Source organism: Streptosporangiales bacterium (assembly GCA_009379955.1).
Lineage (GTDB): Bacteria > Actinomycetota > Actinomycetes > Streptosporangiales > WHST01 > WHST01.
This window is the reverse complement of the sequence record WHST01000052.1, coordinates 1-41,312: the sequence shown is the minus strand read 5'-3', so window position 1 is coordinate 41,312 and position 41,312 is coordinate 1. Positions and strand designations below refer to the sequence as shown.

34 protein-coding genes and 1 tRNA gene are annotated in these 41,312 nt (G+C 71.0%); 27 read left to right on the top strand and 8 right to left on the bottom strand.

The annotated features are described in order from the left end of the window. From GEV10_16635 to GEV10_16625, 3 genes are all read left to right on the top strand, one after another. The coding region (locus GEV10_16635; protein ID MQA80084.1) for an LLM class flavin-dependent oxidoreductase at positions 1-690 on the top strand (690 nt) is incomplete at its 5' end. A gap of 130 nt (positions 691-820) precedes the next feature. Then, positions 821-2,143, top strand: coding sequence for a hypothetical protein (locus tag GEV10_16630; GenBank protein MQA80083.1), 1,323 nt, complete (start codon positions 821-823; stop codon positions 2,141-2,143). Positions 2,144-2,159: 16 nt separating this feature from the next. After that, entirely contained in the window at positions 2,160-3,746 is a 1,587-nt protein-coding gene (locus tag GEV10_16625) for a UbiD family decarboxylase (GenBank protein MQA80082.1), read from the top strand. On the opposite strand, the gene GEV10_16620 is transcribed toward GEV10_16625, so the two are convergent. Then, a complete protein-coding gene (locus GEV10_16620) occupies positions 3,695-4,441 on the bottom strand; it encodes an alpha/beta fold hydrolase (protein ID MQA80081.1) in 747 nt (248 codons plus the stop codon). The genes GEV10_16625 and GEV10_16620 overlap by 52 nt on opposite strands. A gap of 450 nt (positions 4,442-4,891) precedes the next feature. Here GEV10_16620 and GEV10_16615 point away from each other — a divergent pair, with 450 nt between their 5' ends. From GEV10_16615 to GEV10_16575, 9 genes are read left to right on the top strand one after another with little or no spacing between them, the layout of a single operon-like run. Then, positions 4,892-5,755 carry an ATP-binding cassette domain-containing protein gene (locus GEV10_16615; protein MQA80080.1) on the top strand — a complete coding sequence of 288 codons (864 nt, stop codon included), beginning with the start codon at positions 4,892-4,894 and terminating at the stop codon, positions 5,753-5,755. Between the two features lie 29 nt (positions 5,756-5,784). Continuing rightward, positions 5,785-6,528, top strand: coding sequence for an ABC transporter permease subunit (locus GEV10_16610; protein MQA80079.1), 744 nt, complete (start codon positions 5,785-5,787; stop codon positions 6,526-6,528). A 40-nt stretch (positions 6,529-6,568) separates the two neighbouring features. Next, entirely contained in the window at positions 6,569-7,132 is a 564-nt protein-coding gene (locus GEV10_16605) for a hypothetical protein (protein ID MQA80078.1), read from the top strand. Further along, the gene (locus GEV10_16600; protein MQA80077.1) at positions 6,814-7,650 is read left to right on the top strand and encodes a hypothetical protein; all 837 of its coding nucleotides are present in this window, start codon (positions 6,814-6,816) and stop codon (positions 7,648-7,650) included. Before GEV10_16605 ends, GEV10_16600 begins: the two co-directional genes overlap by 319 nt. Next, positions 7,647-8,438 carry an ABC transporter permease subunit gene (locus tag GEV10_16595; GenBank protein MQA80076.1) on the top strand — a complete coding sequence of 264 codons (792 nt, stop codon included), beginning with the start codon at positions 7,647-7,649 and terminating at the stop codon, positions 8,436-8,438. Before GEV10_16600 ends, GEV10_16595 begins: the two co-directional genes overlap by 4 nt. 32 nt (positions 8,439-8,470) lie before the next feature. After that, positions 8,471-9,493, top strand: coding sequence for a hypothetical protein (locus tag GEV10_16590; GenBank protein MQA80075.1), 1,023 nt, complete (start codon positions 8,471-8,473; stop codon positions 9,491-9,493). 15 nt (positions 9,494-9,508) lie between these two features. Next, positions 9,509-9,928, top strand: a complete 420-nt coding sequence (locus tag GEV10_16585; protein ID MQA80074.1) for a cupin domain-containing protein — start codon at positions 9,509-9,511, stop codon at positions 9,926-9,928. Next, positions 9,918-11,345: an amidohydrolase family protein gene (locus GEV10_16580; GenBank protein ID MQA80073.1), complete on the top strand. Its 1,428-nt coding sequence runs from the start codon at positions 9,918-9,920 to the stop codon at positions 11,343-11,345. The genes GEV10_16585 and GEV10_16580 overlap by 11 nt, the downstream gene beginning before the upstream one ends. Positions 11,346-11,385: 40 nt before the next feature. Further along, positions 11,386-12,195: a helix-turn-helix domain-containing protein gene (locus GEV10_16575; GenBank protein MQA80072.1), complete on the top strand. Its 810-nt coding sequence runs from the start codon at positions 11,386-11,388 to the stop codon at positions 12,193-12,195. Here GEV10_16575 and GEV10_16570 read toward each other — a convergent pair. Both GEV10_16570 and GEV10_16565 read right to left on the bottom strand, forming a co-directional pair. After that, the gene (locus GEV10_16570; GenBank protein MQA80071.1) at positions 12,141-13,112 is read right to left on the bottom strand and encodes a TIGR03560 family F420-dependent LLM class oxidoreductase; all 972 of its coding nucleotides are present in this window, start codon (positions 13,110-13,112) and stop codon (positions 12,141-12,143) included. The two genes, GEV10_16575 and GEV10_16570, sit on opposite strands and share 55 nt — an antisense overlap. A gap of 785 nt (positions 13,113-13,897) precedes the next feature. After that, entirely contained in the window at positions 13,898-14,587 is a 690-nt protein-coding gene (locus GEV10_16565) for an MBL fold metallo-hydrolase (protein ID MQA80070.1), read from the bottom strand. 98 nt (positions 14,588-14,685) lie between these two features. Here GEV10_16565 and GEV10_16560 point away from each other — a divergent pair, with 98 nt between their 5' ends. From GEV10_16560 to nudC, 3 genes are all read left to right on the top strand, one after another. Then, positions 14,686-17,820 carry an AAA family ATPase gene (locus tag GEV10_16560; protein ID MQA80069.1) on the top strand — a complete coding sequence of 1,045 codons (3,135 nt, stop codon included), beginning with the start codon at positions 14,686-14,688 and terminating at the stop codon, positions 17,818-17,820. A 28-nt stretch (positions 17,821-17,848) separates the two neighbouring features. Further along, positions 17,849-21,046 (top strand): AAA family ATPase, encoded by a 3,198-nt coding sequence (locus GEV10_16555; GenBank protein MQA80068.1) that lies wholly within the window; start codon positions 17,849-17,851, stop codon positions 21,044-21,046. 748 nt (positions 21,047-21,794) lie between these two features. Further along, on the top strand, positions 21,795-22,682 hold the full coding sequence (gene nudC, locus GEV10_16550) for an NAD(+) diphosphatase (protein ID MQA80067.1): 888 nt from the start codon (positions 21,795-21,797) through the stop codon (positions 22,680-22,682). A gap of 9 nt (positions 22,683-22,691) precedes the next feature. Here the strand turns inward: nudC and GEV10_16545 are convergent, their stop codons facing one another. Further along, complete coding sequence (locus tag GEV10_16545) at positions 22,692-22,937, bottom strand: mycoredoxin (GenBank protein MQA80066.1); 246 nt, start codon at positions 22,935-22,937, stop codon at positions 22,692-22,694. 199 nt (positions 22,938-23,136) lie between these two features. Between GEV10_16545 and GEV10_16540 the strand changes: the two genes are divergently transcribed. From GEV10_16540 to GEV10_16530, 3 genes are all read left to right on the top strand, one after another. Beyond that, the gene (locus GEV10_16540; protein MQA80065.1) at positions 23,137-25,227 is read left to right on the top strand and encodes an AAA family ATPase; all 2,091 of its coding nucleotides are present in this window, start codon (positions 23,137-23,139) and stop codon (positions 25,225-25,227) included. Between the two features lie 130 nt (positions 25,228-25,357). After that, on the top strand, positions 25,358-25,594 hold the full coding sequence (locus tag GEV10_16535; GenBank protein MQA80064.1) for a hypothetical protein: 237 nt from the start codon (positions 25,358-25,360) through the stop codon (positions 25,592-25,594). Between the two features lie 133 nt (positions 25,595-25,727). Continuing rightward, a complete protein-coding gene (locus tag GEV10_16530) occupies positions 25,728-26,012 on the top strand; it encodes a WhiB family transcriptional regulator (GenBank protein MQA80063.1) in 285 nt (94 codons plus the stop codon). A gap of 322 nt (positions 26,013-26,334) precedes the next feature. On the opposite strand, the gene GEV10_16525 is transcribed toward GEV10_16530, so the two are convergent. The 3 genes from GEV10_16525 to GEV10_16515 all read right to left on the bottom strand — a co-directional run bounded on the left by GEV10_16525 (position 26,335) and on the right by GEV10_16515 (position 29,089). Then, complete coding sequence (locus GEV10_16525) at positions 26,335-27,651, bottom strand: AarF/ABC1/UbiB kinase family protein (protein ID MQA80062.1); 1,317 nt, start codon at positions 27,649-27,651, stop codon at positions 26,335-26,337. A 24-nt stretch (positions 27,652-27,675) separates the two neighbouring features. Beyond that, positions 27,676-28,692, bottom strand: a complete 1,017-nt coding sequence (locus GEV10_16520; protein MQA80061.1) for a thiamine biosynthesis protein ThiF — start codon at positions 28,690-28,692, stop codon at positions 27,676-27,678. A gap of 127 nt (positions 28,693-28,819) precedes the next feature. Beyond that, positions 28,820-29,089, bottom strand: a complete 270-nt coding sequence (locus tag GEV10_16515; protein MQA80060.1) for a hypothetical protein — start codon at positions 29,087-29,089, stop codon at positions 28,820-28,822. Between the two features lie 960 nt (positions 29,090-30,049). On the opposite strand from GEV10_16515, the gene GEV10_16510 reads away from it, so the two are divergent. Further along, positions 30,050-30,598, top strand: a complete 549-nt coding sequence (locus GEV10_16510; GenBank protein ID MQA80059.1) for a DUF45 domain-containing protein — start codon at positions 30,050-30,052, stop codon at positions 30,596-30,598. A gap of 46 nt (positions 30,599-30,644) precedes the next feature. On the opposite strand, the gene GEV10_16505 is transcribed toward GEV10_16510, so the two are convergent. Then, the gene (locus GEV10_16505) at positions 30,645-32,000 is read right to left on the bottom strand and encodes a hydrolase (GenBank protein ID MQA80058.1); all 1,356 of its coding nucleotides are present in this window, start codon (positions 31,998-32,000) and stop codon (positions 30,645-30,647) included. Positions 32,001-32,121: 121 nt separating this feature from the next. Between GEV10_16505 and GEV10_16500 the strand changes: the two genes are divergently transcribed. The 8 genes from GEV10_16500 (at position 32,122) to GEV10_16465 (ending at position 41,176) form a co-directional block, all read left to right on the top strand. Next, entirely contained in the window at positions 32,122-32,571 is a 450-nt protein-coding gene (locus tag GEV10_16500; protein ID MQA80057.1) for a molybdenum cofactor biosynthesis protein MoaE, read from the top strand. Positions 32,572-32,597: 26 nt separating this feature from the next. Next, a complete protein-coding gene (locus tag GEV10_16495) occupies positions 32,598-33,647 on the top strand; it encodes a PDZ domain-containing protein (protein ID MQA80056.1) in 1,050 nt (349 codons plus the stop codon). 61 nt (positions 33,648-33,708) lie between these two features. Next, the gene (locus GEV10_16490) at positions 33,709-36,654 is read left to right on the top strand and encodes a UPF0182 family protein (protein ID MQA80055.1); all 2,946 of its coding nucleotides are present in this window, start codon (positions 33,709-33,711) and stop codon (positions 36,652-36,654) included. A 90-nt stretch (positions 36,655-36,744) separates the two neighbouring features. Then, a tRNA-Met gene (locus GEV10_16485) sits at positions 36,745-36,821 on the top strand. Between the two features lie 376 nt (positions 36,822-37,197). Next, positions 37,198-37,881, top strand: a complete 684-nt coding sequence (locus GEV10_16480; GenBank protein ID MQA80054.1) for an FCD domain-containing protein — start codon at positions 37,198-37,200, stop codon at positions 37,879-37,881. A gap of 168 nt (positions 37,882-38,049) precedes the next feature. After that, entirely contained in the window at positions 38,050-39,042 is a 993-nt protein-coding gene (locus tag GEV10_16475; protein ID MQA80053.1) for a pyruvate dehydrogenase (acetyl-transferring) E1 component subunit alpha, read from the top strand. Beyond that, on the top strand, positions 39,039-40,022 hold the full coding sequence (locus GEV10_16470; protein MQA80052.1) for an alpha-ketoacid dehydrogenase subunit beta: 984 nt from the start codon (positions 39,039-39,041) through the stop codon (positions 40,020-40,022). The genes GEV10_16475 and GEV10_16470 overlap by 4 nt, the downstream gene beginning before the upstream one ends. Further along, positions 40,019-41,176 (top strand): 2-oxo acid dehydrogenase subunit E2, encoded by a 1,158-nt coding sequence (locus GEV10_16465; GenBank protein ID MQA80051.1) that lies wholly within the window; start codon positions 40,019-40,021, stop codon positions 41,174-41,176. Before GEV10_16470 ends, GEV10_16465 begins: the two co-directional genes overlap by 4 nt. Positions 41,177-41,312: the final 136 nt, after the last annotated feature.

Below are 41,312 nucleotides of genomic sequence, written 5' to 3'. Positions count from 1 at the left end.
TATTCACCCGAGTCGCCCAACGCCTGCTGGCCATGGCCGCCGGGATCTGGCACAACTGGACCACCGGCGTCACCAGCAAACGATCACTCACCGCCTACGACCACTGACCAGCAGCTTCACGGAATCATTCATCTAGGGGCGCCGATCGAGGACGAGTTCGGTCGATTCGGCGAACCAACCGATCCCAAGCAGATCGCCGCGGCACTCGATGAGGGCCTCGATGCGCTGGCTCTGTTGTGGTCCGGTGAACCAGTCGACTACCGGGGTGAGCATGTCTTGCTCGACGATGTCTTGTGCCTGCCGACGCCCCTGCAGCGACCGCGTATTCCGATCTGGGTCGCCGGCCGCTGGCCGAACAAGCCCCCGATGCGTCGCGCTGCCCGCTGGGACGGGGTTATCCCCCTTTTGCCCGGCACCGAAACCGGCCAGGTGCCGTCACCAGCCGACGTGACTCGGCTGGTGAACTACATCGCGGACCACCGCGCCGAGGCAAACGTGCACGACCAGCCCTTCGACGTCGTGATCGGAGGAACCACGACCCCGACAACCGCGGCTGTCGAGCACGTGGCACGAGTGGCCGACGCCGGTGCCACCTGGTGGGACGAGCAGAGACCCTTCGACGACCACGTCGGCGAACTCGACCCGGTCCTGCGCCGCATCGAGCAGGGACCACCGCGAATCACCGTGTAGCGACAGGGCCGGTCATGGCGTGACCGGATCGGACGCTTGATCTAAGTCAATGACTTAAGTAGCGTAGCGCCGTTCTGTGCGCCACCTCGCCGAGCGTGCCCCGGCAGACGCGCAGGCCGGAGGAGGCCTCATGTCCGGACTCGACGTCGGGGTGCACGAACGTGTCGGCCTCGGCACCGCCGTCGGCATCGGGTTCCAGAACATCCTGTGCCTCGCCGGCTTGTTCCTGTTCCCCGGCCTGCTCGGCAGCACGTTCGAGCTGTCGCCGTCCGACACCGCGTACCTGTACGGCATCACGTTCATGACCTCGGGCCTGGTGGTGATCCTCCAGGCGGTGCTGCTCCTGCGGCTGCCGATCGTGCAGGGTCCGTTCGCGGGCGTCTTCGCGGCGGTCCTCGTGACGGGTCAGCAGCGCGGCGGGCTCGGCACCGCCTTCGGCTCGCTGTTCGTCGCCTGCGCGATCTGGTGCGTGCTCGCCCTGCCGTTCCGGCGGTTCAGCGTGGTCGGGCGGATGTCCCGCTACCTGCGGCTGCCGGTCGTCGCCGGCGTGATCCTGATCGTCATGTCCGCCCAGCTGGCGACGATCGTGCTGCCCGGCTGGATCGGCCGGCCCGGCACGCCGGGCTTCCCCGGTACCAACGTCCTCGTCGCGGTCGTCGCGGCACTGGTCGTGGTCGTCTGCATGCGCGCGCCGTCCACGATCCTGCGGCGCGGCGCGGTCCTGTGGGGCGTCGCGCTCGGGGCGCTGCTCTACACGCTCCTCGCGTCGACGTCGTGGAGTCACGTGCTCGACGCGCAGCTGTTCAGCACACCCCGCTTCTTCCCGTTCGGCTTCGGCGTCGACGCGGTCGCCGTCGTCATCTTCTTCATCGTGCTGTTCCCCGCCATCGCCGAGACGGTGGCCACGTACGAGATCGTCGCCGAGTGGAGCGGCGAGCCACTGCCACCGCAGCGCGTGGCGCAGGGCGTCTTTGGTGAGGTCCTGGGCAGCACGATCGGGGCGCTCTTCGGCGGTATGGCGACGCTCGCGTACCCCGACAACGTCGCGCTGCTGCGCGTCACCCGCGTCGGCTCGCGCTACGTGACGCTCACGACGGGGATCATCCTGCTGGTGCTCGGCGGCTTCGGCTTCTTCGACGCCGCACTCGTCGCGATCCCGCCGCCGGTGCTGTCCGGCGCGACGGCCGTCCTGTTCGGCCTGCTGTTCGCCAGTGGCATCGAGGTGCTCGCGCGGGTGCGGTGGGACCAGGGGCACCTGCTCGCGGCGGGCGTGCCGTTCATCGTCTCCATCGGTGCGCTCTTCACCCCGCCGGACGTCCAGGCGCACCTGCCGTCGCTGGTGCGGCTGCTGATCGGGCAGCCGCTGGTGACGGGTACGGTCCTGTCGCTGGTCGCCGTCCTCGTCTTCCGGCTGCACCGGACCCACCAACCGACCCCCGCGACCGGGGCCTGACGAAAGGGCGACGCCCGTGGCATACCCGTACCGGGACTTCCGCGAGTACCTCGACGTGCTCGAGGGCCGCGGGCTGCTGGTGCGGGTCGACCGCGCCGTCGACAAGGACACCGAGCTGATCCCGTTGGTACGGCTGCAGTTCCGCGGCCTGCCCGAGGAGCGGCGACGCGCGTTCCGCTTCGACAATGTCGTCGACGGTCGCGGCCGGACGTTCGACGGCTCCACGGTCGTCGGCGCGTTCGCCGCGTCGCGGGAGATCTACGCTGCCGCGCTCGGCACCGATCTCGCCGGCGTCGGCGGGGTGTGGCAGCAGGCGCTGTCCTCTCCCGTGGAGCCGGTCGTCGTCGACACCGGGCCGTGCAAGGAGGTCGTCCTCACCTCGGCCGCCGAGCTCGAGGCGAGCGGCGGCGTCGACGCGTTCCCGCACCCCGTCTCCACGCCGGGCTTCGACAACGCGCCGTTCCTCACCTCGCCGTACTGGGTGACCAAGGACCCGGACGACGGCGTCTACAACCTCGGCGTGTACCGGGGCATGATCAAGGGACCCACCGGCGTCGGCCTCCAGATGGACACGCCGTCGCAGCACATCGCCGTCCACCTGCGCAAGGCGAGGGCACGCGGGGAGAGGCTGGAGGCGGCGGTCGTCCTCGGCGCGCTCCCCGCACTCGGTCTCGCGAGCGCGCAGAAGGTGCCGTACGGCGTCAGTGAGTACGCGATCACGGGCGGGCTCATGGGCGAGCCGCTCGACGTGGTGCGCTGCGAGACGGTCGACCTCGTCGTGCCCGCGACCGCCGAGATCGTCATCGAGGGCACCATCGACCCGACGTACCTCGAGCCGGAGGGACCGTTCGGCGAGGCGAGCGGCTACATGGGCCCGCGCACCGAGTCGCCCGTGCTCGAGGTGACCGCGATCACCCACCGGCGCGCTCCCGTGGTGCAGGCGTTCATCAGCGAGTTCCCGCCGAGCGAGTCGACGCTGATGCGCAAGGTGGGCTTCGAGGCCGTCTACCGGCGGTTCCTGCGGGAGAGCTGCAACATCGGGTCGGTCCGCGACGTCACGCTGTACGAGGCCGCGTCGGTCAACATGGTGTTCGTCATCCGGCTGCACGACCCGACGCCCGGCCAGGCGTGGCAGGCCATGTACGCGGCGTCCGGGTACGAGCCGTCGCTGGGCAAGATCGTCATCGCCGTCGACGACGACATCGACACGTCCGACCTGGAGTCCGTGCTCTGGGCGCTCAGCTTCCGCATGCAGCCGCACCGCGATGTCCGCGTGCTCGACAACAAGCTGCCCAGGCTCGACCCGTCGCTGCCTCCGGTGCCCGGGGTCGAGGTCGGCGCGGACGCGTCCGCGCTCCTGATCGACGCGACGCGGCACGTGCCGTACCCGCCGACCTCGTTGCCGAGCGACGAGCACATGCAGCGGGCGCAGGAACTGTGGCGCGAGCTCGGCCTGCCTGAGCTGACGCTGCGCGACCCGGTGCACGGGTACGAGCTCGGCGGCTGGACCGACGAGAACCGGGAGGAGGCGAGGCTCGCCGTGCTGGGGCGCTACCTGGAGACGGGACGGAAGCTCGCCGAGCGCGGACGGTCGGAGTCGTGAACCTCTGACGCGTACGCGGTCAACCGAGCGGCGAGCTCCGCCGGCTCGCTCAGCGCGAGCAGGTGCCCGCCCGGCATCTCGTCTATCGCGTCCATGCCGAGCCGCTCACGCGCGATGCGGCGCTGGAACTCGGGTGGGAAGAACCGGTCGTCGCGTCCCTGCAGGAACCTGGTCGGCACGTCGGGCCACGACTCCCGCGGCCAGGGCTGGGCGAAGACCGCATCGAGCTCCGCCACCTCGGTGCCCGCGGCGAACGCCTCCTCGGTGACCTCCGGCGGCACGTCGTGGAAGAAGTCCGTCCGCAGGTCGAACTCGGTCGGCCTGCCGTCCCTGACGGCCCGCGCGGTCATCGCCTCGCCCTGACCCGTGTTCTCCCACCAGTCGCCGGCCGTCTCGCCCGGCGCGGGGACCATCGGGTTCAGCAGGACGAGCAGGTCGACCGGCAGCCGGTCGCAGACGAGCGGCCCGGTGATGGCGCCCAGCGACTGGGCGACCACGACGAGCCGGGTGCGGGTGCGGGTGCCGACCGCCTCGACGACCGCGTCGGCGTACTCGGTGAGTCCCGCCGTGCCCGCGAGCGGGAACTCGACCGTGACCGTCTCGTGGCCGCGGCGCCGCAGCTCGGGGACGACCCGGTGCCAGTACCAGGCCCGGCCGTCGGAGCCGGGGATGAGCACGAACGTCGTCTTGTCCATGGGGTCCTCCTCACTGCGATGTGACTCCCAATCTAGACGCCGGCGACCACCGACCTCCCGCGGTGAAGGTGTGCCGAACATGGCCCACGCGCCATGTTCAGTGCGGCTCGACCGGGGTCACCGCCGCTGAACCCGTGAGGGGCACCCTCACCGCGCCAGAGCACGGTGAGGGTGCCCCTCACGGGGTGCCGCTGAACCCCGCGCTCAGCGCCGGGTACGGCTTGACCAACTGAACGTGATCATTCGCGCGCCACCCAGGGCGTGGTGGCAGGGCCCGTTGACGTTCCGACGAGGTGCGTCGCTCGCCGGAGATCGGCTCTTGACGATATGACTGTCATACAGCAATCTATCGCTCAACGGAAAGGTGTCCTCCGTAACACGGAAGAAACATTCGTCGTGTGCCCGTGACCGCTCCTCGATCACGAGCCCCTCTCGCTCCGGGAGCCGGTCATGAGAAACCGCGTCCAGTCGACGACCGAGTCCGAGGGGGCACCGGACTCCGTCGCCCACGCGCCGAAGATCGCCGCGGACCGGATCGTCAGGACGTTCAAGCACGGGAAGTCCCAGGACGAGCTCGTCGCGCTGCAGGACGTCTCGTTCGAGGTCGAGCAGGGGGAGTTCCTCTCGATCATCGGGCCGAGCGGCTGCGGCAAGACGACCCTGCTGCGGATCATCGCCAGCCTCACCCCGGCCGACTCCGGCGCGATCAGGATCGACGGACGTCCCGTCGTCGAGCCGGGACCCGAGCGCGCGATGGTGTTCCAGCACTTCGGGCTCTACCCGTGGAAGACCATCCTCGACAACGTCAAGTTCCCCCTCGCGATCCGCAAGGTGCCCGACGCCGAGGCGACGGCAGCCGCTCGGGCGCAGCTGCGGCGCGTGGGCCTGGCGGCGAGCTTCGAGAAGAGCCACCCGCATCAGCTGTCCGGCGGCATGCAGCAGCGCGTCGGCCTGGCCAGGGCCCTGGCGACCGACGCCGAGATCCTGCTGATGGACGAGCCGTTCGGCGCGATCGACGCGCAGACCCGCGAGATCATGCAGGGCGACCTGTCGCGGCTGGTCGCCCAGGCGACCAAGACCGTCGTCCTCGTGACGCACGACATCGACGAGGCGGTCCTGATGGCCGACCGCGTGCTCGTCCTCACCGGTGCTCCCGGCCGCGTGTTCGAGATCGTCGACGTCGACCTGCCGCGCCCGCGCTGGGAGTACGACGTCCACGCGCACCCGCGGTACGCCGCCATCCGCCGCACGGTGTGGGACCTGCTCCGCTCACAGATCCGCGACGAGCTGACCGAGGGGAGGGAGGAGGCGTGAAAGGTCCTCGGTTCCTCCGCGCCCTCCCCATGCCCGCCAAACACGCGCTCTTCGCCGCCGTCGTCATGACGGTGTGGGAGGTGGCGGGACTGTTCGCCAACCCGATCCTGTGGCCGCCGCTGCACGACGTCGTCCTCGCGTTCGGGTCGATCCTGTTCGACGGCTCACTCGTGGCGGCGCTCGGCCAGAGCCTCGTCCTGCTGGTGCTCGGCCTCGCTGCCGCGTTCGTCTCCGGGCTGGTGGTCGGAGTGCTCGTCGGCCGTTCCAGAATGGTCGAGCGTTCGGTGCTGCCGTTCCTCGGCGCCCTGTACGCGATGCCGATCATCGCCCTGGTGCCGCTGCTGCTCGTGTGGTTCGGGTTCGGACTGACGGGCCGCGTGATCGTGGTCTGGCTCATCGCGTTCTTCCCGATGCTCGTCAACGTCTACGCCGGCGTGCGGGACACGCCGGAGGACCTCATCGAGGTCGCCCACTCCTTCAACCTGCGCGGCGAGCTGTCCCTGCTGCGCAACGTGGTGCTGCCCAGCGCCGTCCCGCTGATCATGGCGGGCGTGCGGCTGTCGATCGGACGCGCGATCGTCGGCATGGCTGTCGCCGAGGTCTACCTCAGGCTCGGCGGGATCGGCGCCCTGATCTCCACGTACGGCTCGGTCTTCCGCACCGACTACGTGCTCGCGTGCATCCTGCCGCTCCCGCTGCTCGGCATCATCCTGACCAAGCTCGCCGGGCGGGTCGAGCACCGCTTCCAGTACTGGCGCCCGCAGGCCACCTAACCCGACTCCGAAGAACACTCCAACGACAGGCTGGTGTGACATGGAACGCTCGAACAGCTGGTCGACACGACCCCGCACGAGACTCGTCGGCGTCCTGGCGTGCGTCCTGATGTCGGGGGCGCTGGCAGGGTGCGGCGGTGGCGGCGAGTCCGCCACCCTCGGCAGCGGGTCCGAGGGCAAGGACCTGCCGACGTACGACCTCAAGGGCGAGAAGGTGCGCGTCACCTTCGGCGACGCGAGTGCCCAGTCGCTCGGCAACCAGTACATGGCGAGCCAACTGAAGAAGTGGGGCGCCGAGGTCGACGAGATCACCCTGACGACGGCGACCGGGCTCTCGGCCATCGTCGCGGGACGGGCGGACTTCGCTGCCGGTCAGGGCGCCGACGAGGCAGTTCTCGGCCGGTCCAACGGCGCCGACGTGACCGCGATCGGCGCGCCGGACAGCGCCAACTCCTACGTCATCGTGTCGAAGAAGGAGATCAAGGACGTCGGCGACCTCAAGGGCAAGCGTCTCGCGACCTCGGGACCCGGCGGCTTAACACCGCGCTGGCGCACGTCGCGCTGCGCAAGGCCGGCCTCGCCGAGAAGGACGTCAAGTTCGTGACGATCGGCGGCAGCCCGGAGCGGTCGGCGGCACTGCTCACCGGCCAGGTCGACGCCACGGTCATCTTCTTCGCCGACTGGGCGGCCATCGCCGACAGGTCGAAGGACGTGAAGCTGCTGGCGCGCATGGGAGACCTGGTCCCCGCCATTCCCGATCTCTACTACTACGGCAAGTCGTCGTACTGGAAGGAGAACCCGAAGGTCGCCGAGGCCGTCGCCTGCGCCAACCTGCAGGCCAACGCGATCATCGCCAAGGACAAGGACGCCTTCGTCGACTTCGCCGCCAAGAGCATCAAGGGGTCGGACAAGAAGGTGCTCGCCTCCACGTACGACGAGCTGACCAAGCTCGGCAACTGGCCGACCGACCCCGAGAAGATCATGAACGAGGGCGGGCTCGACGGTCTGGTCGAGCTGATGATCGAGTCCGAGACGCTGGACAAGAAGGTCGACACCAAGGGACTCGTCGACCTCAGCTACCTGAAGAAGGCGGCTGACAAGGGGTGCGGAGAGACCGCGTGACCACCGTCGTCGAGGCGCGTGCCACGCGCCGGCGCCGGACGAACGCTCTCACCAGGTACTGGCCGCCGCTCGCGACGGTCGCGGTCGTCCTGGTGGTGTGGGAGATCGTCGGCAGGGCCGTCGACCCGCTGCTGTTCGCCCCGCCGTCCCGTGTCGTCTCGGCGTTCGGTGAGCTCGTCGCCTCGGGCCGGCTGCCCGCGGCGTTCGTCCAGACGATGTCCTACCTGATACCCGGCTTCGCGATCTCCGTCGTCACCGGCATCGCGCTCGGCGTGCTGATCGGGCGGTCGGTGACGTGGGGCAAGCTGCTCGAGCCGTACATCGACGCGATCTACGCCACCCCGCGCGTCGTCATCATCCCGCTGGTGATCGTGTGGTTCGGCGTCGGCTACTCCGGGCGCATGTTCATCATCTGGCTCGGCACCGTCATCCCGATCATCCTCAACACGGCCGTCGGCGTGCGCTACACCCGCGCGGACCTGATCGAGACGGCGCGCAGCTTCCTCGCGACGGAACGGCACCTCGTCCGCCACGTCGTGCTCCCCGGTGCCGTGCCGTTCGTCGTCTCCGGCCTGCGGATCGGCGCCGAGCGCGCGCTCGTCGGCGCGGTGATCGCCGAGGTGTTCCTGTCGCTCACCGGCATCGGCGGGATCATCCAGACCGAGGCCGAGCGCTTCAACACCGCATACGTGCTCGCGGCCGCGTCCGTCTACGCGGCGTTCGGCTGGCTCATCATCACCGCGCTCGGCGCGCTGGAGAACCGCTTCGCCGTCTGGCGCTCCCGCTGACCCCGTCACCCTCCTCGAACGAAAGGTCGTCGATGGCCGCGAAAGAGTTCCTGTACGTGTCCAACGCGGACGTGAAGGCCCTGCTGACGCCGGCCGACGCCGTGCGACTGGCGCGCGAGACGCTCGTCGAGTACGCGAACGACGCGATCGACTGGTCCGAGCCGCGCCAGGCCAACCTCGCCGTCCGCGACTCGCTGACGCGCTACAAGGTCAAGGGCTGCGTGCTGCACGACACCGGGGTCGCGGGCTTCCGTGTGCTCTCGCTGCACCGCTCAGAGGAGGGCTACGCGCTCGCGGCGCACCGGCCGACCAAGAACGTCATGCTGAGCGACCCGGCGACGGGGGAGTTCTTCGGTATCGTCGACGAGCGCTGGGGGTACGGGCTGCGCACCGGCGCCTGCGCGGCGGTCGCCATCGAGTGCCTGCGTACGCCGGACAGCACCGACTGCTCGATCCTCGGCACCGGGCACATGGCGTACGCCACCGCGCTGACCGTCAACGAGGTCATGCCACTCGACCACATGCGCGTGTACTCCCGCGATCCGCAGCGACGCAAGGCGTTCGCCGACCGGCTGAGCACGGAGCTCGGCATCACCGTGACCGCTTCCGACGACGCCGAGTCGTGCGTGCGCGACGCGAGCGTCGTCATCACCGCGACCGAGGCGATGAGCCCGATCGTCGAGTACGCGTGGTTGCGACCCGGCGTCGTCGTCTACGCCATGGGCGGCGGCCAGGAGTGCGACCTCGACTGCTACCGGCGGATGCGGTTCCTCGTCGACGAGCGTGAGCAGATCGCCATCTGTACGGAGATGCGCGCGTGGCGCGAGGACGGCACGTACGACTCGCTCGTGGTCGAGGCCGACCTCGCCGAGGTCGTCACCGGCAGGGCGGGACAGCGTACGAATCCGGAGGACCAGTTCCTCGTCCGCAGCCAGGGCCTGCAGACGCAGGACGTCAGGCAGGCGTACTGGGTCTACGAGCAGGCGCGGAAGCACGGTCGCGGGATCAGTCTCGAGCCCGCCCTGACCGAGCGCGCAGGCGACCCGCTGTTCTGAGGCAGGAGGCATCTCGTGACGGAATCCCTACCGGAGCCGAAGGTCAAGCTCACCTCGCTGACGGGCGGCACGGAACGCCCGATGAACGACGACAAGGGGATCGCGCGCGACCTCGTGGGCGCGGCCGACGGTGCCCGCAACGTCGACGTGCACGTCAACGTCATCAAGCCGAACACCCCGCCCGCGCCGTACCACTACCACGCGCACGCGGAGAACGTGTACATCGTGCTGGAGGGCACGGCCGAGGCGATCGTCGGCGGGGAGAGGATGCGACTGAACCCGCACGACGTCGCGTTCATCCCGCCTGGTGTTCCGCACGCCGCCGGCAGCACCGCCGACGGTCCCGTCACGATGATCGAGATCTACGCGCCGGTCGGCAGGGACTTCCACGTCGTCGAGCCTCCCCCAGTCGTGAGTCCCGGGGATGGGTCCTGAGCCGAGAGAGATGAGTCCTGAGCCGGTGGTGACGTCGCGGGCGGACCGCGTCGCCGTCACGGCGCGATGGGTGCTGACCGGTCACCGTTCGGGCACGCCCGAGCTGGTCCCGCACGGCACCGTCGTCGTCCGCGACGGCCGCATCGAGGACGTGACCACGGCGGAGGTGGCGGACGCCAGGCGGATCCGGCTGCCCGGGAACAGCCTGCTGCTGCCCGGTTTCGTGGATGTGCACAGCCACTCGCTCAACGGCCCGCTGTTCCGCGGCATGACCGAGGACCGGTCGCGGGCCGGCACCCAGTCCACGCTGGTCTACGACGTGCTGATGCCCGTGGGAGACCTCGCGGCGACCACGATGACCGACGACGAGGCGCGCGCCGTCTACACCGCGAGCCTGCTGCGCATCCTCGCCGGCGGCACGACGACCACCGTCGACGTGTTCCGGCCCCGCCACCGCGCGTTCCTCGACGCGGCGCGTGACGTCGGCATCCGCGCGTACGGCGCTCCCTACCTGGCGACCCGTACCGTCGCCGGTGTCGACGCGCACGGCACGCCGGTGACGAGAGAGTCGGACGGTCCTGCCCAGCTCGAGCACGCCGTGCAGCTCTTCCGCGAGTACGACGAAGGGCCGGGCGGGCGGATCAGGGTCATGCTGGGGCCGCACTGCACCGACACCTGCTCACCCGCGTACCTGGCGAAGGTGCTCGCGACCGCCCGTGACCTCGGCACGAACATGACGATCCACGTCGCGCAGAGCAGGCCCGAGCTGGCGTACCTGCGACGTCACCACGACTGCACGCCGGTGGAGTTCCTCGCCCGGCACGGCATCTGCGGCCCGGACGTCGTCGCCGCGCACTGCGCGTTCGCGACGCCCGACGACCTGGCCGTGCTCGCCTCTACGGGCACCCCCGTCGCGTGCTGTCCCGCGACGTTCGTGCACTCGGGACGCCATGTCTCGTACCGGACGTTCGTCGACGCGGGCGTCACGACGGGCATCGGCACCGACGGCCACAGCCTGACGTACCTGGAGGAGCTGCGTGTCGCCGGCACGGTCGCGAAGCTGGCGGCGGGCGGTCCGTCCGGGGTCACCTCGGCCGACCTGCTGCGGACCGGCACGGAGGGATCGGCGGCGGTGCTCGGCCGGTCCGACCTCGGTCGCATCGAGCGCGGTGCCCGTGCCGACCTCGTGGGGCTCACGCTGAACGACCCGGGGCTCGAACCCGTGCTCGACCCGCTGAGCACCGCCGTCTGGCACAGCGCGGGCACCGGGGTCGACCTCGTCGTCGTCGACGGAGCCGTCCTCGTCGAGCAGGGTCGACACACGCGGATCGACGCGGCCGCGGTGCGGCGCAGCGCCAATGCCGTGGTCGAGCGGATCTGGGAGACCTTCGCCAGGGCGAGCCCGCCACCCACCTAGAGTGCCGAAGGGGCCGTAGCTCACCAACGGAGGGAGCTCTATGCAGCCGGTCGTACGCGCGCTCGCGGTCCTGCGGTCGCTCGCGCCGACGCCGAACGGCCTGACGCTCGCGCAGCTCGCGGGCTCGCTCGACGTCCCGGTGGGCAGCATGCACCGCCTCCTCGCGGTGCTCGAGCGCGAGGAGTTCGTGACCAGGTCACCGTCCAACAGGCGCTACTTCCTCGGGCCGGGTGCGCGCCAGCTGGCGGAGGAGAGCTCCCGCATGAACGCGCTGCTGGTCACGCCGCATCCCGCCCTGACCGGTGCCGCCGACGCGAGCGGCGAGACGGTGTTCCTCACCGAGCTGGTGGGAGACCGGGCGGTGTGCGTGTCGCTCGTCGAGTCCGTGCACGCGCTGCGGATGTTCGTGCGCATCGGCCAGGACCTGCCGCTGCACGCCGCCGCCGCGGCCAGGACCCTGCTCGCGTACGCGACCGAGGACCACGTGCGGCGGCTGCTGGGGTCGCGCCCACTCCACGCGTACACCGACGACACGCTCACCGACGTCGACGCCGTCGTCGGGCATCTCGCCGTGGTCAGGGAGCGTGGGTACGACGTGTGCGACGACGAGCTCGACCGAGGTGTCTGGGCCGTGTCGATGCCCGTCCGCACCTCTACGGGACGGGTGGCCGCGTCGGTGACGCTCGCCGCGCCCGCCTACCGGGTCGCCGACGTGGCCGAGCGCGACCGGATGCGCGGCCTCGTCCGCGACGCGGCCGACGCGATGTCGGCCGACCTCGGCCACCTGTCGGGTCGTCAGGAGAAGCGAGCCACGACCTCTGCCGTACGGCCGAGGAGCTCGTCGTCGTAGGCGAGTCCGGGCACGTAGAAGTTGACGTAGTCGGCGCCGGCCTCGAGTGCCTTCTCGACCCGGCCGGCGATCTCGTCGGTCGTGTCGACGACGAGCCCCGGGTACCTGCCGGTGAAGGTGTCGTAGTCGGCGCTGCCGCGTGCCTTCGTCGACGCCTTCTCCGGGTCGGCGCCGCCCGCCACGGGGAACACGTTGAAGTTGGTCGACTTGATGATCTCGTCGTAGTCACGGCCGACGTCGTCGCAGTGCCTGCGGAGGATCGCGGCCTTCTCCCTGATGGTCTCGGGGTTCCCGGCGCCGATGTTCGCGGCGTCCCCGTACTTCGCCACGAGCCTCAGCGTGACGCGCTCGCCGCCGCCGCCGATCCACAGCGACGGGTGCGGGTCGCGCGCGCCCTTCGGCTCGTTGAACGGCTTGTCGACCGAGTAGTACTTCCCGTCGTAGACGACGTCGTCCTCGGTCCACATCCGGTAGATGATCTCGACGGCCTCGCGGAACGCGCCCATGCGGTCCTTCAGCTCGGGCCACTCGTACCCGTACGCCTTCCACTCGTGCTCGTACCAGCCGGCGCCGATGCCGGCATAGAGCCGCCCGCCCGCCGCGACGTCGACGGTCGACGCCGTCTTGGCGTAGAGCGCGGGGTTGCGGTACCCGTTGCAGCCGACCATCTGGCCGACGTTGACCCGGCTCGTCTCGCGCACGAGCGCGGCGGTCGACGTCCAGCACTCGAAGACGGTGTTCCGCGTCGGCTGGGGGGTGGTGTGGAAGTGGTCGTAGAGCCAGATCGAGTCCCACGGCCCCGCGTCGGCGGCCTTGGCGACGCCGACCATCGCGTCGAACTGCTCGACCGGGTCCGCGATCTCCGCGAGGTCCATCCGCCAGCCCTGCGGAACGAAGATGCCGAATCGTGTCGCCATTCGCACTGACCTCTCTGCTGCTGTCGATGTGGCGCGTCCGCGCCGCCCTCCTTCCTACTCGGTCGCCGGGGTTGGTGCCAAGTGGGGCTGCTTGCTGTGGGCCGTTGCTGTGGGTCCGCTGCCTCACCCCTCTTTTCATTGTGTAAGTCGATCGTCGGGTGTCAAGAATCCGCTTGGCGTTTATTGCGGTGCTCGGGTCTGGCGGAGTCTTGACACCCGACGATCGACCTGAACAGCCCGCGCCTACGGGGTGAGGCAGCTCCTGTGGCTGCCTAGCTTTCCGGTCGCATCTCGCTATTGGTTCGTGATCCGCATCGGTCGGTAATGCGCCTGAATTCACGGAGTATTGTCAGTGGTCGGTCTAGCCTTTGAATATGGACGAAGACACGACCACCACGACACCGGCGGCAGCGTCGGTGTGGGAAGACGTCCTCGGCATCAGCCACCCTGACCCGCCTCGCCGGCACCGACCTGGCGCCGGTGTCCGACTCCGATCTCGACGGTCTTCTCCTCGCCGCCGAAGAAGCCACGCGGAAGATGCCGGTGCTGTTGCAGGCGCTCGCGCGGCAGAGCAACGCCTGCCACTGACAACCCCGGCGGACGTCCCGGTACCGGAACCCGTGAGGGGCACCCTCACCGTGTCGGGGCATGGTGAGGGTGCCGTTCACGGGTGCGCTGCGAGGGTCGTCGGCGGAGCTTCACCTCACCGACGTGGACTTCACCTCGTCCCGGCACGAGGTGAAGTCCACGTTGATCACGTGAACGTGATCAACGGTGCGGGCTGATCAGGCTGGCTCCCACACTGCGGCGTCGTGGGCGAAGATGACCCGTTTCGGATCGAACTCCAGCAGGCGCGTCATCCAGGATGGTGCGCGAGGCAGCGGTTCCGCGTGGCCGAGGATCGGGGCCGAGGCAGCGAGAACGTCCGCGCTCCATGCCGACGCGGTGTCGTGTGACTGGCCTGCCAGCACCACGGAGCCATCGTCACACTCCACCACCAGCGACTGGTGACCGTCGCCGTGGCCAGGGGTGGGTATTACATGCACTCCTGGCCAGATCTCGGCTTCGTCGTCCAGTAGTTCGTACCGGCAGCCGGGATAGTCCACGAGGTGCTCCATCGTGTAGTCACCGGCTCGAGCTGTCGTGAGCTCTTCCCGCTGACAGATGATGGGCCTGCCTGCCAGCAAGGGGTTGCCACCGCAGTGGTCGAAGTGCAGGTGACAGTTCACCACGACGTCGATCTGATCCAGCGCGACTCCGCGATCACCCAGGGCCCGTTGTAACGGGATCCGCTGCGGTCGGTACCAGGCCTCGGTGTCCTCGCCACCTCGACCCAGACCGGTGTCCAGCAGCACCAGGCCGCGATCGTGTCGGATCACGTAGCCGTAGACGGCTTCGACTCGGGGCCGCCCGGTGCCGGTCTCCTCGGGCGGGCGCACGAACGTGCCGAGGAGCAACCTCGCGATGCCATCGATGCGCACAATCACGGATCCTAGCCAGCGCGCCGGTCGCGATATCCACAGTCGGCGGGTCGTGGTGGTGGGGTGTCGGCCGGGGATGGTCCAATCGAATCGTGCACGCCCCGACCTTCCGGTTGGTCCGGCGCCCCCCGGAGACCGGAATCGCCCCGACGCTGGACGACGCCCAGCGTCGCGTCGTCGCGCACCCGGGCGGTCCGCTGCTCGTCCGGGCGGGTCCCGGCACCGGCAAGACGACCACGTTGGTCGAGGCCGTCGTCGACCGGATCGCCGGTCGGGGGTTCGCTCCCGAGCAGGTTCTCGTGCTCACGTTCAGCCGCAAGGCGGCCGCCGAGCTGCGCGAGCGCATCACCGCGCGCCTCGGCCGCACCACGCAGGAGCCGCTCGCGCTGACGTTCCACGCCTACGCGTACGCCTTGGTCCGCAAGGCCGCCGTGGCGAACGGCGAGCCGCCGCCGCGGCTGCTGTCGGGGCCCGAGCACCTCGTCGAGATACGCCGCCTGCTCGCGGGCGAGGTCACCGACGGCGCCACCGAGTGGCCGGAGGCGCTGCGCCCGGCACTGCTCACCCGCGGGTTCGCCGAGGAGGTGCGCGACCTGATGCTGCGGGTCACCGAGCGCGACCACACCTCGGCCGACCTCGACACGCTCGCCGGCGAGTACGGCCGGCGCGAGTGGGAGGCCGTGGCCGGGTTCATGGACCGGTACGCGGGCAGGTTCGACATCGAGTGGGCGCGGGCGTTCGACTACGCGTCGCTCGTCCGGGAGGCGATCACGCTGATGGACGACCCCGACCCGCGCGGCGTGGGTGCGTACGAGCGCGACACCAGGCGTGCGGTGTTCGTCGACGAGTACCAGGACACCGATCCCGCCCAGGAGGGGCTGCTGCGCGCGCTCGCCGGGCAGGGCCGTGACCTCACCGTCGTCGGCGACCCCGACCAGTCCATCTACGGGTTCCGCGGCGCCGAGGTCGGCTGCATCGAACGGTTCCCCGAGGTGTTCCGCACGGTCGACCGGCGGTCGGCCGACGTCGTCGACCTGCGCACCTCCCGGCGCTTCGGCACCACGCTGCTCGCCGCGTCCCGCGGGGTGGCCGCGCGGCTGCCCGGCGGCGCGTCCACGCACCGCATGCTCACATCCGACCGCACCGGCGAGCCCGGCGAGGTCGAGGTCGACCTCGTGCAGAGCCGCGAGCAGGAGGCCGCCCACGTCGCCGACGTGCTGCGTCGCGCCCACCTCGTCGACGGTGTGCCGTGGGAGCGCATGGCCGTGCTCGTCCGCTCCGCGAGCCTGCAGGCGTCGCCGCTGCACCGCGCCCTCACCGCCGCGGGGGTGCCGGTGGTCGTGGCCGGCGACGAGGTGCCGCTGGTGCTCGAACCCGCCGTACGCCCGTTGCTCCTCGCGCTGCGCGCCGTCGTGCGTCCCGACACCCTCGACGAGGAGACCGCCACCGAGCTGCTCTGCGGGCCGCTCGGCGGCGCCGACCGGCTGTCACTGCGCCGGCTGCGGCGTGCGTTGCGCGAGACCGAACAACTCGCCGGTGGCACCCGTCCGGTCACCACGCTGCTGGCGTCCGCCCTGCTCGACGAGCGCGAGCTCACCCTCGTCCCGCCGGAGATCCGCGGCCCCGCCGAGCGGCTGGCCAGGACCCTCGAAGCGACCGCCAAGATCGTGGCGGGCGGCTCGGCGGAGGACGCCCTGTGGGAGCTGTGGCACGGCGCGGGCCTCGCCGAGCGCTGGCGCGACGCGAGCCTGCGCGGCGGGTTCCGTGGCCAGCAGGCCGACCGCGACCTCGACGCCGTCTGCGCGCTGTTCGACGCCGTCGCGCGCTACGCCGACCGTATGCCGGGCGGCAGCGTCGAGAGCTTCCTCGACGACCTGGTGGCGCAGGAGATCCCGGGCGACACCCTTGGCGAGCAGGCCCCGCGCACCGACTCCGTCCGCCTGCTGACCGCCCACCGGTCGAAGGGGCTGGAGTGGGACCTCGTCGTCGTCGCCGGCGTCCAGGACGGCATCTGGCCCGACACCCGGCTGCGCGGCACCCTGCTCGGCGTCGAGGAGTTCGTCGAGGTCGCGCAGGGCAACCAGCCGCTCGTCCCGTCCATCGCCGCCAAGCTGCTCGAGGAGGAGCGGCGGCTGTTCTACGTCGCGGTCACCAGGGCGCGCCGGCGGCTCGTCGTCACCGCCGTGCTCGGCGGCGTCGACGGCGACGAGCAGCCGTCGCGGTTCCTCGGCGACCTGGGCGTCGAGCCCCGCGAGGTCTCGGCGACCCGGATGCGCGCGCTGACTCTGCCGTCGCTGGTGGCGGAGCTGCGCGCGACCGTCGCCGACGCCGGCCGGCTCACCGAGGTGCGGCGCGTGGCCGCCGGTCACCTCGCCCGCCTCGCCGGCGACGGCGTCCGCGGCGCCGACCCCGACGAGTGGTACGCCACGACCACCCCGTCCAGCGACCTCCCGCTGTTCGACGAGGACGAGCGCATCACCCTGTCGCCCTCGCAGGTGGAGGGGTTCGACGCGTGCGGCCTGCGGTGGCTGCTCGAGCGCGCGGTCGGCGCGCAGGACAACGGCGCCCCGCAGACCGTCGGCAACGTCGTACACGCGCTCGCGTCCCTCGTCGCGGAGCCCGGCGAGGCCGACCTCGACGACCTGCAGTCCACCCTGTCGGAGGTGTTCGGCCGGCTCGACTTCGAGAGCCGCTGGTACGCGCGCCGCCGCGAGTCCGATGCGGCGGAGATGGTCGAACGCTTCGTCGGCTGGCACACCCACAACCCGCGCTCCCTGCTCGCGGTGGAGCAGCCGTTCGACGTCGAGACGGGCCGGTTGCGTCTCGCCGGTCGCGTCGACCGGGTCGAGCGCGACCGGCACGGCCGGGCATACGTCGTCGACCTCAAGACCGGCAAGTCGGGTCCGCGCGACGAGGCGATCGGCCGGCACCCGCAGCTCGGCGTCTACCAGCTCGCCGCGCGCCTCGGCGCCTTCGCGGCCCTCGGCGTCGACGAGCCGGGCGGCGCGTCGCTCGTCCACCTGGGCAAGGGCAAGAAGGTCAAGGTGCAGGCGCAGCAGGCGCTCGGCGACGACGACGAGTCCGGCTGGGCCGACGACCTCGTGCAGGGCGTCGCCGCCCGGATGTCGGCGGCGCGGTTCGTCGCCCGCGTCAACCCGTACTGCGGCTCGTGCCGCGTCCGCTCGTCCTGCCCGCTGCAGGACGAGGGCGGCCAGGTTCGCCCATGATGAGCGCAGGAAGCGGGCGCGTGGGCCGATGAGCGTGACATCTCTTCCCGCGCGGTACGCGTACTCGCCGTCCGACCTCGCCCGCATGTGCGGCGCACTGCCGCCGACCCCGGAGCAGGCCGCCGTCATCGGCGCTCCGGTTGCCCCGTGCGTGGTCGTCGCGGGCGCGGGGTCTGGCAAGAGCGAGACGATGGCGCGCCGCGTCGTCTGGCTGGTCGCCAACGGCGTCGTCCGCCCCGAGCACGTGCTCGGCCTCACCTTCACCCGCAAGGCCGCGCGCGAGCTCGGGGTCAAGGTGCGGGGCTGGCTCGACCGGCTCAGGGCACTGCCGGAGTTCGGCACCCCGGCGGAGTACGAGCGGCTCGCCGGCGATCCGACGATCGCGACGTACCACGCGTACGCCGGCCGCATCTACCGCATGCACGCGCTGCGCGACGGCGCGGAGCCCGGCGCGCGCCTGGTCACCCCCGCGGTCCAGTGGCAGCTCGCCTACGGCGTCGTCGCCAGGTACGACGGCCCGATGGACGCCGTCGAGTGGGTCCCGGCGACCGTGACCGCCGCGGTGCTCGAGCTCTCCGGTGAGATGGCCGAACACCTCGTCTCGCCGTCCGACGTGCTGTTCGAGGGTGAGCGCTGGGTCGACCGCGTCGCCGCGTCGCCGAAGAACCGGTCCGCGCTGGTGACCAGGCTGTTGAAGAACCAGCTGGTCCGCACCCAGCTGCTGCCGCTGGTCGAGGGCTACCGGCGCGCGAAGCACGAGGCGGGCCTGCTCGACCACGACGACCAGATGGCGGCCGCCGCTCGCCTCGCCGTCCGTCATCCCGCCGTCGGTGGCACGGAGCGTTCGCTGTTCGCGGCCTGCCTGCTCGACGAGTTCCAGGACACCAGCCACAGCCAGCTGACCCTCCTCCGCGCGCTGTTCCCCGACGGCTTCCCCGTGATGGCCGTCGGTGACCCGGCGCAGTCGATCTACTCCTGGCGCGGGGCGACCGCGGGCAACCTGCGCAGGTTCCCCGGCGACTTCCCGCAGGCCGACGGGCGTCCGGCCACGCGGCTCGACCTGACCTGGAGCTTCCGCAACGCCGAGCGCGTCCTCGGCGTCGCCAACCGGGTCATGGAGCCGCTCGGCGCCACCGACGTCAGCCCCCGGCTGGTCCCGGCACCGGTGCTCGAGGACCCGGGCCGGGTCGAGTGCGCGCTCGTCGAGACCATCGACGACGAGGCCGCGTGGGTCGGCTCGCGCATCGCTGGGCTGCTCGACACCGGCGACCTGCACCCGCGCGAGATCGCGGTGCTCGTCCGTAAGCGCAGCCAGATCCCGCGCATCCGCGAGGCGCTCGAACGCCGTGACGTGCCCGTCGAGGTCGTCGGCCTCACCGGCCTGCTGACCGTGCCCGCTGTCGCCGACGTCGTCTCGACGCTGCGGGTGCTCCACGACCCCACCGCCAACGCGTCGCTGATCCGGCTGCTCGCGGGTGCCAGGTGGCGCATCGGCGCGCGCGACCTCGTCGCGCTCGGCCGGCGCGCCCGCCACCTCGTCCGCGCCGACCGGGAGCCGCCGGCGGCTACCGACCCGCCAGACCCGTTCGCGGGCGTCGTCATGTCCGACCTCGACCTCGGCAGCCTCGCCGACGCGCTCGACGATCCCGGTCCTGCGGCGGCGTACTCCGCGCCGGCGCACGCGAGGTTCCTCGACCTGGCCGCCGAGCTGCGGGTGCTGCGCGAGCGCGCCCACCTGCCACTGCCCGAGCTGGTCGCCGAGGTCGAGCGCACCTTGCGCCTCGACATCGAGGTCGCGGCGCGGCCCGGCGTCGACCCGCGTGCGGCGCGCGCCGAGCTCGACGCGTTCGCCGAGGAGGCCGCGAGGTTCTCCCGCGACGACGAGCGCCCGACGCTGGCGGCGTTCCTCGCCTACCTCGACGCCGCCGAGCAGCAGGAGTCGGGGCTCGAGATCCCGCAGGTCGGCGACTCCGACAGCGTCAAGGTGATGACCGTGCACGCGGCGAAGGGCCTGGAGTGGCCCGTGGTCTGCGTGCCCGGCCTCGCGAGCGGCGGCAAGGCGTCGATCTTCCCCGCCCGGGCGCAGACGTCCACGAGCTGGACCGATAACGCGCGGCTGCTGCCGTTCCCGCTGCGCGGCGACGCGCGCGACCTGCCGCGGCTCGACGGCGTGAGCAGGGACGACGCCCAGCGCTACGCCACCGCCTGCGCGGAGCGCCAGGAGGCGGAGGAGCGCCGGCTCTTCTACGTCGCGGTCACCAGGGCGCAGCGGCTGCTGTGCTGCACCGGCTACCACTGGGGTCTCGGCATCACCCCACTCGGCCCGTCGGCGTTCCTCACCGAGGTGCGCGACGTGTGCGCCGCGGGCGCGGGTGAGGTCGTGTCGTGGATCGAGGCGAAGGACGGCGACAACCCGCTGCTCGAACAACCGCTCACCGCGCCGTGGCCGTTGGAGCGCGAACCCGACGGCGAGCTCGCCGCGGGGGAGCGGCTGGTGCGCGAGGCGTCGACGACCCTGCCGATGGCGCTGCCGACCGCGGGCGACGACTGGGCGACCGACGTCGAGCTGCTGCTCGCCGAGCTGGCGCAGACCAGGCGCATCCACGAGGTGCCCGTCGAGCTGCCCGACCACCTGTCGGTGTCCGCGCTCGTCGCGCTCGCGCGCGATCCCGACCGGTTCGCCCTCGACCTGCGCCGGCCGGTCCCGCATCGGCCCGAGCCGCAGGCCAGGCGCGGCACCGCGTTCCACCGCTACCTCGAGGCGCGCTGGGGCCAGCAGCGCCTGTTCGGACCCGACGACGAGCCTGGCGCGGGCGACGCCGGCGGCGCGAGCGACGCCGAGCTCGCGGAGCTGGCCGAGAGGTTCGAGGCGAGCGCGTGGGCCGACCGCACCCCGGTCGACGTCGAGGTGCCGTTCGACATGCTCGTCGAGGGCGTGCTCGTCCGCGGCCGGATGGACGCCGTGTTCGCCGACGGCGCCGGCGGCTACGAGGTCGTCGACTGGAAGACCGGCCACCCGCCCAACGACGTCGACGAGGCGCGCAGCGCAGCCGTCCAGCTCGCCGCCTACCGGCTGGCCTGGTCACGCCTGCGCGACGTGCCGATCGATCGGGTGCACGCCGCGTTCCACTACGTCCGCACCGACGACACCGTCAGGCCCGTCGACCTGCTCGACGCCGACGGCCTGTCCGCGATGATCCGCGACCTCCCCGCCCCAGCCGAGTAAGTGTCGGTCGTGACACTGCGTCGGCCGAGGCGCCAGCATCCCACCAGTGGCTGAGGACTGACGGTGTCGGTGTCACAACGGCAGTAGTGCCTTGCGATCATGCAGAAAGCGGCGTAAGAACTGGCCTAGAAGGCTTGCTTGCCCGTTCCTGGTGATGGCGAGGGTGCAACATCGCCCTAACCGGTAGACATGTCTGGTCGGCGGTGAGTGTCTCGTTAGCCGCAGGCCTGTTGGTTTCGACCGGTTGTCAGGCGCAGGAAGTGAGCAAGCCAAGATCGACTTTGCCGTCGGCCTTCCGTTCGGCGTCGGGTAGCCCCAGCGGGAAGTGCGTCGACGTCGATGACCACCGCAACGTACGATCGGGTGGCTTCGTCGCCGGAGACTTCCGGCTCGCCAGAAGCGGCTGGCCGCGCGTCCACCGTGAGCGGGGTTCGGACGCCGCCGTCAAGATCTACTGGATTCCCTCCACACCGACCGGATGCCAGGTCTCACCGTGCACATCAGGAGGATCACCGGCACGCCCGTCACTCGGGTCGTACATCAGCGGAACCCGGCCTACACATCGGAGAACTGCGACTCGGGCTTCTATCCGTCCGCATCGCCGATCCCGTCGGCCGGCACGTGGCGGCTGACGGCCACCGCTGGCCCCGACAAGGGATGCTTCCTTCTGACCGTCGGTCCATGAGCCGAGTTCGTCCAGGCCGAGGCGCGGCTGTGCGGGCACTTCCCGGGCGTTAGGGTCGGAGCCGTGACTAGCATCGCCGGCCTGCCGTTGTCGCGTTCCGACGTCGACCGGGGGTCGTACCTCCGCGAGGACGCCGAGGCGCTCGAGGAGAGGTGGCAGGCCGACGGAACGCGCGTCCTCGTCGTCGACGACGGGCAGACCCTCGTCGAGGAGTCCGGTGCCGAGCTGGCGCTCCTCACCACGGCGGAGGCCCCGGACGGCGAGCGCTACTTCCTCGGTCATGCCGACGACCGCGCCTACTTCGCGGTGCGCGCGCCGCTGCCCGACGGTCGCGCCGGTGTGCGGGCGGGCGGGCTGCGCGAGATCGGCGTCACCCTCGGCCCGCGCGACGCGGGACTCGCCGTCCATGCTGTCGCGCTCGAACGTTGGCACGCCAACCACCAGCACTGTCCGCGCTGCGGCACCCCGACGGTCGTCGTGCAGGGCGGCAGCCAGCGTGACTGTCCCAACGACGGCAGCAGCCACTTCCCGCGGGTCGACCCCGCGGTGATCATGCTGGTGTACGACGATGACGACCGCTGCGTGCTGGCACGGCAGACGGTGTGGCCGAACGGCCGCTACTCCGTGCTCGCCGGCTTCGTCGAGCCGGGCGAGTCACTCGAACGCGCCGTCGCCCGCGAGGTAGAGGAAGAGGTCAACCTCGTCGTCGACGACGTGCGCTACGTCGCCAGCCAGCCGTGGCCGTTCCCGTCCAGCCTGATGCTGGGCTTCACGGCCAGGGTGGTCGGCGGCGAGCTGCGCCCCGACGACCACGAGATCGTCGAGGCGCGCTGGTTCAGCAGGGACGGGCTCGCCGACGCGGTCAGGGCGGGCGAGGTGCTGCCGCCCAACCGAGTGTCCATCGCGCGGCGCCTCGTCGAGAACTGGTACGGCGGCCCGCTCGAGGGCTGAGGGTGCCGGTCAGACGGTGGCGAGCTGCGCCTTGACCTGGGCGATCGACGGGTTGGTCAGCGCCGAGCCGTCCGGGAAGACCAGCGTCGGGACGGTCTGGTTGCCACCGTTGACGCTCATGACGTAGTCGGCGGCCTCGGGGTCCTGCTCGATGTCGACCTCTGCGAACGCGATGCCCTCGCGCTCCATCTGGCTCTTGAGCCGGCGGCAGTAGCCGCACCACGGCGTCGAGTACATCGTCACCTGGGCCGACATCGTCGAAGAGTCCCCTCGGGTAGGTGGGTGCTGTCGAAGGCGACAACGTCCACGCGTTGCCGAAGCTTCCCACGAGGGCCGGGCGCCCCCAGTACCAGCTACACCCCGTAGCGGCTGCCGTCCGCCGGATCGGGGACGACAGAACCGGGGTTGTGGGTGGCGGCGACGGGCGGCCGTGGCCTTTGCGAGGATGGCGGACATGGTGGCCGAGCGGGTGTTGCAGGGGCTCGATCCCGAGCAGCGCGCGGTGGCCGAGGCCGTCGAGGGCCCCGTCTGCGTGCTCGCCGGCGCGGGCACGGGCAAGACCCGTGCCATCACGCACCGCATCGCCTACGCGGTACACCGCGGCACCGTCCCCGCGGGTCAGCTGCTCGCGGTCACGTTCACGACCCGGGCGGCGGGGGAGATGCGCGGCCGGTTGCGCGCGCTCGGCGTGCCGTCCGTGCAGGCCCGCACGTTCCACTCGGCGGCGCTGCGCCAGCTGCGGTTCTTCTGGCCGCGCGTGGTGGGCGGCCCGCCGCCGCAGATCGTCGAGAGCAAGGTCAGGTTCGTGCTCGACGCCGCGCGCCGGTGCGGCCTCACCCTCGGACGCGCCGAGCTCCGCGACGTCACCGGAGAGCTGGAGTGGGCGAAGGCCGGCCAGATCCGGCCCGACCGCTACGTCCGCGAGGCCAAGCGCACCGGCCGGCGTCCGCCGGTGAGCTCGGACGACGTCGCGCGCGTGTACGCGACGTACGAGGACATCCGCGAGCAGCGCAACATGCTCGACTTCGAGTCCGTGCTCGAGCTCACCGCGGGCATGCTCGTCGAGCACACCGACGTCGCCGCGGAGGTGCACCGGCAGTACCGCCACTTCGTCGTCGACGAGTTCCAGGATGTCAACCCGCTGCAGAAGCTGCTGCTCGACGCCTGGCTCGGCGACCGGCACGATCTCTGCGTCGTCGGCGATCCCAACCAGACCATCTACTCGTTCACCGGCGCGACCCCCTCGTACCTCCTGAACTTCGCCGACGAGCACCCCGGCACCCGGCTGATCCGGCTCGAACGCGACTACCGGTCGACCCCCGAGGTCGTCCGGCTCGCCAACGCCGTCATCGACCGCGCGCGCGACCGCAACCCCGCCCACCACCTCACCCTCGTCGCCCAGCGCGAGACGGGACCCGAGCCGGAGATCGCGGCGTACGACGACGAGCAGGCCGAGGCCATGGCCGTCGCCGCCCGCGCCCGCGACCTCGTCGAGGCGGGCACCCCGCCCGCCGAGATCGGCGTGCTGTTCCGCATCAACGCCCAGTCCGAGGCGTTCGAGCAGGCCTTCGCCGAGGTCGACGTGCCGTACGTCGTCCGCGGCGCCGAGCGCTTCTTCGACCGTCCCGAGGTGCGCGAGGCGAGTGTCCTGCTCCGGGCGGCGGCGCGGTCCGACGACGACCCCGACCGGAGCCTGGCCGACCGGGTCGCCGACGTCCTCGGCGCGTCCGGGTACCGCCGGCAGGCACCCACCGGAGGCGGAGCGGCACGCGAGCGGTGGGAGTCGCTCGCGGCGCTCGTCCGCCTGTCCGCCGACCTCGCGGCCGCCGACTCCGACGCGTCGCTCGGCACCCTCGTCGCCGAGCTCGACGAGCGGTCGGCTGTCCAGCACGCCCCCACTCCCGACGGCGTGACGCTCGCCAGCCTCCACTCGGCGAAGGGCCTGGAGTGGGACGCCGTCTTCCTGGTCGGCCTGACCGACGGCACGATGCCGATCGTCTACGCCGAGACGCCCGAGCAGGTCGAGGAGGAGCGCAGGCTGCTCTACGTCGGGGTCACCAGGGCGCGGCAGCGGCTGCTGTTGTCCTGGTCGCGCGCGCGGCAGCCGGGTGGACGGGCCAACAGGGAGCCGACCCGCTTCCTCACCGGACTGATGTCGAGCGTGGGGGCGGCCCGTGAGCCGGCGGGCGCGCGCCGTGCCGTCACCCCCAAGAGCGGCCCGACACCGTGCGGCGTGTGCGGGCGCAAGCTTTCCGGCGCCGTCGAGCGCAAGCTCGGGCACTGCCTCACCTGTCCCGGCGACGTCGACGGCGACCTGTTCGCGCGACTCGTCGAATGGCGCAGGTCTGCCGCGGGCGACCAACACGTCCCGGCCTTCGTCGTCTTCACCGACGCCACGCTCACGGCGATCGCCGAGCAGCGCCCGAGCACGCACAAGGAGCTGTCCGCGGTCGCCGGAGTCGGCACCCGCAAGGTTGACCTGTACGGCCCGGCCGTCCTCGCCCTGGTGCGCGGTGAGGAGCCCGGCGTCACCTCCGCGGACTGACCGAACGCACCGTCCGGACTACGACGATGAAATGTTCGGTAATTGAGTTGCCCCCTCCCCCCTGACCCCATACGCTCTGGTGTGCGGCCATCGATGCCGCATCCGCGAGCAGCGAGTGGAGGTGGGTCCCGTGATCACGATGACGACTCTCGGCGTCACGCGTCCGACCTGCCTCGGTGGCGGTCTCGTCTCGCGTGAGCGGTACACGTTCGGTCCCGGCGCGTTCGTCGCGCCCGTCCAGATGAAGCTCGAGGGGACCGGTGTGTCCGCGGTCAGCTTCATCGACCCGTCCGTCGAGAACACCCCGGCCGCCGTCAAGGATGGCGCGGTTTCGGGCCTCCGTCCCTGGAGTCAGCATCCGGTCTAGACGAAAAGACCGGCCGCCTCTCCAGGCCGCGGAACCCGACTCCGGGATCCGCGGCCTTTTTGTTTGCCCCAACCGAAGGAACGAACCCGAAGACCCAGCACTGTCAACACCGTCACGAGGAGGTGGCAACCCGATGTCCGCGACCGTGTTCGAGCTGTTCGAGGCGCCCTTCGCCGAGGACCTCGACCTGCCGTGTCGTGCGCAAGACCCCGAGCTCTTCTTCGCCGAGTCGCCGGCCGATGTGGAGTTCGCGAAGGCGCTGTGCCGGGACTGTCCGGTACGTACGCAGTGCCTTGCCTCGGCACTCGAGCGGCGCGAGCCGTGGGGTGTCTGGGGTGGAGAGCTCTTCGTGCAGGGCGTCGTCGTACCGCGCAAGCGGCCGCGAGGACGTCCGCGCAAGTCCGAGGTGGCTGCCTGACCGGGTCGCCCGCCGACACGAAACGACCGAGATGACCAACACACAGACTGCACTGACGCCAAGGAGCATGATCATGAATTTGCTACCCCAAGAACACGCGCGAGAACGAATGCGCAGCCGCCTGGCGGAAGCCGAGCGTGAGCGCGACGCGGGACGCGTCGCAGCGCTTCGCCGGGCGGAGAACAGGGTCCGTAAGGCCCAGGCGCGTCTGGCCGTGGCCAGGCGCAGGGTGTACTGACCCGCGAAGGAAGAAGAGGAGAAGGGCCTCCCCGCCACGCAGGCGGGGAGGCCCTCGGCATTACGTTCGTGGGCGCGGGCGGCGTCAGACGGCGGGGGCGAAGCCCGGCACCCAGGTCTCGAGCTCGGCCCGGAACGGGCCCTCGGCCTCGAGCTGGCAGAGCACGCCGATGCCGCCGATCCACACCCGGTGCACGAGCAGGTAGGAGGGCGGCAGATTGAGCCGCCTGCTGAGCTCGGCGGTCGCCGACCGCGGGTCGCCGACGCGCCTCATCTGCTCGCGCATCCACTCGCGGGTGAAGCGGAACCGCTCCTGCCTGATCGGGTCGAGGAACGGCTGGAGGTAGGCGAGCAGCTCCTCGGCGTCGACCTCCTGGTCGCTGCGGACGAAGCCCTCGTCGCGCAGCCCGGCCGCGACGCTGGCGGCGTCGCCCTCGAGCCCGAGCCGCAGCACGTGGCCGATCGACGCCGGCAGGCCGTCGGGGAGGCGTGCGACGAGACCGAAGTCGAGGACGCCGAGCCGGCCGTCGGGGAGCAGCCGGAAGTTGCCCGGGTGCGGGTCAGCATGCAGCATGCGTGCCCGGCCCGGGCAGGAGAACAGCAGCCGGGCGAGGAGCAGGCCCGCCCGGTTGCGGTCGTCCTGGCTGCCCGAGGCGATGACCTTGGACAGCGGCGTGCCCTCGAGCCAGCTGCTCACGAGGACGTGGCCGCGCTGGTCGACGACGTCGGGGATGACGATGTCGGGGTCGGTGGCGTACGTCTCGGCGAACCGGCGCTGGGCCTCGGCCTCGCGGGCGTAGTCGAGCTCCTCGGCCACCCGCTCGCGCAGCTCGTCGATCAGCGGGCGGACCTCGATGCCGGGGATGATCGAGCTGAACAGCCGGCCCATGCGGCTGAGCTGGGCGAGGTCGCTGAGCAGCGCGGGACCGGCACCGGGGTACTGCACCTTGACGGCCACCTCGCGGCCGTCGGACCACACGGCCCGGTGGACCTGGCCGATCGACGCCGCGGCGGCGGGTCTGTCGTCGAACTCGGTGAACAGCTCGCGCCAGCCGTCGCCGAGGTGCTCGGCGAGAACCCCGTGGATCGTCGCCGTGGGCATCGGCGGCGCCGCCTCCTGCAGCCGGGTCAGCGTCGCGCGGTACGGGCCGGCGAGCTCCGGCGGGATCGCGGCCTCGAGCACCGAGAGTGCCTGGCCGAATTTCATGGCCCCGCCCTTGAGCTGGCCGAGCACCTTGAACAGCTGCTCGGCGGTGCGCCGCTGGACCTCCGCCGCGACGGCGTCGGCGGACTGGCCGCCGATGCGCCGGCCGAGGCCGAGCGCGGTGCGACCGGCGTAGCCGAGCGGCACCGAGGCCAGCTTGGCAGTGCGGGTCAGCGCCCAGCGCGGGAGATCGTTCACGCCTCCATTCTGCCGGGTCGGCCGTCAGACCGCGGGCTCGGTGCATGCGCAGTCCGGATGAGGGGACCAGGTGCGACGGCGCCAGCGCCAATCGTTCATCGACAGTTCCAGCGAGCCGTTGACCGTGAGGGGGCGTCGCGACTCGTCGATGAGCGCGAGCACCTCGTGCGCGGCCCAGCAGGCGACAGCGGTGGCGAGGACGGTGTCGCAGGCGTCGATCGTGGTCGGGGTCGCCGCGGCGAGCTGCGCCGCGACCACCGGCCAGCCGGGATCGCGGTCGGTGCGGTGCAGGTCGAGGCAGCGCAGGCACGCCGACCGGCCGGGGAGGACGAACGCGCCGACCAGGCCGGTGGTCTCGCGGACCGCCGCGACGAGGTGTGGCACCCGCTCGCGGGCGAGGCCGTCGCGGACCCGTGGATCCGTCGCGGCCGCGCCGGTCAGGACCACCGCGACCAGCTGGCCTGCCGGCGGGCCCGCCTCGGCCGCGTAGGACGCGAGGAGGTCGCCGACGACCTCGTCGCGTCGCCGGCCGAGCTCGGCCATCGGCAGGGCCCCCGGCGCGCAGTCGCCTGGCTGGCAGATGCCGCCGTCGACCACGTGGATCGCGCCGACACCGGCGGCGGCGAGCAGTGTCGCCACGGTCGTGCCGACCCGGCCCGCGCCGTGGACGGCGACCGCGGATCCCCGGCGGCGCCGGAGCAGGCCGAGCCCGCCGTCGGCCGCGCCGGACAGCAGCGACATTGCGGCGAGGTCGGGAGCGAGGCGTTCGCGATGGGTGCGGCTCAGACCGGGGAGCGGCGCAGTGCTGGCCACCGCGTCGTCGAGCAGACCGGCACCCGACAGCAGGGTGAGCAGGCCGCCGTGGTCGGCACCGGCACTGCCGGCGCGGGGCTCGCGGGTGCCGTCGAGGACGTCGAGGAGTTCGACGACGTCGTCGTCGCAGCCGGACAGCACGACGGCTCGGGAGGGGTCGAGGCCGATCTGCACGGTGGCGGGTCCGCGCCAGATGCGGCGCAGGGCAGGTTTCAGAACGGGGCGCATGCCGCGAGCGTGTCACCGCGGATGTGGTTGTGGCAGGTGCGCGGGCCAAGTTGTGGACAGCGGCCGGACCGGTTCGGACGCTTCTCCGCGGGCGACTACCGCCCGCCGGGCGCCGTGCTCTGAAGACTCAGCCGTCGGTCTCGGACTGCTGGTTCGCCCGGCGCGCCCGAGAGGTGGCGATCCTTCCCAGCAGGACGAATCCCACGACGACCAGGATCAACGCCATGGAGCCGAGCAGGACCAGGCCGAACAGGCCTGCGCCGGGGGCCTCTGCGCCGCCGCCGATGTACAGGCGTACCGCCTGGACGAGAACCACCGCGCCGAAGACGAAGGCGAGCACGGTCGCCAGTGCGAGCGCGCGTCCTCGCCGCTTCTGGTCCTCCAGGTCCACCGTCACCACCAGATCGTCTCACGACCGGCGGAGCGGCTGACCCCCGTCGGTCGGGCATGGCGACGGCCTGGGGCGGAACGGGTGTCCCGGCCCCAGGCCGTGTCGATCATCGCTCTGTCGCGACCCGGCCGCCGAAGGTCGACGGACGGCGTCGCATGGTCTCGAGAAGCGTTACGTCATGCCTTGCCGAGGATGCGGTTGAGCTTGGTCCCGCAGACGGGACACGTGCCCTTCGCCATGCGACGGCCGTTCGTCTCGACGACCTCGCCCTCGAAGTCCCGCTTCTCCTTGCACTTGACGCAGTATGCGTCGCCCTTGTAGGTCTCGGCCACGAACCTCTCCTCGTCGTCGGCGCCTGGTCACCCAGGCGGTGGAACCGGCCTCACCATACGGCAGAGGGGCCTGGCAGCCGTGGAGGAGCCCGTCCGAGGGCCGGAGATGTCGCGAGGTCCTCGGGGCCGACACGCCCGTCCGCCTTCCCCTCGCGAACGGTTGTGCGGCCCCGGGGACCTCGTCCGTCACGACGTTAGGAACGGTTCGGGCGGCCGTCAACCTACCGTCACCCACACCTGTGGATAACCCTGTGGACGACGTGGGGACCGCTCGGCGTGCCGCTGTGGAAGGCGACGTGACGACCTGTGCACAAGGCCACGAGAGCCCGTCAGTAATCGCTCTGACCTGCGGAAACGCTGTACACCGGGTGTGGAGGAAAGAAATCTCGCCGGGGCCGGCCGTCTCTGGCGACGCGTGTCCGCATGCGGACACGCGTCGGCCTGTGGGCAACGCGGACCCGTCGGCGCCGTGGGTTAGCGTCGTGCCGTGAACTCCGGAGAGGCCACCCCGCAGCCCCTCGCCGGCGCCTCGTCGGGGCGCTGGCGGGTCGAGGTGCGCAGGTCCCGTCGCCGGCGACGCACCGTGCAGGCGTACCTACGCGACGACACGGTCGTCGTGCTGCTACCGGCACGCATGACCAAGGCCGAGGAGCGGTTCTGGGTGGCCGAGATGGTCGGCAAACTGGAACGCCAGGAGGACAAAAGGGACAAACGCCGTAGTCGGGGGGACGATGACCTGTTGGCCCGGGCGACGCGGCTGTCCGACCGCTACCTCGGCGGTCGCGCGCGTCCGGACGAGGTCCGCTGGGTCGGCAACCAGAACGACCGCTGGGGCTCCTGCACGCCGGCGCACCGGTCGATCCGGCTGTCCGACCGGCTCCGCGACATGCCGGCATGGGTGTCCGACTACGTCCTGGTGCACGAGCTGGCCCACCTCCTGGAGCCCGGGCACGGCCCGGAGTTCTGGCGGCTCGTCGCCGCGTACCCGAAGACCGAGCGCGCCCGTGGCTACCTCGAGGGCGTCTGCGCCGCCGCCGGCCTGACCCTCACCGACGGCGACGACACCGACGTCGCTCGCGGTGCGCGGCCCGAACCCCACGACGTGCCGATGGGCCCGCCGGCACCCCACGCCCACCGTCGCGCCCCCCGGGTCAGTGCCGGCGACCAGGACGAGTTGTGGTGACCCGGGGGGGACGACGAGGTGCGCCGTCGCCCCCGGCCTGGCGCGACTAGCGCGACTCGTCGCCGTCCGACTCGCCATCTCCGTCGCCGGGGGTCTCCTCGTCCCAGCCGAGCTGGGAGAGATCGGAGAAGCCCTCCAGCTCCGAGGAACCGGTGACGAACGCGTCGGGGTTCTCGAGGTCGTCGGCGTCGGGCAGCAGGTCGGGGTGGGCCCACAGCGCATCGCGCCCGTCGACGCCGCGCGCCTCGGTCAGCGTGCTCCACAGGCTCGCGGCCTCGCGCATGCGGCGGGGTCGCAGCTCGAGCCCGACGAGGGCGGCGAGGGTGCGCTCGGCGGGACCGCCGGTCGCGCGGCGGCGGCGTACGGCCTCGGCCAGGGGAGTGGCGGACGGCATCCGGTCGTGGGTGGCGGCCGACACCACGGTGTCGACCCATCCCTCGACCAGCGCGAGCATCGTCTCGAGCCGGCGCAGCGCGGTCTTCTGCTCCGGAGTGTTCGCGACGTCGTCGCCGTCGAACAGTCCCTCCGACAGCGCGCGCTGCAGCGCCTCAGGGTTGCTCAGGTCGATCTGCCCGACGACCTCCTCGAGGCGGGAGGTGTCGACGTCGATGCCCTTGGCGTACTCCTCGACCGCGCCGAGCAGCCGCGCGGGCAGCCACGGCGCGTGGACGAACAGCCGTTGGTGCGCGGCCTCGCGCAGTGACAGGTAGAGGCGCACGTCGTCGCTCCCGACACCGAGCCCCTCGCCGAACGCCTGGACGTTCGCCGGCAGCAGCGCCGCCGTGCCGGCCTGGGCCAGCGGCAGCCCGATGTCCGACGCGCTCAGCACCTCTCCGGCGAGCCCGCCGACCGCCTGGCCGACCTGGCTGCCGAACATGATGCCGCCCATCTGCCGCACCATGCCGAGCATCGGGCCGGCATGCTGCCGCATCTCCTCAGGGATCACCGAGCCCATGCTGTCGGCCATGCGCGCGACGACGGGATCGCACAGGCGCGACCATGTCGGCAGCGTCGCCTCGACCCACTCGGCCTTGCTCCACGCCTCGACCTTGGTGCAGCCGGACGGGAGAGCGGTCACGTCGTCGAGCCAGACGTCCGCGAGCCTGATCGAGTCGGCCAGCTCCCGCTTGTCGCGGTCGAGCACCGACGAGTCACCCGCCGCGGATACCGCTTGCCTGGCGGTCTGCTTCGCGAGGTCCCAGTTGACCGGGCCCTGGCTGGGGTTGGACATCGCCTGGGCGAAGCCCTGGAGCACCTGGGCGAACTGCTCGGGGCTCGCGCCGCCGAACATCGCCGCGAACGGGTTGTCCTGGCCGCCCGCAGGATCCGGGGTCTTGCCTGAGTCCTTGCCGTCGTCGGGCTCGTCGTCGCGAGGGCCGTCGATGGGGTTGTCGCCGCTCATCGCCTCGTACCCACTCCCACTGCTTGGTTTGCCGACGTTCCGGCAACGCTATCTCCCGTACGCCTCCGCTGGTGGAGCGGATGTTCGCCTTGCGCGTAGCCGGTGGCGTACTGTCGCGAGCATGGACACGCCGCCGGATTCCCGACGCGCCGACGTGGTGCGGCTGGTCGACATCCGCGACGTGCCCCTGTCGGTCGACGAGGTCGACGCGGTGGTCGCCGACCGGTCGGCCGGCGGGGTCGTCGTGTTCGTCGGCACCGTCCGCACCAGGGACCTCGGCCGGGAGGTCACGCGGCTGGAGTACGCGGCGCATCCGACGGCGCTCGACCAGCTCAGGCAGGTCACCGAGAAGGTCGCGGCCGACGTGCCGGTACGCGCCCTCGCGGCCGTCCACCGGGTCGGCTCGCTGGAGATCGGCGACATCGCGGTGGTCGTGGCGGCGTCCGCCGAGCACCGCGGGGAGGCGTTCACGGCCGCGCAGCGCCTGATCGACGATCTGAAGGCCCAGGTACCGATCTGGAAACGGCAGGATTTCGGCGACGGCACATCCGAATGGGTCGGTTCGCCGTAGCGCCGCCGACAATCTAGGCTCTGGTCATGGTTGGTCGGCTCGTGACGCTCCTCGTCTCCGGCGTCCTCGTCGTCCTGCTCGCCGCCACCGGCTGGTTCATGCCGGTTCCGTACGTCCGTGAGGCGCCCGGACCCACGTACGACACCCTCGGATCGGTCGAGGGCAAGCAGGTGGTGTCGATCGGCGGGCACAAGACGTACCCCGTGAGCGGCCACCTCAACATGACCACGGTCTCCGTGATCGGCGGGCCGGGCAACCAGCCGAGCCTTGGGCAGGTCCTGACCGGGTGGGCCGATCCGCGGGTCGCCGTCGTGCCGCAGGAGCTCTACTACCCCGAGGGCACGACGAGGAAAGAGGTCGAGGAGCGCAGTGCCGAGCAGTTCGAGAACTCCGAGAGCTACGGTACGGTCGCGGCCCTCCGGCATGTCGGCGTCCCGGTGACCGAGCACGTCGTCGTCTCCTCGGTCGAGAAGGGCCGCCCCGCGGAGGGCAAGCTGCACGCCGGCGACCGGATCAAGGCCATCGACGGCACGCGCACAACGGACGCCGAGGCCGTCCAGAAGCGGATGAGCGGGCACCAGGTGGGCGACACGGTGCGCTTCACCGTAGAGCGCAAGAAGAAGCAGGTCGACGTGTCGGTACGCACGGTCAAGGCGCCCGACGACGAGAAGCGGCCGATCGTCGGCATCATCCTCGGGAGCGACTTCACCTACCCGGTGAAGGTGACGATCCGCCTGCAGAACGTCGGTGGCCCCTCGGCGGGCCTGATGTTCGCGCTTGCGGTCGTCGACCGGATGACGGAGGGGCCGCTGACCGGCGGCAGGTTCGTGGCGGGCACCGGCACGATGGACCCCGCCGGCAAGGTCGGCGCCATCGGCGGCATCACGCAGAAGATGATCGCCGCCGAGAAGAAGGGCGCCACGGTGTTCCTCACACCCGCCGACAACTGTGCCGAAGCGAGCAAGACCCGCCCGGACGGCCTTCGACTGGTGAAGGTCGAGACCCTCGACGACGCCGTCTCGTCGTTGGACGCGCTGCGTACCGGGCGGGGCAAGGTGTCACCATGTGCGCGGTGAGTGAAGTCACGGTAGCCGGAGCGACCGGAGACCGGACCGTAGTTCGGATGGGGTGGATGCTGTGACCTATGCGGCCGGTGGACGTCGATTGAAGACGTCCAGACGGGCTCGAGGAATTCTGATAGCCCTCGCCGTGGCGATCGCCGTGGTGATCCTCCTCGTCGTGTTCACCCACATCTGGACCAACGTCCTGTGGTACCGCTCGATCGGTTTCGGCGGTGTGTACGGACGCGTCATCGGCACGCAGGTCGCGCTGTTCGGCGCGGGTGTCCTCCTGCTCGGAGGTGTCGTCTTCCTGAGCCTGGCGATCGCCAGGCGGTTGCGACCGCGGGTAGTGCCGAACACTCCCGACCAGCAGTTGCTCGCGCGCTACCGCGGTGTCTTCGACCCGCACTCGGGCAAGGTGGCGCTCGTCATCGCCGCCCTGGTCGGCCTCATCGGCGGGTTGACGGTCGAGGGCAACTGGAAGACGGTCCTGGCGTTCCTGAACCGTACCCCGTTCGGGCAGACCGATCCCCAGTTCGGCATGGACGCGAGTTTCTACGTCTTCACGTATCCGTTCGTGCGGCTGCTGCTCGGCTTCGGGTTCGCTGCGATGGTCCTGGCGTTCCTCGCGGCCGCGGTCGCCCACTACCTGTACGGCGGCCTGCGGGTCGCCGGCCGCGGCGGCCAGGTCAGCGTGGGCGCCCGCGCCCACCTCGGCATCATCGTCGGGCTGTTCATGCTCCTCAAGGCCGTGGCGTACTGGATGGACCGGTACGGCCTGGTGCACTCCGACCGCGGCATCACGACCGGCGCGTCCTACACCGACATCCATGCCGTGTTGCCGGCGAAGACGATCCTCGCGGCCATCGCGCTGATCTGCGCGGTGCTGTTCTTCGTCAGCGCGCTACGGCGTGGCCTGCTGTTCGCCGGCCTGAGCCTCGGCTTGCTGGTCCTCTCCGCGATCCTCGTCGGCGGCGCCTACCCGGCCGTGATCCAGCAGTTCCAGGTCAAGCCGAACCAGGAGGCCAGGGAACGCTCGTCCATCGAACGAAATATCAAGAGCACACGCACGGCGTACGGGTTGGATACGGCCGAAGTCACGAGCTACGACGCCCGCAGCGACGTCACGCGGAACCAGACGAGCAGCCGTGACAACACCGACAACATCCGGCTCGTCGACCCCAACGTCGTGTCGAAGACGTTCCAGCAGCTGCAGCAGATCCGCGGCTTCTACAGCTTCCCCGAGGCACTCGACGTCGACAGGTACGAGATCGACGGCGAGGAGCGCACGTCGATCGCGGCCGTCCGTGAGCTGCCCGCGCCACCGGAGGACCGCCAGGGACAGTGGCTCGTCGAGCGCCTGCAGTACACCCACGGCTACGGATTCGTCGCCGCCGAGGGCAACGCCGTCGACAACGAGGGCAAGCCGGTGTGGCAGTCGAGCGACATCCCGACCAAGGGCGACCTGGGCAAGTTCGAGCCGCGCATCTACTTCGGCGAGCAGGTGCCGGAGTACTCGATCGTCGGCGCTCCCAAGGGCACCCCGCCGCAGGAGTTCGACTACGCCAAGGAAGGCGGCAGCGGCCAGCAGCGGAACACCTACTCCGGCGACGGCGGCGTCGACATCGGATCGTTCGCGAACCGGCTGCTCTACGCGATCCAGTTCCAGGACTACAACATCCTGTTCTCCGGCGACATCAACGACGACTCGCAGATCCTGTATGACCGGTCGCCGCGCGACCGGGTCGAGAAGGCCGCGCCGTTCCTCACCCTCGACGGTGACCCGTACGCAGCCGTGGTCGACGGACGCATCCAGTGGATCGTCGACGGCTACACCACCACCGAGAACTACCCGTACGCCCAGCGCACGTCGCTCGGCGAGGCGACCCAGGACAGCCTGACAGGGACCAACGCGCGGACGGCGCAGCCGAACGACGAGGTCAACTACATCCGCAACTCGGTGAAGGCGACCGTCGACGCGTACAGCGGCAAGGTCACCCTCTACGCGTGGGATGCGAAGGACCCGATCCTCAAGACCTGGCAGGGCGTGTTCGGCAACACCGTTCGTCCCGCGTCGGAGATGAGCGACGAGCTGCGGGCGCACGTCCGGTACCCGGCGGACATGTTCAAGGCGCAGCGCGAGATGCTGAGCCGCTACCACGTGACCGACCCGGGCGCGTTCTACGGCGGTCAGGACTTCTGGGGCGTCCCCAACGACCCGACGACGGCGGGCGACAACGACGTCGCGCAGCCGCCGTACTACCTGATGACGCGCATGCCGGGCGACGACGAATCGGTCTTCTCGCTGACCTCGACCCTGGTGCCGAGAAACAGACCCAACCTCGCCGCGTTCGTCACCGTGTCGAGCGACCCCGACAAGGAGTACGGCAAGTTACGTGCACTCCGCTTACCACCGAACACCGCCGTGCCTGGACCAGGCACGATCCAGGGCAACTTCGAGTCGTACGCACCGGCGTCGAGCGAGCTGAACCTGCTGAGACGCGGCGGCTCGACGGTCAGATACGGCAACCTGTTGACGCTGCCGTACGGGGGTGGCCTGCTCTACGTGGAGCCGGTCTACGTCCAGGCGGCCGCCGGTGAGTCGTACCCGCTGCTGCAACGCGTCCTGGTGTCGTTCGGCTCCAAGATCGGCTACGCGCCCACGCTCGACGAGGCCCTCGAGCAGGTGCTCGGCGGCGAGTCGAAGGGCGAAGAGGAGGAGAAGGGCAAGGGTGAGGAGGAGAAGACCGGCGACCTCCGCGCCCAGCTGACCAAGGCCCTCGCGGACGCGCAGGATGCGTACCAGGAGGGTCAGACTGCCCTGAAGTCCAACGACTTCGCGGCCTACGGCGAGGCGCAGAAGCGGCTGAAGTCGGCACTGGACAAGGCCGAAGGACTGCAGAAACAGCTGGGCGTCTCGCCCTCGCCCACCCCGAGTCCGCGGCCGACCAGCACCACCAGCGGCCGTCCGTCGCCCGCGACCAGCACGGGAGGCCGAGGCAGTCCGAGCCCTTCACCGTGACCCGGCGAATCGGGTCGGGCGGGCTCGTCACGGGCTCGCCCACCCCGATTTGGCCCCTTCACGCCGCGTGCACTATGGTTGAGAGACCGACGCGGGGTGGAGCAGTTCGGTAGCTCGCTGGGCTCATAACCCAGAGGTCGCAGGTTCAAATCCTGCCCCCGCTACCACGTAAGTGCAGGTCAGAGGCCCTTTTCCGATGGGAGAGGGCCTCTGTCACGTCGCGGCTGTAGCCACATCGGTAGTCAAGGCTCCTCGCCGGGGCGCTCGGCGAGGAGACCTGTCGAAACGCGTGAGACGCGGTGAGCCATCTGAGTCGGTTCGGGACGACCCTTGCCGGGTGCGTTGCCCGCCGATCGCAAGTCTTATGCAAGGGCCGCGTGGGGTCTGCGCGACTCCCCGACGGCGTGCCTCAACAGGAGTATCCGGACCGCCCTCGCTGGGTCGACGACTCCAGGCCTGCATGGCGCGGGAGGTAGGTACTCACCTGCATAACGTGAACCTCGTTTGAGAGCTCCATGTCGGAATGTGTTCGTCACCCTGCAAATGTTACTTTGGCGTCCTCGGCGAACGAAGGGGCTGGCAGTGACGGTGTCGACGGACTCGTTGTCGTTGACCGACCAGGCGCACGGCCGGCTCCGGGCCGACATCATCGAGGGGCGGATCAGGCCCAACCAGCGGCTGGTCGCCACCGAACTCGCGGAGCGGATGCAGGTCTCGCGCACCCCCGTCCGCGAGGCGTTGAAGCTGCTCGCAGCCGACGGACTGGTCGTCGGCGCCAAGCGCGGCTACGTGGTGCGGGAGCACACCGGTGCGGAGATCCGCGAGATCTACGAGGTGCGTGCGGCACTCGAGGCCATGGCCGCGAGGCTCGTGGCGCAGCGGGCCGGTGACGAGCGGATCGAGGCCATCGTCGCCATCGGTGCGTGCGACGAGGGTCTCGCTGAGGCGGACCGGTCGGTGCTGGTCGAGCTGAACAGCAGGTTCCACGACGCCATCGTCGCCGGGTCGGGCAACGGCAGGCTCGGGGAGCTCAACGGCAGGAACAGCGAGCACTTCTTCAGCTACCGCATCGCCGCCCTCTACACCGACGCCGAGGCGCTCGCCTCCGTGCGCGGACACGGCAGGATCGTGCGGGCCCTCCTCGACAGGGACCAGGACGCGGCCGCGGACGCCGCTCGCGAGCACGTGCTCGAGGCGCTCGACGTCGTGTTGAGCAAGCTGCGCTGACGTGACGGGGCTGCGCCCCGCCGGCCGGCCCCAGACTTGTCAGCGTCCATCATTGCATGCAGCATTGTATCCATGACTGTGAGCTTCCGCTTCCCGGCGACCGGGGAGCCCGTGGCTCCGTCGAGGATGCTGTCTCCTGACGGAACGCTGTGTGTCGACGAGCCCTCGATGACCGATGAGGCGGTGCTCGACGCGCTGCGGTACATGACGCTTGCCCGGACGTTCGACGAGCGGGCCACCAGCCTGCAGCGGCAGGGACGGTTCGGCACGTTCTCCTCCGTGCGCGGGCAGGAGGCGTCGGTGGTCGGGTCGGCGAGCGCCCTCGACCCGTCCCGCGACTGGATCGTGCCGCAGTATCGGGAGCTGCCCGCGCTGTTGCGGCACGGCCTGCCGCTGGAGAACTTCGCTCTCTACTTCATGGGGCATCCGGACGGGGGAGCCATCCCTGACGGAGTGAGGACGCTGCCGATCCAGATCTCGCTCGCCGCGCAGCTGCCCCAGGCGGTCGGGCTCGCCTGGGGACTGCGCACGCAGGGTGGGGACGGCGTCGTCGTTACCTACTTCGGCGACGGTGCGTCCTCCGAGGGCGACTTCCACGAGAGCCTCAACCTCGCCGGCGTCACCCGCGCGCCTGTGGTCTTCTTCCTGCAGAACAACGGCTGGGCGATCTCGACTCCGCGCGCCGCGCAGACCGCCGCGCGGACGCTCGCGGAGCGCGCGCCCGGTTACGGCGTCGAGGGTGTGCTCGTCGACGGCAACGATCTGCTCGCCGTCCACCAGGTGACCGCGGCGGCGGTCGCCCGTGCCCGTGCCGGTGGCGGGCCCACCCTGGTCGAGTCGCTGACCTGGCGAGCCGGGGCACACAACACCGCCGACGACCCGACCCGTTACGTCGAGCCCGGCGAGGATCGGGAATGGGCGGACCGCGACCCCGTGGCCAGGGTGGAGCGCTACCTGCGTGCTCGCGGCGCGCTCGACGACGCCGGCCATGAGCGGCTTGCCGCGGAGTGCGCGGCCGAGGTCGAGCGCGCGCTGACGGTCGCGTTCGAGACACCGGATGCAGGGGCGGCGTCGCTGTTCGACCACGTGCACGCAGACCCGCCGACCCGTCTGGTCGAGCAGCGGGCGGCGTGGGTCGCGAGGCAGGAGGGCATGGCATGACGACGCGGACGATGGTCGAGAGCATCAGGGAGTGCCTGCGCCAGGAGATGGAGCTCGACGAACGCGTCATGGTGCTCGGCGAGGACGTCGGCAGGCTCGGCGGCGTGTTCCGTGCCACCGAGGGCCTGCTCGACCGCTTCGGCGGCGAGCGGGTGGTGGATATGCCGGTTGCCGAGGGGGCGATCGTCGGCGCGGGCATCGGCCTGGCGATCAGTGGGCTGCGGCCGGTGGTCGAGATCCAGTTCCTCGGCTTCGGGCACCAGGCGTTCCACCAGATCGGCCAGCAGGCCGCGCGGCTGCGTTACCGGTCACAGGGCCGGTACGGGGTGCCGCTGGTGATCCGTGCGCCGTTCGGTGGTGGGGTGAGGACGCCCGAGATGCACTCGGACGCGTTCGAGGCGCTCTACGCCCATGCCCCTGGACTCACCGTGGTCGCGCCCGCGACGGCCTACGACGCGAAAGGCATGCTCGCCGAGGCGATCGCGAGCGATGACCCCGTGCTGTTCCTCGAGCCGCTGAAGGGCTACCGCCTCGTCCGCGACGATGTGCCCGACGAGCGCTACCGGGTCGGTTTCGGCAAGGCGCGGGTGGTGCGGCAGGGCGACGACGTCACGCTGGTCGCGTGGTCGGCGGCCATCGCCGTGGCGGAGCGAGCCGCCGACGAGCTCGCGGCCGGGGGCATCGGCGCCGAGGTGGTCGACCTGCGTTCGCTCGTGCCGCTCGACACCGACACCGTCAGGGACTCGGTCGCCCGCACCGGAAGGGTGGCCATCGTGCAGGAGGCGCCGTTCACCGGCGGGTTCGCCGCGGAGCTCACCGCGACCATCCAGCAGGAGTGCTTCTACGAGCTCGAGGCGCCGATCCTGCGGATCACCGCGCCTGACACGCCGTACCCGCTTGCCGGCGTCGAGGACCTGTACGTACCCGACGTCGACCGGGTGGTCGCCGAGGTCGGCGCGCTGATGGCGGTTCCGGCATGAGTGACGCGACGGAGTTCCTGCTGCCGGACGTCGGTGAGGGCATCGCGGAGGCCGAGCTCGTCGAGTGGCTGGTGGGTGTCGGTGACACGGTCGCCGCCGACCAGGCCATCGTCGTCGTGGAGACGGACAAGTCGCAGGTGGAGCTGCCGGCGCCGGTCGCGGGCACTGTGATGCAGCTCGGCGCGGCCGTCGGCGACGTCGTCGAGGTGGGCGCGCTGCTGACCCGCATCGCCACGGGCAGCATGGGAAGCAGCGGCAGTGCCGCGCAACCCGTACGACGGCGTGCGCTGGCGAGTCCGAGCGTGCGCAAGCGCGCATTGCGCCTTGGCGTCGACCTCGCCGATGTCGTGGGCACGGGACCGCGTGGACGGGTGCTCGCCGCCGACCTGGACACGGTCGAAGGCGCGCCGACACCGGAACCCGCACCAGAGCCAGTCGTGACGCCGGCGTCGGGCAAGGACGACAAGGTCGTCGAGCTGCACGGGGTACGACGGCAGGTCGCGCGGTCCATGACCGAGGCGCTGCGCATCCCGCACATCACCGAGTTCCGCGAGGTCGACGCGACGGCGTTACTCGCGGCCAGGGAAGCATTGCGGCCACGGCTGGAGCGCGACGGGTTGCGGCTGACCATGCTGCCGCTGCTGGTACGTGTCTGCGCCTGGGCGCTTGCCCGTCACCCGTCGATGAACGCACGCTTCGACGCCGAGAACGAGCGCCTCACCCAGTGCGGCTCCGTGGGTCTCGGCATCGCCACCGCAACCGACGACGGCCTGATCGTGCCCGTGCTGCACGACGCCGACCGGAGGTCACTGCGCGACACCGTGAGCGAACTCGACCGTCTCGTCGAAGCCGCACGCGCACGCACCGCGCGACCTGCCGACCTGGCTGCGGGCTCGTGCACGTTGAGCAACTTCGGGTCGCTCGGCACCTGGCTGGGTACGCCGGTGATCCGGCCACCAGAGGTGGCGATCATCGGCTTCGGCCGCGTCACGGAGAAGGTCGTCGCTGTCGACGGCGTTCCCGTGGTGCGTCCGGTACTTCCGGTCGTCGCGGCGACCGACCACAGGGTCAACGACGGCGCCCACCTCGCGGCGCTCGTCGGAGACCTCGCGGCGGTGGTCGAGCAACCGTTGCTGCTGCTCGACGAGAACTGACCAACCTATGAGGTCGAAGTCAAGTCCGGGCTTGAGGTGAGCTTGGGCATGGTGGGCTGGCTCACCGGCTGGATGCCGCTGAGCTTGGTCGTGGGTGGATGGTGGTGCGTCGCTGCGGGCGGTGCCTCGCGCCCGT

Bases quoted from the DNA above. Each gene is read 5' to 3' on its own strand.
- GEV10_16510 (MQA80059.1), top strand. From the start codon at position 30,050: ATGACCAAGGCCGAGGAGCGGTTCTGGGTGGCCGAGATGGTCGGCAAA.
- GEV10_16580 (MQA80073.1), top strand. From the start codon at position 9,918: ATGGGTCCTGAGCCGAGAGAGATGAGTCCTGAGCCGGTGGTGACGTCG.
- GEV10_16500 (MQA80057.1), top strand. From the start codon at position 32,122: ATGGACACGCCGCCGGATTCCCGACGCGCCGACGTGGTGCGGCTGGTC.
- GEV10_16545 (MQA80066.1), bottom strand. From the start codon at position 22,937: ATGTCGGCCCAGGTGACGATGTACTCGACGCCGTGGTGCGGCTACTGC.
- GEV10_16605 (MQA80078.1), top strand. From the start codon at position 6,569: ATGGAACGCTCGAACAGCTGGTCGACACGACCCCGCACGAGACTCGTC.
- GEV10_16590 (MQA80075.1), top strand. From the start codon at position 8,471: ATGGCCGCGAAAGAGTTCCTGTACGTGTCCAACGCGGACGTGAAGGCC.
- GEV10_16530 (MQA80063.1), top strand. From the start codon at position 25,728: ATGTCCGCGACCGTGTTCGAGCTGTTCGAGGCGCCCTTCGCCGAGGAC.
- GEV10_16475 (MQA80053.1), top strand. From the start codon at position 38,050: ATGACCGATGAGGCGGTGCTCGACGCGCTGCGGTACATGACGCTTGCC.
- GEV10_16610 (MQA80079.1), top strand. From the start codon at position 5,785: ATGCCCGCCAAACACGCGCTCTTCGCCGCCGTCGTCATGACGGTGTGG.
- GEV10_16480 (MQA80054.1), top strand. From the start codon at position 37,198: ATGTTACTTTGGCGTCCTCGGCGAACGAAGGGGCTGGCAGTGACGGTG.
- GEV10_16620 (MQA80081.1), bottom strand. From the start codon at position 4,441: ATGGACAAGACGACGTTCGTGCTCATCCCCGGCTCCGACGGCCGGGCC.
- GEV10_16540 (MQA80065.1), top strand. From the start codon at position 23,137: ATGGTGGCCGAGCGGGTGTTGCAGGGGCTCGATCCCGAGCAGCGCGCG.
- GEV10_16465 (MQA80051.1), top strand. From the start codon at position 40,019: ATGAGTGACGCGACGGAGTTCCTGCTGCCGGACGTCGGTGAGGGCATC.
- GEV10_16470 (MQA80052.1), top strand. From the start codon at position 39,039: ATGACGACGCGGACGATGGTCGAGAGCATCAGGGAGTGCCTGCGCCAG.
- GEV10_16570 (MQA80071.1), bottom strand. From the start codon at position 13,112: ATGGCGACACGATTCGGCATCTTCGTTCCGCAGGGCTGGCGGATGGAC.
- GEV10_16555 (MQA80068.1), top strand. From the start codon at position 17,849: ATGAGCGTGACATCTCTTCCCGCGCGGTACGCGTACTCGCCGTCCGAC.
- GEV10_16615 (MQA80080.1), top strand. From the start codon at position 4,892: ATGAGAAACCGCGTCCAGTCGACGACCGAGTCCGAGGGGGCACCGGAC.
- GEV10_16505 (MQA80058.1), bottom strand. From the start codon at position 32,000: ATGAGCGGCGACAACCCCATCGACGGCCCTCGCGACGACGAGCCCGAC.
- GEV10_16520 (MQA80061.1), bottom strand. From the start codon at position 28,692: ATGCGCCCCGTTCTGAAACCTGCCCTGCGCCGCATCTGGCGCGGACCC.
- GEV10_16495 (MQA80056.1), top strand. From the start codon at position 32,598: ATGGTTGGTCGGCTCGTGACGCTCCTCGTCTCCGGCGTCCTCGTCGTC.
- GEV10_16575 (MQA80072.1), top strand. From the start codon at position 11,386: ATGCAGCCGGTCGTACGCGCGCTCGCGGTCCTGCGGTCGCTCGCGCCG.
- GEV10_16630 (MQA80083.1), top strand. From the start codon at position 821: ATGTCCGGACTCGACGTCGGGGTGCACGAACGTGTCGGCCTCGGCACC.